Genomic DNA, 50,678 nt, shown 5'->3' with positions numbered 1-50,678 from the left:
CGTGCGGGGGCGCGGTCTGGTCGCGCCCCCCCTCCCCCCCCCCCCCTTCGGGGGCGTTTCCGGTCCCCCCCCCCCCCCCCCCCCCCCCCCCCCCGGAAATAGGGAGGGTGCGCACGCCGGAAATGCGGGAGGACCGCTCGCTGAGGAGACCGGGAATGCCAGAGGGGCGCATGGGGAGGTGACGGCCGCTGTCGGCGAGCTGCTGGAGCGGGCTCGGGCCGAGCTGTCCACCGAAAGCGCTGCGCTGCTTGAGGAGTGGCCGGGAGTGGCCGAGTCGTATCGCGGTGAAGAGCAGGTCGTGAAGGTGCGCGATCGCGAGATCCACACCACCCTGCGCCGGAACTCGCTGTCGGGCAGTTCGATCCCCCGCGTCGCACTCCCCCGCTTCACCGATCACGGCGAGCTGCTGCGGTTCCTGCGCTCGGAGCATCTGCCCGGCCGATTCCCTTTCACCGCAGGCGTATTCGCGTTCAAGCGGGACAACGAGGATCCCGCGAGGATGTTCGCCGGGGAGGGGGACCCCTTCCGCACCAATCGCCGGTTCAAGGTGCTCTCGGAGCACGCGGACGCGAAACGGCTGTCCACCGCGTTCGATTCGGTGACCCTGTACGGTCACGATCCGGCCGAGCGCCCCGACATCTACGGCAAGGTCGGCACCTCGGGCGTCTCCATCGCCACGCTCGACGATATGAAGGCGCTCTACGACGGTTTCGACCTCGCCGCGCCCACCACCTCGGTCTCGATGACGATCAACGGCCCGGCACCGACGATCCTCGCATTCTTCCTCAATGCCGCGATCGACCAAGCGCTGCAACGATTCTGCGAGACCGAAGGGCGCAAGCCGAACGACGCGGAGGCCGCCGAGATCCGCGGAAAGACGCTGTCCACCGTCCGCGGCACCGTGCAGGCCGACATCCTCAAGGAGGACCAGGGCCAGAACACCTGCATCTTCTCCACCGAGTTCAGCCTGCGGATGATGTCGGACATCCAGGAGTGGTTCGTGCGCAACGGCGTTCGCAACTTCTACTCCGTCTCGATCTCCGGCTATCACATCGCCGAGGCCGGAGCGAACCCGATCAGCCAGCTGGCGTTCACGCTCGCCAACGGCTTCACCTACGTGGAGGCATATCTGGCGCGCGGCATGCACATCGACGAATTCGCGCCCAACCTGTCGTTCTTCTTCTCCAACGGCATGGATCCGGAGTACTCGGTGATCGGACGGGTGGCCCGCCGCATCTGGGCGATCACCATGCGCGACAAGTACGGGGCGAGCGAGCGGTCGCAGAAACTGAAGTACCACATCCAGACCTCCGGGCGGTCGCTGCACGCACAGGAGATGAGCTTCAACGACATTCGCACCACGCTGCAGGCGCTGATCGCGCTGTACGACAACTGCAACAGCCTGCACACCAACGCCTACGACGAGGCGGTCACCACGCCCACCGAGGATTCGGTGCGCCGCGCCCTCGCCATCCAGTTGATCATCAACAAGGAATGGGGGCTGGCGATGAACGAGAACCCGCTGCAGGGCAGCTTCATCATCGACGAGCTCACAGACCTGGTGGAGGAGGCGGTGCTGAGCGAGTTCGAGCGGATCAGCGAGCGCGGCGGCGTGCTCGGCGCCATGGAGACCGGCTATCAGCGCGGCCGCATCCAGGACGAGTCGATGCTGTACGAGCAGCGCAAACACGACGGCAGCCTGCCGCTGATCGGCGTCAACACCTTCCGCAATCCGCACGAGGAGCAGCACCGGGTGCTGGAGCTGGCCCGCGGCACCGAACAGGAGAAGCGGTCACAGCTCGAGCGCACCCGCGGCTTCCAGGAGCGCCACCGCGACGCGGCCCACGCCGCCCTCGCACGCCTGGAGGCGGCCGCCCGCGGCGACGACAACGTCTTCGAGGTGCTGATGGACGCCGCCCGCGTCTGCACGCTGCAGCAGATCACCGATGCCTTCTTCACCGTCGGCGGCCAGTACCGCCGCAACGTGTGAAATCCGGATCTCCCGCGATCCGGGTGCGGCCCGTGTGACAATCGCCTGGTCGCACGGTTAGCCGAGGCGAAAGGGACGGTCATGGACCTCGCGGGGATCAGCGTCGTGGATGCGCACGTCCATCAGTGGGATCCGCTGACGACGCCGCGGGATTTCAGCCTGCTCGCCAAGCTGTTCCGTTACCTCCCGGTGCCGATCGACCTGGCGGCACGGCTGGCGCCGCAGCGCGATCGGGAATTCGTCGCCGACCCCGATATCTACGTGCGGCCGTACCTGCCCGCCGATTACCGATCCGACCTCGGCGAGGTTCCGGTCGAGGCGCTGGTGCACGTGGAGGTCGAATGGGCGGGCCGGGCGCCGAAGGCCAAGGCCGACGAGACGCGGTGGGTGGCGAGCCTGCCGTTCGGTGTCGATACGCCCGCGCTGGGGGCGATCGTCGGCAGCGGTGATCCCGCGGCACCCGGGTTCGCCGAACTCGTCGACGCGCACCAATCGGCGTCGCCGCTGTTCCGGGGCATTCGGACCATGGTGGCGCACCACCCGGACCCGAGCGTGCGCTCGTTCTGCCCCACCCCCGACGCACTGACCACCAAGGCGTTCCTGGACGGCTTCGCGGTGCTCGCCGAGCGCGGGCTGTCGTTCGAGGCGTGGGTGTATTCGCAGCAGTTGCCGCAGGTCACCGCGCTGGCGCAGCGGTATCCGGAGGTCACCATCGTGCTGAATCATCTCGGCACGCCCGCCGGGATCTTCGGCCCGGTCGGCAAGCACACCGGCACCCAGCCGGGCCGGCGCCGCGAACTGTTCATCCAGTGGCGCGACGATATCGCCACGCTCGCAACGCATCCCAATGTCGTCGCGAAACTCACCGGGCTGGCCATGCCGATCCTCGGGCATCCGGTTCCGTTGCGCGGCAACCCGACTCCGGTGCCGACGCTGCTCGACCGCACCGGCCCGCTGCTGCGGCACGCCTTCGACGTGTTCGGGGCACAGCGGTTGATCTGGGGCTCGAATTTCCCTGTGGACAAGCCGATTACGAGCATCTCCAACTCCGCGCGGGCGATCGTCGACGTGCTCGGCGACCGCGGCGGCGGTGCCGCGGAACTCCAGCAGGTCTTCCGCGACAATGCCCAGCGGGTATACGGGATCGACGCCGAGTTGCTGGCCTGACTCAGGACCGCCGCAGCCCGAAGAACTCCAGCTCCGCGAAGGCAGTGACGACCGCCGCACCGACGAGCAGGAACGCGACGCCCCACCCGGTCAGCGGGATCACATCGACGAAGGCGAGCACCACCATGGCCACGGCCGACGCCGCATTCGCGATCGCCACCGTCGCCGCGAGCCGCCGCGGGATCTCCGCGTACCCCGCGATCAGCAGCAACGCCGCCGCGCCACCGAGCATCGCCACCCCGAACGGGACGGACCAGGCGGTGGGCAGGCCCAGCGGATCGCGCAGCACCGGCGCCGCGGCGAGCATGACGACACCGAACAGGCCGGTGCTCCAGCCGTCGATGCGCAGCACGGTGCGCAGGTCGATGCGGGCGAGGGATGCGGTAGCTGTGGTCATGGTTCTCTCCTTCGGGCCGGGCGACCTCCTCGGTCACGGTGTCGAGGTTGCCGGGCGCGGTGGTGATCCTCAATAACCTCCGAGGTCATGGCACGGGTGGCCCGGTTATGCTGCGCGAATGACCACGACCGCCGCGCCCGCCCAGGTGGGTGCCCTGCTGCGGCAGTGGCGGCAGCGGCGCCGGTTGAGCCAGCTGGATCTGGCGCTGGCCGCCGATACCTCGGCCCGGCACGTGTCCTACGTCGAGACGGGACGCTCCCGGCCCAGCCGCGAGATGGTGCTGCGCCTGTCCGAAACGCTGGATGTGCCACTGCGCGAACGCAATACGCTGCTCCTCGCCGCCGGTTACGCGCCGGAGTATCGCGAGAGCAGCCTCGGCGACGCGCGGCTGGAGTCGGTGCGCCGGGCCCTGGACACCATGCTCGCCGCGCACGAACCCTATCCGGCGGTGGTCGTGGACCGATACTGGAACCTGGTCACCGGAAATCGCGCCATGGGCGTGCTGATGAACGGCATCCCGGACCACCTGCGGGATCCGGAGGCGAACGTCTACCGCCTGGTATTGCATCCCGAGGGATTGCTGTCCCATCTCGCCAACCCGCAGCAGGTGCGAAACCTGTTCCTGGAGCGCCTGGTTCGCCAGGTCAACGCGAACGGCGACCCGCGGTTACAACATCTCTACGACGAGGTGAGCGCCTACCCGGCCCGCTCCGGCGACACGGAATCCGAAGTCCCCCAGTCGAGCCCGTTCCAGGTCCCCCTCCGCATCCGCACCCCGATGGGCGAACTGTCCATGTTCAGCACCATGGCCACCTTCGGCGCCCCCGCCGACGTCACCCTCTCCGAACTGGCCATCGAATTGTTCTATCCCCTGGACGAATTCACCACCGCGGCACTGCGCGCGATGGCCGACCGCGGGTAGGCGCTTCAGCCCTCGATCACCTCGGCGGGGAGGTACTGGGCGGAGAGGAGGGCGGCGTGGGAGCTGGTGTGGTCGATGATGCGGCCTGCGTCCACGTCGAGGGCGCCCGCGCGCCAGGCCGCGAGCAACTCGACGAAGCCGCCGATGCCCATGAGGGTGCTCATGCGGAACGAGGTTTCGTCCACGCCGGGCCGCAGGTAGGGGCGGGCCGCGGCGATGAGCAGGTCGGTGGCGTCGGTCAGCATCTTGGAGCGGCGCTCCTCCAGCACCGCGCTCCCGGCATGCTCGGCGAGCAGGATGCGCGCGTGCCCGCCCGACTGCAGCTCCACGGCCCGCGAAATCGCCTCGCGCAGGATGTCCAGCGGTGCGCGCTCGAGGTTTTCGGCCACCACGGCCGACAGCTCGCCGAACACCTCCAGGCAGACCTCGTCCCACGCCACCCCCAGCAACTCGTCCCGATCGGCGAAATGCTCATAGAAGTAGCGGTCGTTGAGCGAGGCTCGGCTGCAGACGCCGCGCATGGTGACCGCGGCCCAGCCGTGGTCCACCCAGATCTCGAGCGCCGCCTCGATCAGCCGGGCGCGGCGCTCGGCGCGGCGCTGTTCGGGCGTTCGCCCTCCCCACGTGCGGGTCGCCGCCCGGTCCGACGCGGCAGCCCGATTCGATTCCGATGGTGCGCGCATAGTTGACATTCTGCCCCTTCGGGCGCCTAATTGGTGGCAGGCGCGGCCAATGGTGGCATGCGACACCAATTGCCTTCCGGGGCCGGGCCTGCCGAGACGGCTACGGGAGTTCTCATGAGGCTGAATCCCTTCGGCGGCACTCGCCGCACCCAGCAGGCGGACGCGGTGGTCACCGGCGCCGGCAGCGGCATCGGGCGCGCCTTCGCGGTGGAGCTGAGCCGCCGCGGCGGGCGCGTGGTCTGCGCCGACATCGACGCCGACCGCGCACGCGAGACCGTCGAGATCATCGGCAGCGCAGGCGGAAAGGCGTTCGACGTCGTGTGCGATGTGGGCCGGGCCGACCAGGTCGTCGCCCTCGCCGACGCCGCCGAGCAGTGGTTCGGCAAACCGGCCGATATCGTGATCAACAATGCCGGAATCGGCCGCGGCGGAGCGCTTGTCGGGCAGGTACCGCTGTCGGAATGGCATCAGGTCCTCGACGTCAACCTGTGGGGCGTCATCCACGGCTGCCACACCTTCGCCCCGCGCCTGCGCGCGGCCGGCCACGGCGCCATCGTGAACACCGCCTCGGCCGCCGCCTTCGGCTCCGCGCCTCGCATGGCCGCCTACAACGTGAGCAAGGCCGGGGTGCTGGCGCTGTCGGAGACGCTCGCCGCGGAGCTGGCGGGCAGCGGCGTCACCGTGACCGCCCTGTGCCCGACCGCGGTGAGAACCAATATCCTGCAGGACGTTTCGTTCGAGGACCCGACCGTCGCGCAGCTGGGCGACGCCATGCTGCGCTGGACCGGCCGCTCCCCCGGCTCGATCGCCCGCACCACCCTCGACGCGGTCGACCGCGGCCAGCTGTATGTGGTCCCGCAGGTCGAGGCCAAGCTCATCTGGCAGTCCAAGCGGTTGCTGCCGGTCCCCTACACGCGCGCCGCCGGGCTGCTGGAACGGCTGATGCGCTAGCTCATTTCGAGGAGGTCGAACAATGGCGTTCGCATATCCGGACATGCTGGAGACGATCAAGGACCGGCAGTGGGCACTGGCCGATATCGACTGGGACGCACCGGGAGCCGACCTGATCACCGCGGAGCAGCGGCCGCGGCTGGCCGCTTTCATGGCGGACCTGGTGTGGATCGAGCACGTCGGCGCGCGCGGCTTCGCGGCGCTGACCCGCAAGGCGCCGGACGGGGCGCTGAAGGAGATCTACCGCTACTTCCACGCCGAGGAGCAGAAGCACGCCAATGCGGAACTGGCGCTGATGCGCCGCTGGGGCATGCTCGACGGCGACCGGATGCCGGTGCCCAACCCCAATATTCGCCTCGTCATCGAGTGGCTGGAGCGCTATTCCGACGATCTGTCCCTGCCGGTGCTGGGCACGGTGATCCCCTCGCTGGAGACCGCGCTGGACGGCGCCCTGGTCAAGTTCCTGCTCGACGAGGTCCGAGATCCGCTGTGCCACGAGGTTTTCCGGCATATCAACAGCGACGAGTCCCGGCATCTGGCGGTCGGCTTCCAGGTGCTCGAACAGCTCGGCGCGGGCCCGATGCGGCGGCTGCTGATCGAGACCGCGGGCTTCGCCGCGCGCCCGTCGTTCGTGCTGGGTGCGCTGCTGTACGCGCCGCTGCTGTCGCGGATGGCGGCCAATATCGTGGCGCTCGGGCTGGACGAGCAGAAGCTGTGGAATGCCGTGCGGCGCTATGAGACCGTGGGCGAGCGCAGTCCGAACATCCGGCGGGTGCCGCTCTATCACGTGGTCCGCTATCACGCGATGGCGACGATCAACCGGATCCAGCCGATACAGCTGGCCGTCGATGCCCTCAATGCCGGAATCGACCGCTTCCCCGTGCGGGTGCTGGGGCGGCCGCCGTCCTGGTCGAAGGAGCTCACCTACGAACCGGTGGCGAAATGACCGGTCCGGCACGGGCATTCGATCAGCGGGGCGGCGACGAGTACACCGGGCAGCGAATCCACTGTGCGCGCTGGGATTACCGCGTCGGCCTGCACGGTCGCCGGGTGGCCGTGCTCGGCGACGGCGCGGCGGTGGCGCGGGTGCTCCCGGCGGTGGCCGCCGAGGCCCGGAAGGTGACCGTATTCCAGCGAGATCCGGTGTGGGTGCTGCCGCGGCCGCCGCTCGCGGAGGTGACGCGGCTGCTGCCCGCGCGCGTCGCCCGCTGGGCCGCCCGGGCGAATCTGCGCCTGCAGGTGCGCGATTCGTGGGTGCGCCGCCAGCTGACACCCGACGCACCCGCGCGGGTTCGGCTGCACAATCACTATTACCAGGCCCTGCAGCGACCCAACTGCAAGCTGGTGACCTGGCCGATCGCGCGCCTGGCGCCGCTGGGGATCCGTACCGTGGACGGCATCGAGCATCGGGTCGACTGCATCATCTTCGCGCAGGAGGAGCCATGAGCGATACGCAGCACGAGGTGATCATCGTCGGCGCCGGGTTCTCCGGCATCGGCGCGGCGATCAAGCTGCGGGAGAACGGCTTCGACGATTTCCTGATCGTCGACGATGCCGACGGCGTCGGCGGCACCTGGCACTGGAACACCTATCCCGGTATCGCGGTGGACATTCCGTCGTTCAGCTACCAGTACTCGTTCGAGCAGAGCGCGGACTGGTCGCGGATCTACGCCCCGGGCGGGGAGCTGAAGGCCTACGCCGAACGCTGCGCCGACAAGTACGGGCTGCGGCCGCGAATCCGATTCCGCACCACCATCTCCGATGCGGAGTTCGACGCCGGGCACAGCAGGTGGCGGCTGCGCACCGCCGACGGCGACGAACTCACGGCGCGATACGTCATCGCGGCCACGGGCGTCCTCACCCGCCCGAAACTGCCCGAGATCCCCGGTGTCGAATCGTTCGCCGGTCTCACCATGCACACCTCGCGCTGGGATCACTCCCAGGACCTACGCGGCAAGCGGGTGGCGATCATCGGCACGGGAGCCTCGGCGGTGCAGGTGATTCCGACGATCGCGCCGGACGTCGAACAGCTGGTGGTGTTCCAGCGCACGCCCATCTGGTGCCTGCCGCGACCGGATACGACGCTGCCTGGTCCGGTGCGGTGGGCGATGCGCCACCTGCCCGGCGGACAGGCGCTGTCCCGCCTGGCCAGCCAGGCGTTCGTGGAGCTGACGTTCCCGCTGTCGGCGCACTATTACACGACGCTGCCGCTGGCCAAGTTCGGCGAACGCACCGGGCTGGCGCATCTGCGCAAGCAGGTGCACGATCCTGTGGTCCGCGACAAGCTCACGCCCCGGTATGCGCTGGGCTGCAAGCGTCCCGGGTTCTCCAACGACTATCTCGCGACGTTCAACCGCGACAACGTCGTGCTCGAGACCGACCCCATCGCCGAGATCACTCCCACCGGGGTGCGCACCCGCACCGGCACCGAACACCCGGCGGACGTGCTGATCCTGGCCACCGGGTTCAAGGTGATGGAGTCGGGCAATATGCCGACGTTCGGGCTGCGCGGCGTCGACGGACTGGACCTGGAGAAGTGGTGGGACGAGAACCGCCTGCAGGCCTACGAGGGCGTGAGCGTGCCCGGCTTCCCGAACTTCTTCTCCATCATCGGGCCCTACGGCTACAACGGGGCGTCGTACTTCACGCTGATCGAGATGCAGACCCGGCACATCCTGCGGCTGCTGCGCCACGCCCGCCGCACGAAGTCCGCGCGCGTGGAGGTGACGCGCGCCGCCAACGAGCGGTTCTTCCGGGAGATGCTGAATCGCCGTGGCGGGCAGGTGTTCTGGCAGGACAGCTGCACGCTGGCCAACAGCTACTACTTCGATCAGCACGGTGACGTGCCGCTGAAGCCCATGAGCACCGCCGAAGCCGCCTGGCGCGCCGGGCATTTCGATCTCGGGGACTATTCCTTCGAACGGGCGCCGGTTCCGGCAGCGAAGGACCGCGCCAGCTGATCGGCGAGTTCGCCGCGCGCGGTGACCAGCGACGGTCCGTACCAGGTGAGGCTGCGACCGGACACCAGCGCCACCGGAATGCCCGGAAACGCCTCGGGCCCATCGGTTTCGGTGAACTCGTACGGCTCGTCCGGTAGCACCGCCAGCTCCACACCGTGGCGCAGCTCCTGCTCGGAGACCTTCGGATAGCGACCGACGCGGTCCGAGTGCACCAGCCGCAGCCCGAGTCTGCGCGCGAGATCGCCGGTGAAGGTGTCGCGCCCCACCACCATCCACGGGTCGCGCCACACCGGGATCACGGCATTGCGCACGCGGCCCGGCGGGGGCGCGGCCCAGGCGTCCTCGGCCACGCTCAGCCACTGCGGCCTACCGGTCCCGAGTGCGATCCCGAACAGCCGTGCCATCGATTCGAATGCCTCGTCGACCATGCGGATCCTGGTGACCCACACCGCAATTCCCGCCCCGCGCAACCGGTCCACATCGATACGCCGGTTCTCCTCCTGGTTACACACCACCAGATCGGGCGCCAGCTCGGCGATGCGGCGCACATTCGGATTCTTCGTCCCCCGCACCCGCTCCACGTCCAGATCCCGTGGATGCGTACACCATTCGGTAGCCGCGACCAGCGTCTCGGGGCACGTCGCGGCGATCGCCTCGGTCAGCGACGGCACCAGCGAAACCACCCGGCGGACCGGGTATTTCACCGGCACCTCGGCACCGAGATCGTCTCGCGGCGTCATGCCAGCACCCGCCGACACAGCTCCCGCAGCTCCCGCGGAGGCACCGTCGGACGCATACTCGCCGAACCGAGCACGAGCAGGTACAGGATGCGCGCGGTCGCCCGCGCATCGGCGTCGGCGCGGTTGTCCTCGCGCAGCAGCGTCCGCAGAAATTCGAAGCGCGCCTTGTCGACCCGCTCCTTGGCCGCCGCGGCCAGCGGCTCGTTCAGGGCCCAGGCGCTGATCGCGAGTTCGATATTGGCGGGCTCGTCGCTGTCGAGCACCAGTTCCACCAGGCGCTCCAGCCGGGCGCGGGCATCGAGCCCCTCGGCGTCGGCCACCGCCCGGATGTAGTGCGTGGTGTGCTCCGACTCGAAGTATTCGAGCAGCGCCGCCTTGTAGCCCTGCATGCCGTGGAAGTGGTGATAGAAGGACCCGGTGCTCAGGCCGGTGGCCGCCACCAGCCGGTCGATGGTCAGGGCCGTGGGCCCGGCCGTCCCGAGGATCGCCAGGCCCGATTCCAGCCATGAGGTCTTGCCCGCCACAACCTCCAGCCTATAACATAACTTTTGTTATGTCCTGGAGCATCGGTGCTCCCCGCTCTTTCGGAGGCCGAGATGACCACCGCGACCCCCTCCGCGTCGATCACCATGCCGCGCTGGCCGATCCTCGCTCATACCCTCGGCGCCGCGCTGATCGGCGTCATCGGCCTGGCACACCTGCTGGTCATTCACGTTTTCGGCGGCGAGGACGGCCCGGGCGAGCAACTCGTCAACGAGCTGTCGGTGAACACCGCCACGCCGATGTTCGAGAACGGTCGGCAAGTCACGGTGTTCGACCTCAACACCGGCTACAGCGTCGGGATGGGCATGCTGGGCGCGATGTTCGCGATCCTCGTGCTCCTCGCCGCGCGCGGTGCCCCGCACCTGATCGCGCGCTGGTCGCCGTTCAACTGGGCCTGCACCGCGACGGCCGCGTTCACCTGCTGGATCGCCATCCTCTACTTCCCCGAGCCCGTGATCGCCTTCTCGGCCCTCGGCACCGTATGTTTCGCGGCGGTGCTGATCGGTGGCAGGCCCTCGGCGGACTATCCGTCGAGCGCGCGGTAGAGGGCCCGCAGTTCGCGCAGACCGGCCTCGGCCAACGGCTCGTCCTCGGAGGTCATGCGCAGCGCCCGGCGCAGCGGCAGCGGGTCCAGATCGTCGACGGCGGGCCGGAATTCGGGTTCGGGCAGCGTCGGCAGCGCGATATTCGCGCCGTAGAGGTCATCGGAAACCGTTGTGCCGCTGTCGTTCTGCACACCGCTGATGAGCGCGTCCAGGTCGAGGCCGCGCAGGGTGAGCATGATCGACGGCTCCGAGTCGAGGCGGTCGGCGACGATGTAGCAGACCGCGGCCACATGTTTGCACGGCCAGCCGGAATCCGGGCAGGTGCAGCCGAAGTCGAGTTCCGAGGCGGTGGTGGGCAGCAGCAAGGGGCCGAGGTCCTGGGACAGCGCGCCCGAGGCGAGTTGGGCGAGCATGCCCGGGGTGTCGCGGACCAGATCGATCAGCTCGTCGAGCCGCTCGTCGCGCAGCGTGCGCAGCGTCAGCACCGAGGTGAACGGGCGCGGCTGACTGCCCTGCACCTCGGCCGTCACCGAACCGGATTCGATCGCATAGGTGACGACCTGGCCCGACCGTGCGTAGGAGCGGCCGCGGGCCAGCCGACCGGCATCGGCGACCTGCTCCACCGCCTCGATGAACGACCGGCCCCACCACGTCCGCGCGAACGATCCGCGGCGACTGCGCGGCTCGACGCCGCCGCGGACCGGAATCCGCTTGCCGTACTTGCTGTAATCGTCGGCCGGGCTCATTCGCCCACCGCCTCGGATCCGAGGGCGAACATCCGCTGGATCTCGTCGTCGCTCAGCTCGGTGATCCAGTTCTCGCCGGTGCCTACGGTCAGATTCGCCAATTCCTGTTTGCCGCTGATCATGTCGTCGATGCGCTCCTCGATGGTGTCGACGCACACCAGCTTGCGGACCTGCACGTCGCGGCGCTGGCCGATCCGGAAGGCGCGGTCGGTGGCCTGGTTCTCCACCGCCGGATTCCACCAGCGATCCAGGTGCACAACGTGATTGGCGGCGGTGAGATTCAGGCCGGTGCCACCGGCCTTGAGCGACAACAGCATCAGCGGCGGCCCGTCGTCGGACTGGAACCCGGTGACCATGGCGTCGCGCCGCTTCTTCGGGACACCGCCGTGCAGGAATGGGACGGCGGTGCCGAACCGCTCGGTCAGATACGGCTCGATCAGCTCCCCGAACTCGCGGAACTGGGTGAACAGCAACGCCTTCTCGCCGTCGGCCAGCACCGATTCGAGCACATCCTCGACCAGCGCCAGCTTGCCGGAACGGTGCTGACCGCGCCGCAGCAGCGCGGAGCCGTCGCTCAGATAGTGCGCGGGATGGTTGCACACCTGCTTCAGCCGGGTCAGCGCCCCGAGCACGACACCCTTGCGCTGAATATCCTTGGACTGCTTCAGGTTCGCCACCATATCGTCGACCACGGCCTGATACAGCGCCGCCTGTTCCACGGTCAGGTTGGAGCGGACCGTCATCTCGATCTTCTCGGGCAGATCCGAGATCACCGCCGGATCGGTCTTGACCCGGCGCAGCACGAACGGCGCGGTGACGGCGCGCAGCCGGGTGATCGCGTTCTCGTCGTGCTCGCGCTCGATCGGCACCGCGAAGCGGGAGTGGAACTCCGAGGCCTTGCCCAGCAGGTTCGGTGCCGCGAAATCCAGGATCGAGCGCAGCTCCTCGAGCCGGTTCTCCACCGGGGTTCCGGTGAGCGCCAGGCGCTGTCGCGCCGCGACGTGTCGTGCCGCGCGGGCCTGCCGGGTATTGGCGTTCTTGATGTGCTGCGCCTCGTCGAGCACGATCCGCTCCCACGGCTGGCGCTTCAGCTCCTCGACATCGCGCGCCAGCAGGGCGTAGGTGGTGATCACGAGATCCGAATCCGCCACGGCCGCATCGAATTCCGCACCGGAGCGGCGACCGGCCCCGTGGTGCACCAGCACACGCAGCTCGGGTGCGAAGCGCTCGGCCTCGCGCTGCCAGTTGCCGACCACCGACATCGGGCAGACCAGCACCGTCGGCTTCGGTGCGGAATCTCTTGCCGCGGTTTCTCTTTCGTGCAGGAGCAGCGCCAGGATCTGAATGGTCTTGCCCAGGCCCATATCGTCGGCCAGGATGCCGCCACAATTGTGCCGGTTCATGGTCGCCAGCCAGGACAGGCCGCGCAGCTGGTAGGGGCGCAGCTCCGCCTTCAGTCCCGTCGGCGGTTCGACCGGTACCGGCTGCCGGGTGGACTCGAGAAGTTCTGCCGCCCAACCGGATACGCTCACCTCCTCGATCGGCACCTGCTTCACCTCGGAGAGGGCGACCTGGCCCAGCACCTCGGTCAGCGAGCCGACCGCGGTCTCCGTGCGGCCCTCGAGGTAGGCCGCGGCGGCCGCCAGCGTCTTGTGGTCGGCCTGCACCCACTGCCCGCGCAGCCGCACCAGATCCGATTCGGCCTGCACCAGTCGCGCCATCTCGGCGGGGGTCAGCACCGTATCGCCGAGCGCCAGCTCCCAGCGGTAGGACACCAGGCCGCTCAGGCCGACCGCGGTCTCGGTGGCGGCCGGACTCTGCACGCGCAGGCGCATACTCGGCGCGACCACCCGCCACGCCCGGGGCAGCAGCACCCGCACGCCCGCCGCACGCAGCGCGTGCACCCCGTGCGCGACCAGATCCTGCACCACCGGCGTGGGCAGCAGGAAGTCGATGCCGCCCGGATCGCGCGGCAGCTCCCGCAACATCGGGTAGGCCTGCACCGCCGCGTTCACCTTCTCGGCGGCCAGCTTCACCTGCGCCGGATCGCCGTGGATCGGAACCGGTTGCGGCGCTTCGCCTTCCGCGCGCAGGCAGACCTCCAGCCGCCAGAGCGCGTCGAATCCGTCGGCGCCCGATTCCGGGTCCTCCCCGGGTTCCAGCAGCCGCAGCACCAGTTCCGGCTCCCCGGCGGTGAGGCTGGTCCGCCACTCCTCCAGCGCCGCCGACACCCGATGCGATCCGGACTCCAGGGGCGTGCCCGCGACCAGGGCCGCCAGCAGCGGATGAGCTTGTCCGTCCGGGTCGAGACGACCGCGCGCGATCGGGTCGGTCAGCTCGGCGAGCATGTCCTCGAGCACCGCCGCGGGCCGCCCCGCGATACGCAACGCGGGCGGTACGGCGGCGGTGAGCTCGGCCAGCCACGCCCGCTGGCGCTGCCCGCCCACCAGCCGCCATCGCACCCACCACTCGCCGTCGTCGCGACGCACCTGCGGCACCAGCCGCCCCGCCCGCACCCACCGATCGATCCCGCGCGCGACGTGCGCGAGGAAGCGCAGATCGGCCGCCACGGCGGCCTCGGGCAATACCTGCAACAGCACCCGCGCGGCGGTCTGCGGCACCAGCGCATGCGCCTCGACCTCCGTCGTCACCGGCCCCTGCGCCCCCGCCACCAGCACCTGAGCCCGATGCCGGAAGCGGGCGCGGGCGACGATCGCCCCCAGCGGGTCGGGCAGCGCCGCGGCGTCGCTCGCACCGGCCTCCGGATGGCGCCACAGCACCAGCCCGGATCCCGGCGTCCACAACCCGTGCAGCATCCGCCTATCCAATCAGCTGCCACCGACACGACGCACGCGCCGGGTTCACACCGGCGGCGGCCGGGGATACCCAACCGACACATTTTGGAACATACTGAAATATCCGCTGGTCACGGCCGACGAACGGAATCGGCCGTGTTTTTTGCAGCAACACAACCAATCGCAGCCGCGTCAAGACCACGGTCCGGTGCACTCGTACCCGCAGGAGCATCGGGCCGGCGCCGTAGCAGAGGCGCATGAGGAGGGCAGTGAAGATGACGATTCTGCTCCAGGCACTCGAGCAGAGTTTCACGCCGACGACGCCGTGGGAGCGGCGCAAATTCACCTTCGTCGACACCGCCAAGATCGTCGGCATGCGCCTGGACGGGCAGTCCGGGGTGTGGCTGGATCTGTCGCGGCCCGGGGAGTCGCAGCGCCTCGCGCGCACGATGGACCCGCGCGATGCGATCACGTTCCTGCTCACGACGTTCGCGAAGATCGCCGAGTGCGAGGAACGCGGCGGCTCGTGGCTGATCGGCCACGACGGGGCGCGAGTGGAATCGATCGCGGCGACCCGGTTCCCGCCGCAGGCCGCCGAGCTGCCCGCCGACGATCTCCTGGCCCGCGCCTGGCTGTAAGCCCCACAATCCGGCGCGACACGAGGCCGTTCGGGAAGACACACCGGACCGTCGTCGGCGTTCGGGGCGATTGTCGGTGCCCGGGTATACACCTGAGACATGCAGCGGGGTGGGCGTGGATGGTGGGGGCTGGTGCTGGCCGTCGCAGTGGTTCTCGCGGGCTGCTCGATCGTGACCGACGGACCGCCCGCACCGGGCAGCCCCACGCGCGCGCAGGTGGAGGCGCTGCTCGCCGCGGTCCGGATTATCGACAAGCGGCCGCACCCGGGCGGATACCAGCGCGGCTGCCGCACCGGCGAGGGCTGCGTCTTCGGCCCGGCGTGGTCCGATGATTACGACGGCCGCGGCGGGCACGACGGCTGCGACACCCGCAACAACGTGCTCACCGGACAGTTGAGTGCCGTGCGCCACCGTCCCGGCACGCACGGGTGCGTCGTGGTCGCGGGCATTCTGCAAGACCCCTACACGGGCCAGCGCATCGAATTCGACAAATCCCGCGCGCGCGAGGTGCAGATCGACCACATCTATCCGCTGGCCGCCGCCTGGGATATGGGTGCCGCGAATTGGCCACTGCCCCAGCGCATTCGCTTCGCCAACGATATCGACTTCAACCTGCTCGCCGTCGACGGCGCGACCAACGAGGACAAGGGCGACAGCACCCCCGGCGACTGGTTACCTCCCGCCCGCGCCTACCGCTGCTTCTACGCAGGCAAATACCTCACGGCCGCAACCCGATACAACCTCCCCCTCACCATCGCCGACCGCGACGCCCTACACCGAGTAGCCCGCACCTGCCCTTGACCACGCGGGGAGGGTCAGCCGGTGGCGGCGGGGCGCTTGGGGTCGTTGGACCATTGGGACCATGAGCCCGGGTAGAGGGTGGCGTCGATTCCGGCGACGGCCAGGGCCGCGATCTGGTGGGCGGCCGTGATGCCCGAGCCGCAGTACACCGCGACCGGGCCGGGGCCGTGGGCGGCGAACCGCGTCCGCAGCTCATCGGGGGATTTGAAAGTGCCGTCGGCCGTGAGGTTCTCGGCGGTCGGCGCGCTCACGGCGCCCGGGATGTGCCCGGCCCGGGGATCGACCGGCTCCGATTCGCCGCGGTAGCGTTCCCCGGCCCGCGCGTCGAGCAGCGGGCCCGGCCAGTTCGCCGCGCCGTCGGCGTCGGTCACCGGCATGTGGTCCGGGCCGAACACGACGTCGCCCGGCGCCGGATCGGGTTCGCTGCCGGTGCTGAGCTCACCACCGGCGCGTTCCCACGCCGGGAGCCCGCCGTCGAGAATGCGCACGTCCGCCACACCGGCCCACCGCAGCAGCCACCACGCCCGCGCCGCGGCCATCCCGCCCGTCGCGTCGTAGACGACGACCGGCTCCCCGGCGCGAAGCCCCCAGCTCCGGGCGCATTTCTGCAGGTGGGCGAGGTCCGGCAGCGGATGCCGCCCGCGCGCCGGGGACGGCGGAGCCGCCAGTTCGGTCTCCAGATCGACGAAGACGGCTCCCGGGATATGGCCGTCCAGATAGTGCTGCGGCCCGTCCGGATCGCCGAGTGCCCACCGCACATCCAGCAGATGCACGCGAGAGCCGCTGTCGGACAGCTCTTTCCGAAGATCCTCGGCCGAAATCAACACCGCGGTCAAGCCAGCTCCTCTGTCAGATCTGCACCCGGTACGCGAACACCCCCACCCTACGACAGGTCTCGCCCCGCCGATCCACCCGGCGATCCTGCGCGCTGTGGCCGCAGCACCCAGCGCACCAGCAGGCCCGCGACCAGGGCCCAGAACGCGGCGCCGATGCCGAGCAGGGCGATGCCCGAGGCCGATACGCCGAACGTGACGGCGGCGGCGAGCCGATGCTCCGCCGGTCCCAGCGCCGCGGTCAGCGCGGCCGCCAGCGTGGCGATCAAGGCCAGTGCCGCAACGGTTTCCAGGACGCCCGGCGGCGCCGCGGCCACCAGGGCCACCAGCGCGCCCGAGGCGAGCGCCAGCACCAGATACGTCCACCCCGCGCTGAACCCGGCGATCCAGCGCCGCCGCGGATCCGGGTGCGCCTCCGGCGCCGCCGCCAGCGCCGCGCTGACCGCCGCGAGATTGATCGCGTGCCCGCCCGCGAACGCCCCCGCGATCGTGCCCAGCCCGGTCGTGCTCATGGCCGCGCGCCACGGCACCCGGTAGCCGAACGAGCTCATCACCGCCGTCCCCGGAATGTTCTGCGCGGCCATCGTGACGATGTACAGCGGCACGGCCACACCGATCAAAGCCTGCCAACTCCAGTGCGGCACAGTCCATTCCACCCGCGGCAGCATGGTCGCGAGATCCAGGCGGCGATGGGTGACGGCGATGTCGACACCGGCGCCGACCGCGGCCGTCGCGAAGGCCGCCAGAATCGCCCAGCGCGGCGCGAAGCGCTGCAGCACCAGCCACACCACCAGCACGGGGAGCACCACGGCGGGGCTGGTGGTCAGCGCGTGCATGGGGGCCAGGCACAGCGGCAGCAGCACCCCGGCCAGCATCGCCTGCGCGATCTCGGCCGGAATGGCCGCGATCAGCCGACCGAGCCGCTGCCAGAAGCCGGTGAGGACGACCAGCACTCCGGTCACCACGAACGCCCCGACCGCCGCGGGCCAGCCACCGGCGATCGCCCCGGTGCTCGCCAGCAGCGCGGCACCCGGGGTCGACCAGGCCAGTGTGATCGGCATCCGGTACCGGCGGCTCAGCAGCACGATCCCCACCGCCTGCGTCACGCACACGGCCAGCAGGCCCGACGCCGCCTGCGCGGGCGTCGCCCCCACACCCCGCAATCCCGCCAGCACCACCGCGAACGAGCTGGTGAACCCCACCAGCGCCGTGACCACCCCGGCACCCACGGCATGCAGCGGGCCCACATCGGATTCGGCGGCAACATTCGATTCGGTCTCAGCGGTGGCAGTCACCGAGCCATGGTCGCCAACGCCGACCAGTCCAGTCAGGAGCCAATCCCTCGAAACTGGCCTGAGTTTGCCCTGCCGTATCGGTTCGACATCCGGGCGGCCGACAGCGGCCTGTCGCGCATCGGCCCGATACCCCCGGAACGACGGCTCAGCGGGGGCGGGGTGCGAGTCCGAGCGCGCGGTTGGCGCGGGCCGAATCCTGGCGCGGCGCAACGCCGTTCGGGACCGCCAGCCGCCGCAGCAGCGGGCCCGTGCGCGGGCCGACGAGCTGGCGCATCACCAGGGCCATATTGGTGCGGTCCACGCCCGGAATCTTCAGGATCTGCCCGGCGATGCGGTAGAGGTCGTCGGCGTCGCGGGCCACCACCCGCACGGTGAGGTCGGTGGGCCCGGTCATGCCGCACACCTCGGTCACCTCCGGCACCTCGGCCAGCTCGTCCACCACCGAATCCAGCGTGTGCTGGTCGACCACGACCGCCACGAAGGCGGCCAGCGGATAGCCGAGGGCCCGGGGATCGACGCGGCGCTCGAAGCTGGCCAGCACGCCACCCGCCTCCCAGCGGGACAGCCGCGCCTGCACCGTATTGCGCGACAGCCCCAGCCGGGTGGCCAGCTCCACCCCGGTGGCGCGGGGATTGGCGATCAGTTCCAGCAGCAGTCGCGCGTCGGTGGCATCGACGACGGCTCCGGCGGGCTCTCCACTAGACATGCAAGGCAGTATGGCAGCCGTCACACCGTGAACGCGAGCATACTGCCCAATTCACCACGCGAATCCTGCGCAGGTCGCCCAGCGGCCATGATCGAGCCACGGAAAACCGGGGGCGATCGGCGCCTCCGGGCAACGGATGTCGCAGCGGCACCGACGAACCTGATCACTCGAGGCAGTATGCCCGCACCGAAGGCACCGAACCCGCGCATTCTGCCCACTTGGCGTGTCCATACTTGCGCAGGTCGCCCAATCGTGGATGCTGTGTGATATAGCACACTCTCTTACGTCGCGAGGACGGAGACCCCGGCGCAGCGACGGACAGGAGGCGAGGGTTATGGCCGACCCGATCACCTACCCGGTGCAGTTGGTCCAGCCGGACGGCCGCCGCGTACTCGACCGCGAGCACGCGGCGCTGGTATCCGATGTCGGACCCGACCGATTGCGGCAGTTGTACGAGGACATGGTGGTCGCCCGCCGCATCGATGCGGAGGCGACCGCGCTGCAACGCCAGGGCCAGCTGGGCCTGTGGCCGCCCCTGCTGGGCCAGGAGGCCGCCCAGGTCGGCTCCGCGCACGCCCTGCACGCCGACGACTACGTGTTCTGCAGCTACCGCGAGGCGGGCGTGGCCTATTGCCGCGGCGTCGACCCGGGCCGGATCACCCGGCTGTGGCGCGGCGCCGCCCACTACTGCTGGGACCCGGCCGATATCAACATGACCAATCCCGCCATCGTGGTGGGCGCGCAGGGCCTGCACGCGACCGGTTACGCCTACGCCGCCCACCTGGACGGCGCCGAGATCGCGGTGCTCACCTACTTCGGCGACGGCGCCACCAGCCAGGGCGATATGGCCGAGGCGCTCGGTTTCGCCGCGTCGTGGAGCGCGCCGGTGGTGTTCTTCTGCATGAACAACCAGTGGGCCATCAGCGAGCCGGTGCGCGTGCAGAGCCCGACGCCGATCGTGCGCCGCGCCTACGGCTACGGCATCCCGGGTGTGCAGGTGGACGGCAACGACGTGCTGGCCGTGCTGGCGATGACCCGGCAGGCGGTCGCGCGCGCCCGCACCGGCGGCGGCCCCTCGTTCGTCGAGGCCATCACCTATCGCATGGGCCCGCACACCACCGCCGACGACCCCACCCGCTACCGCTCGGCCGCCGAGAACGAGGTCTGGCAGCGCCGCGACCCGATCGATCGGATGAAACGGCTACTGGAGCGAGAAGACCTGTGGGACAGCGATTTCGAGCTACGAGTGCGGGACCGCTCCGACGCGGTCGGCGGCCTGCTGCGCGCCGCGACCATCGATATGCCCGACCCGGATCCGGCACAGCTGTTCGAACACGTCTACACCACCCGGCATCCACTGATCGAGGAGGAGCGGCGGCAATACGCCGACTATCTCGCCGACGCGGAAGGAGTGCGGTCATGATCACCACCTTCGCGGGCGCCCTGAACACCGGACTGCGCCGAGCCCTCGAGGACGATCCGAAGGTCGTGCTGATGGGCGAGGACATCGGAAGGCTCGGCGGGGTCTTCCGGGTGACCGACACGCTGCAGAAGGACTTCGGCAACAACCGCGTCATCGACACCCCGCTCGCCGAATCCGGCATCATCGGAACGGCGTTCGGCATGGCACTGCGCGGCTACCGGCCGGTCTGCGAGATCCAGTTCGACGGCTTCGTCTACCCGGCCTTCGACCAGATCGTCTCCCAGGTCGCCAAGATCCACTACCGCACCCAGGGAAAGGTGTTCGCGCCCTTGACGATCCGCATTCCGTGCGGCGGCGGCATCGGCTCGGTGGAACACCATTCCGAGTCGCCGGAGGCGTACTTCGCGCACACCGCCGGGCTGCGGGTGGTGGCGCCGAGCGATCCGGCCGACGCGTATCTGATGATCCGCCAGGCGATCTCGCTCGACGATCCGGTGATCTTCTTCGAGCCCAAGCGCCGCTACTGGGACAAGGCCGATGTCGATTTCACGGCCCTCGACGACGACCCGTTCCCGCTGGATCGCGCCCGGATCCGCCGCGACGGCGACGATGCCACGGTGGTCGCCTACGGCGGCATGGTGCGCACGGCGCTGACGGCGGCGGAAATCGCCGCGGGCGAGGGGCATTCGCTGGAGGTGATCGATCTGCGCAGCCTGTCGCCGATCGATTTCGACACGGTCGAGGAGTCGGTGCGCCGCACCGGCCGCCTGATCGTCGCGCACGAGGCACCGATCTTCGCCGGACTGGGCGCCGAGATCGCCGCCCGCATCACCGAACGGTGCTTCTACTACCTGGAGGCACCGGTTCTGCGGGTCGGTGGCTTCGACATCCCCTACCCCCCGGCTAAGCTCGAACGGCACCACCTGCCCGACCCCGACCGCATCTTGGCCGCGGTCGACCGCACGCTTGCCGCCTGACCAGCCCGTTCAGACAGAAGGTGCCCGTTGGAAGACCCGGTTGCAGACGATGACCAGAACCATGTGCTGGAGTTCCGGCTCCCCGATCTCGGCGAGGGACTGACCGAGGCCGAACTGGTCTCGTGGGCGGTGGCCGTCGGCGATCAGGTGGAGCTGAATCAGGCCATCGCCGAGGTGGAGACCGCCAAGGCGCAGGTGGAGCTGCCCTGCCCGTTCTCCGGCAAGGTGCTGGAGCTACTGGCCCAGCCCGGTGACACCGTGCCGGTGGGCGCGCCCCTCATTCGCGTCGCCACCGAGTTCGCGGTCGCCCCGCCGCAGCGGCCGGACGCGCCGACCGATGCACGGCAGTCGGTCCTGGTTGGTTACGGCCCGGAGGGCGAGGCGACCTCGCGCCGCACCCGCCCGGCCGCGAAGCTCGTTGCGGCGCAGCCGGATTCCGCGGCCGACCCGGCGGAATCCACGGCGACCTACCCGGAGCTGCCCAGCCGCCCGCCCGCGACCCCGGCCGCCCGCAAGCTGGCCCGCGAACTCGGGATCAATATCGCCTTCGTCGCCGGGTCGGGCCCGGGCGGCGCCGTCACCGTCGACGACGTCCGGCACGCGGTCCCGGTATCGCAGCCGCCGAACCGCGCGACCCCGGACGAGGACGACGACGCGCCACGCCCGAGCGCGCCGCCGGTGCCGACGATGCGCCCCGACGGCGGCATCATCCGCGCCGTCCCGTCCGCGCGCGAGACCCGCACGCCGGTCTCCGGGGTGCGCAAACGCACCGCCGCCGCCATGGTGACCAGCGCCCGCACCATCCCGCAGGCCAGCGCGTTCGTCACCATGGACTTCACGGCCTCGATGGAGCTGCTCGACCATCTGCGCAGCACCGAGTCCTTCGCCGGGCTCACGCTGACGCCGCTGGCGCTGGTCGCCAAGGCGACGCTGGCCGCGATGGCGGAGTTCCCGGACATCAATTCGGCCTGGGACGAGGAGCGCAAGGAGATCGTCACCCGGCACTACGTCAATCTGGGCATCGCCGTGGCCACCGACCGCGGGCTGCTGGTCCCCACCGTCAAGGAGGCGCAGACGCTGAGCCTGCGCGAACTGTGCCGGGAGATCGGCTGGCTCGCCGATGTCGCCCGCTCCGGCCGCGCGGCGCCGACGGACCTGCGCGGCGGGACGTTCACCATCACCAATGTCGGCGTCTTCGGCGTCGACACCGGCGTGCCGCTGGTCAATCCGGGCGAGGGCGCGATCCTGTGCCTGGGCTCGATTCGCAAGCAGCCGTGGGTATATCGCGACGAGCTGGCCGTCCGCTGGGTCACGACCCTGGGGCTGAGCTTCGATCACCGCATGATCGACGGCGAACTGGGCGCCCGTTTCCTGGCCACGGTCGCGTCGCTGCTGGAGGACCCGCTGACCCTGCTGGGCCGGATCTGACCCCTCAGTCGGTCACCAGAGCCGCTGCGGCGCTGCGGATCACGTCCGGGATCTCGACCGGTTTGCGGGTCTCGTCGTCGACGTAGACGTGCACGAACGTGCCCGTGGCCGCCAGCTCGAGGGCATCGCCGTCCTCGCGGAAGATGGCGAGGTCGTAGGTGATGCTGGTGCGGCCGAGCCGGGCGATGCGCAGGCCGACGCGCAGCCGGTCCGGGAAGCTGAGCGAGCCGAGGAACTGGCAGGAGGTCTGCGCGACCACCCCGATGGCGGGCAATTCCCGGATGTCGGTCCCGGTCGCCTCCATCAGCCAGCCGTTGACCGCGGTGTCGAAGTACGAGTAGTAGGTCACGTTGTTGACGTGTCCGTAGTGGTCGTTGTCCGCCCACCGGGTCGGCATCGGCCAGAGCACCGGGTAGTCCTGCTGCGTCGTCACCCGGCCGACAATAGTCACGCGCCGCGGACCGCGGCACAACGAGGCGACCACCTGCGGGTCCGGTCAGGAACCGGCCTGCGATGCCACAGCCAGACCCCGGTCCGCCGCCGTCGAGGACATGCGGTGTTCGCGGGGGCTGACACCGAAGTGCCGTTTGAACGCGGTGCTCAACGCGAAGGCGCTGCCGTATCCGACGCGGCGGGCGATGGCCTCGACCGTCGCGTCTGAGTCGTGTAGCAGATCGGCGGCCAGGGCCAGGCGCCAATCGGTGAGGAACGCCATCGGGGGCTCGCCGACCAGATCGGTGAACCGGCGGGCCAGCGCCGCCCGTGACACGCCGACCTCGGTGGCCAGCGACGCCACCGTCCACTGGTGCGCCGGATTGTGCTGCAGCAGGCGCAGGGCCCTGCCCACCAGCGGATCCGCGTAGGCGTGGTACCAGGCCGGGGCGTCGTTGCGGGAGAACCAGGCGCGCAGCGTGGCGATCAGCAGCAGGTCGAGCAGGCGGTCGAGCATGGCACCCTGCGCGGGCCGGTCCTTCGCGCTCTCCGCGACCAGCAGATCGAGGATCGGGCTGTCGAGTTCGCTGCCGGGCAGCACGATCCGCGGCGGCAGCGCCCGCAGCAGCCGCCGGCTCGCCGCGCTCTCCTGTTCGTAGGTGCCGGTGACGAGCATGGTGGCGGCGTCGGGATCGGTGCCCCAGCCACGCACGCCGAGACTCCATGTCTCGCACAGCACCTCGCCCTCCGGCGTCGTGGTGATCTGCCCGGGATCGATGTACACCTGCGGCTCGGTCGCCGGATCGTCGGCGAAGGTGTAGTGCTCCGGGCCGCGAATGATCGCCACATCGCCCTCCCGCACGTGCCGGGCCGCGACACCGCCGTCGGGGACGATCCAGCCGCTGCCGCGCACCACCGCCACCACGGTCAGCGGCGATTCGTCGCGAATCCGCAGTGACCAGGGCGGATCGAGCAGCGAGCGCATGACGAACGCACCGCGCGCCCGCGGCCCCTCGAGCAGGCTTTCCAGCGGGTCCACCCCCAAACTCTCGCAGATGGCCACCGCCTTCTCAAGCCCGTTTCCGGGCGCCGGAACTTGTCGGTGCCCCGGAATAGAATCGAGTCGAAACCGGTTGAAACCGGACAAGATTCGGTACCTGGCACCACGGCAACGGCGCCGCGGTCGGGGAGCTACCGGTGCCCGGCACCGGTACCGTCGGATCAATGGCTGCTTCGACGCTCGCTCCCCCGGTCCGGAGGGCACGCGCCGCGGTGTTCGCGGTGTTCGGGCTCAACGGTTTCGTGGCCTCCATGTGGGTGGTGCACATCCCGGCGATCACGGGTCGCACCGGGGTGTCCCATGCCACGCTGGGCATATTCATCCTGCTCATGGCGGTCAGTGCCATCGCCGGGATGCAGGCGGCCGGGCCGCTGGCCGACAGGTTCGGCAGCCGCACACTGGTCGCGGCGGCGGCCTGTTGGCTGTCGCTGTCGATACTCGGACCCGGATTGGCGACCGGCCCGCTGCAACTCGTCGTCGCGCTGATCGTCTTCGGATTCGGCAACGGCGCCATGGACGTGTCGATGAACGCCCAGGCGGTGCTGGTCGAGCGGGAGTATCCACGGCCGATCATGTCGGCGTTCCACGCGCTGTTCTCCTGCGGCGGCCTGGCCGGATCGCTGGCCGGTGCGGCGGCCATGCACATCGGGTGGAGTCTCCTGACGACGCTCTCGGTCGCCGCGGCATGCGGCCTCGCCGTCGCGGCCGCCAGTGTGCCCCGCCTGCTGCCTCGGGTCGAAGATTCGACCGCCGCGGCCGTTGCGGCCGACGCCGAGACGGCCGCCGACGGGTCGCCCACGGAGAAAGCCGAGCGACCGCGCTCATCCTCGCGCAAGGTCTTCGCCCTGGCCGCGATCGCGTTCGCCCTGCTGATGACCGAGGGCGTCGCCAACGACTGGAGCGCGCTGCAACTGCGCGAGCATCTCGGCGCGAACGAGGCCACCGCGGCACTGGCCTTCGGCGCCTTCTCCACCACGATGACCGTGGGGCGTTTCGGCGCCGACCGGGTCAGCGGCCGCTTCGGCCCGGTCGCGGTGGTCCGCTGGGGTTCGCTGCTCGCCGCGCTCGGTCTGGTGCTCATCATCACCTCGATGTGGATCCCGCTGACCCTGTTCGGCTGGGCGCTGCTCGGCATCGGTCTCGCGGGCGGCGTGCCCCAGATCTTCAGCGCCGCGGGCAATCTCGGTACCGCCACGGCCGCCACCGACATGTCGCGGGTGTTCGGCCTCGGCTATCTCGGCTTCCTGGCCGGTCCGTCGGTCATCGGCTGGCTGTCCAAGCCCACGTCGCTGACCACGGCGCTGATCTTCCCGCTGGTGCTGGTCGTGCTGTGCGCCTGGTTCGCTCGGATCACGGCCACGGAGTAGCGGAAATCCCAATTCTTGACCTTGAGGACAAAAACACGTAGCGTCTGCGGCATGGCCAGGCCGCGCAACTTCGAACCGGAGAGGGTGATCGAGCTGGCCATGGACGCCTTCTGGACCCACGGCTACGCCAACACCTCGCCGGCGCAGCTGGCCGAGTGCACCGGCATCGGAAAAGGCAGCCTGTACAACACCTTCGGCAGCAAGCGAGAGCTGTTCGATCGGGTCCTGAACCGCTACGACCGGATGGGGACGGAACTGGTCGCCGATTTCATGTCCCGGCCCGGGACCGCCCGCGACTGCGTGCGCGCCTTCCTTCACCACCTCGTGGACACCGATACGACCGAGCCGGTCCGGCGCGGCTGCCTGGCGGTCAACACCGCGACGGAGTTCGCGGCGCAGGATCCGGAGATCACCCGCGCCCTGCGGGCCATGCAGGATCACACCGTCGCCGCGATGGCGGCCCGAATCGACCAGGGCCGCCGCGACGGCGATGTGGATCGGGGCACCGATCCGCAGGCGGCGGCGGAGTTTCTGATGAATACCATTGCGGGCCTGCGCGTCATGGCCAAGACCTACGACGCCCGCGCCCTGCACAAGATCATCGACACGGCGTTGTCCACCCTCTGACCGCACTACCTCCCGCGGCGCCTTTTGCTGCCCTAGTTTTTGACCTGTAGTTCAAGAAAGGAAGTCTCATGGATCTCGCACTGACCGGCAAGACCGCCCTCGTCACCGGCGCCAGCCGGGGCATCGGACTGGCCGTCGCGCAGGAGCTGACCGCCGAAGGCGTGCGCGTGGTGGGTGCCGCCCGCACGCCCACTCCGGAGCTCGAAAAGGCCAGCGTCGCAGCCGTTTCCGCCGACCTGGGCACGGCCGCGGGCGCCACCGCCGCGGTGGAGGCCGCGCTGGCCGAGCTGGGCGGCATCGACATCCTCGTGAACAATGTCGGCGGCGGGGACGCGGATCGCCTGGGGCTCGGCGGATTCCTGGACATCACCGACGACCAGTGGCGAAATCTGTTCGATCTCAACCTGTTCAGCGCCGTCCGGGTCACGCGAGCGGCACTGCCGAGCCTGCTGGAGCGTCGCGGGGCGGTCGTGAACGTCTCCTCCATCAACTCGCGGATCCCGGCGGTCGGGCCGGTGGGCTACAGCGAGGCCAAGGCCGCGCTCACCTCGCTCGGCAAGCGGCTCAGCGAGGAGTTCGGGCCGCGGGGTGTGCGCGTCAACACCGTGTCGCCGGGCGTGGTCGGCACGCCACTGTGGCGCGATCCGCAGGGATTCGGGGCGAAACTCGCCGAGGCCCAGGGCATTTCGCACGAGGCACTGTTGGCGAACGCCGCCGAGCAGTTCGGCGCGGCCTCCGGCCGGATCTCCGAGCCGGAGGAGATCGCGGCGCTGGTCGCCTTCCTGGCCTCGCCGAAGGCCGCCAATATCCTCGGCGCCGACTACGTCATCGACGGCGGAACCCTGAAGTCCGCATGACCCGGCGCGGGGCGCGAAATCGCCGCGCCCCGCGGCGTCGCTGAAGCAGGCCAAGGATGCGGTGGAGGCCCGGGAGCGCGGGTACCGCTGAGCCGCCGTCAGGCGGTTTCGGTTTTGTGGAACGACAGTTCGGGCCACGGCGGGCGGCGCAGGATCGCGAGGGTGAGAAAGGCAGCCGACAGCAGGCCCGTCGTCACCGCGACCAGGGCTATCCGGCCCTCGTCGAGGGCGGGCTTCCACGTCACCTCCCCCTCGCGGATCACGAATATCCCGACCGGCTGCGGGCCGGGTCGCAGCAGGCCGCCGGATCCGGTGACGGTGATGACCGTCGATCCGTCCGGCGTCTCGTGTGGCACGCCGTAGACCAGCGCACCATCCACGGCCGTGGGCGAGGCGAACTTCTCGCGCAATGTCATTCCGGCCCCTCTCGGTCACCGCGGCGAGCCAACCCCCGACGCGGGGAATTCCATATTCGCCCAGCGTAATACGCGGCGTGGGCACTCACCGGGACAACGCCGACTCGACCGGCGGCACGGTGTCACGAACCGAGCGCACGAACCGGATCGCGCGACCGGGGTTCGGGTCGGCATGATGGTGATCATGACCGACTTTCCCAACGGGCTACTTTCGCCGGGCGAATATCAGGAGCGGCTGCAGCAGGCGGCCGACTCGATGGTCGCGGCGACGCAGACGGGGCCATTGGACGCGGTCGTTCCCGCCTGCCCGGGCTGGACGCTCCGCGATCTCGTGGTGCACCTCGGCGAGGTGCACCAGTGGGCGCGCGCCGTCGTCACCGACCCGGAGCACGGACGGCGGTACGTCGCCACGCCGCCCGCACCGGACGAGGATCTTGCCGCCTGGTACCGCCGCTGCTTCGACGATCTGCTGAAGGTGCTGGAGTCGACCGATCCGGCGACGCCGGTGTGGACGATGCAGCCGTCCGATCGCACCGCCGGGTTCTGGTCGCGGCGGCAGTGCCACGAGCTCACCATGCACGTCGTCGACGCCCGGCAGGCGCAGGACGCGATCACCAGCTACGACGCCGACCTCGCCGTCGACGGCCTGTCGGAGATCTTCGACGTGTGGGTCTATCGCAGGCACGCCTGGCAGGTGCCGCCCGTCGATCTCGCTGCGCCGGTCGCGGTCTCGTGCACCGACCGGGACGCCCGATGGATCCTGGTGCCCACCGGCTCGGCCGAGCCACCGCAGTACGAGGCGGTGGGCCCCGCACCGACCGGTCCCCAGCCCGAGGCCGCCGCCGCCATCCACGGCACGGCGGAGGAGCTGCTGCTGATGTTCTGGGGCCGCGCCGACCCGTCGTCGGTCACCATCGACGGCGACGCCGACCTGGTGCGCCGCCTTCTGGTTTCGCGAATCACGCCGTGACGGCCCGCACCCCTGTGTCCGGGAGTGCGGGCCGTCGCGGCTACCTCGAGCGAATCCCTACAGCGCCTTGAGTTCCTCGGTCACCGCGCCGACCGACTTCTTCGCGTCGCCGAACAGCATCGAGGTGTGATCGGCGTAGAACAGCGGATTGTCGATGCCCGCGAAGCCGGAGTTCATCGAACGCTTCAGCACGATCACCGATTTCGCCTGGTCGACGTTCAGCACCGGCATGCCGTAGATGGGACTGGAGGAGTCCTCGCGGGCGGCCGGATTGGTGACGTCGTTCGCGCCGATCACCAGAGCCACGTCGGTGCGGCCGAATTCGCCGTTGATGTCGTCCATTTCCTTGAGCGCGTCGTAGGACACCTCGGCCTCGGCGAGCAGCACGTTCATGTGACCGGGCATGCGACCGGCGACCGGATGGATGGCGTACTTGACCTCGACGCCCTTGGCCTCCAACAGGTTTGCCATCTCCTTGACCGCGTGCTGGGCCTGGGCGACGGCCATGCCGTACCCGGGGACGACGATGACCTGGTTGGCGTAGGCCATCTGGATCGCGGCGTCGGCCGCGCTGGTGGCTTTGGCCTGCTTCTGCTCGCCGCCACCGGCGCCGGGAGCCGTTCCGCCGCCACCGAATCCGCCCGCGACGATCGCCGGAATGGACCGGTTCATCGCCTTGGCCATCAGGTTGGTCAGGATCGAGCCCGAGGCGCCGACGATCATGCCCGCGACGATCATCGCGGTGTTGTTCAGCGCCAGACCGGCTGCCGCGGCGGACAATCCGGTCAGCGCGTTGAGCAGCGAGATGACCACCGGCATATCGGCGCCACCGATCGGCAGCACCACCATCAGCCCGAGCACCGCGGCCAGGACCAGCAGCAGCACCATCCACCAGCCCGGCACCCCGTCACCGGCGGCGCCGATACCGATGACCACCGCGACGGCGATGGATCCGGCCAGCAGCAGCAGATTCAGCGGCTGCTGCAGCCTGCCGACGCCGATCGGGCGGCCGGGCAGGATCTCCTGCAGCTTGCCGAACGCGATCAGCGAGCCCCAGAACGACACCGATCCGATGATCGCCGCGAACAGCGAGCCGATCACGATGTGGACCGTCGGCTCCTCGTGGATGCGCGAAAACCCTTGCGTATTCAGGAATTCCGACCACGCGATGAGGGCGACCGTGCCGCCGCCGACACCGTTGAACGCGGCCACCAGCTGCGGCATCGCGGTCATCTTGGTGAACTTCGCGGGCGGAACGCCCAGTGCCACACCGACAACCAGACCGGCGATGATCAGGATCCAGTTGGTGGTGTCGCGCACGGCGATGAAGGTCGCGACCACCGCGATACCCATGCCGACCGCGGCGATCCAGTTGCCGCGCACCGCCGTCTTCGGGCCCGTCAGGCCCATCAGGCCGTAGATGAACAGCGCGAAGGAGACGATGTAGAGGATATTGACGAGATTGTCCATGGGTTACTTCCCCGCCTTCTCGACCGCGCCGGGCTTCTTGCCCTTGAACATGCCCAGCATCCGGTCGGTCACCACGAAACCGCCGATGACATTGAGGGTTCCGAAGACGACGGCGACGAACAGGATGATCTGCGTCGCGATCGACGGATCCTCGATGCGGCCCAGCGTCACCAGCGCGCCCAGCACCACGATGCCGTGAATGGCGTTGGTACCCGACATCAGCGGGGTGTGCAGGGTGTTGGGCACCTTCGAGATGACGGCGAAGCCGACGAACCCGGACAGCACCAGAATCGCGATATTGGCCAGCAGTTCGGTGTACATCAGCTCGGCTCCTTCTCCGCCTCGCGGGTGACGCACGAATCCGCCAGTACCTGATCATCGAAATCGGGGGCGAACTTGCCGTCGGTCACCATCAGATCCAGCAGGGCGGCAATGTTTTTCGAGTACAGCTCCGACGCGTGCTCGGGCATGGTCGCGGGCAGGTTCAGCGGCGACGCGATGGTCACCTGGTGCTTCACCACCGTCTCGCCCGGCTCGGTCAGCTCGCAGTTGCCGCCGGTCTCCCCGGCCAGGTCCACGATCACGCTGCCGGGCTTCATGCCCTCCACGGCGGCGGCGGTCACCAGCCGCGGCGCGGGCCGTCCGGGCACCAGCGCCGTGGTGATCACGACGTCGAAGCCCTTGATGGCATCCTCCAAAGCCTGCTGCTGCCGGGCCTTTTCGTCCTCGGTGAGCTCGCGCGCGTACCCGCCCTCACCGGCGGCATCGATGCCCAGGTCCAGCCACTGCGCACCGACCGAGCGCACCTGGTCGGCCACCTCGGGTCGCACGTCGTAGCCGGTGGTGCGCGCGCCCAGCCGCTTGGCCGTGGCCAGCGCCTGCAGACCGGCGACACCGACACCGAGCACCAGCACCGTCGCCGGCTTCACCGTGCCCGCGGCCGTGGTCAGCATCGGGAAGAACCGCGTGGACTCCGACGCCGCCAGCAGCACCGCCTTGTATCCGGACACATTGGCCTGCGAGGACAGCGCATCCATCACCTGTGCCCGCGAGATCCGCGGAATCGCCTCCACCGCAAAGGCTTGTACCCCGGCGTCCTTCAGGGCGCCGATCTTGTTGTCGGCGTTGCGGGGCGCGAGGAACCCGATCAGCGTCCGGCCCTTCGACAGCTTGGCGATCTCGGCATCGTTGGGCGGCGCGACCTTCACGACCACATCCGCCGACCACGGATCGCCCAGGGTGGCGCCCGCCTCGACATAGGCCTCGTCGGGGATCAGCGCGCCCAGCCCGGCCCCGGACTCGACGATCACCTGCACCCCCTGCTTCGACAGGGTGGGAATGATCTTCGGCACCAACGCGACGCGTCGTTCGCCCGCGTTGGTCTCGCGCACGACTCCGACAGACGTCCCGCGCGGCGCGTCCGCGTCTGCGCTTTGCGTTGTCTCCACTGGTCAACTTCCTTACTCATGGTGGCAGCGGCCCCCGTATCCATGGTGGGCCGCTGTAACCGGTCCGGCGATCCCTAACTTACTTCGCAGTAGGTTCGTGAGAATCTTGGCAACTGTACCTGGCTCGCGGTGAGCGTAGCCGAGATCAACGTCACACGGCCGGGTGAGATTCCCGCCCGGGCGGCAGGGGTATCACCGATCCCTCGTACGCCGTAATGTCTGGTTCGTGAGTGGCTGCATATTCTGCGGGATCGTCGCGGGTACCGCGCCCGCGACCAAGGTCTTCGAGGACGAGACCCTGTGCGCGTTCCTGGACATCCGGCCCATCACCCGCGGGCACACCCTGGTGATCCCCAAGCAACACGCCACCGACCTCGACGATCTCGACCACGAGCTCGGCGCGCGGACCTTCGGGCTGGGCCATCGCCTCGCCAAGGCGCTGCGGCGCAGCGATCTCGGCGCCGACGGCGCGAATCTGGTGCTCAACGACGGGAAGTCGGCCTTCCAGACCGTGCAGCACGTGCACCTGCACGTGGTGCCGCGACAGCGCGGCGATCTGTTCACCTTCGCCCGCGGTTTCGTCCTGCGCCGCCCGCACGAACCCGCGGCGACCGCGGCGGCCATCCGCGCCGGGCTGGACCGGCTCGACAACGAGGAGAGGGAATCACACGCATGAGTACACCGTCGTTCGACCGCGCCACACTCACCAAGGCGCTGTCCGACCAGTGGGACGAGCTGGCGCGGCTGACCGGCGAGCTGGACGAGACCGGGTGGCGCACACCGACGCGGCTGCCCGGGTGGACGGTGTTCGACGTGATCGCGCACGTCATCGGCACCGAATCGATGCTGCTGGGCGAGCCGACACCCCAGGTCGATGCCGATGTGCGGGCCTTCGCGCACGTGCGCAACGAGATCGGCGCGCTCAACGAGATGGAGATCGAGGCGCGGCGCGGGCTGTCCGGTGCCGAGCTGCTGGCGCAGTTCCGGGAGGTCACCGATCGGCGCCGCAAGGCGCTGGCGGCCATGTCCGACGACGAGTGGCTGGCGCCGACCGAATCGCCGGTCGGTCTCGTGCCCTACGCCCGCTTCATGCAGGTGCGCCTGTTCGACTGCTGGATGCACGAACTCGATATCGCCGACGGGCTCGGCGTCACCGTCGACGAGGGCGGGCCGCGGGCCGAGATCGCCTTCGCCGAGATCACACCCACCATCGGGCGCGCGGTGGTCAAACAGGCGCAGGCGCCGGACGGCTCGCGCCTCACGATCGCGCTGACCGGTCCCGTGGCGCGGCACCTGCACATCGTGGTGGACGGGCGCGCCGCACTGGTCGATGCCCTGGACGGCCCCGCGACCGTGACGCTCGAGCTGCCGTCCGGCCTGTTCGCCCGGCTGCGCGGCGGCCGGACCACCGCCGACGCGCACACCGGCGAGTTCACGGTCACCGGCGATACGGAGCTGGGCGACCGGCTGGTCCGCAACCTCGCCTTCACCATCTGAGCCCGATGCGACTGTTCCTGTCCAGCTATCGTTTCGGCGCGCACTACGACCGGCTCGCCGGTCTGATCGGCACGCCGGGCCGCGTCGCCGTGATCCCGAACGCCTGCGATGCCTGGCCCGCGATGTGGAGCGGCGCGGTGACGAGCGATCTGACGCCCTTGCGCCGCTTGGGCTTTCGGCCCGAGGTGCTCGATCTGCGCGAATACATCGGCCGCACCGCCGAATTGGAACAAGCCCTGCGGAGGTTCCCCCTGCTGTGGGTGCGCGGCGGCAACACCTTCGTGCTGCGCGCCCAATTCGCCCGCAGCGCAGCGGATCTCGTGATCGGCAGGCTACTGGCCGAGGATGCGCTGGTCTACGCGGGCTACAGCGCCGGCGCCTGCCTGCTCACGCCGGACCTGCACGGCATCGAGAAGGTCGACGACCCGGCCGAGGTCCACCCCGCCTGCGGCATCGAGCCCCGGTGGGACGGACTGGCTTTGGTCGACCACCGCATCGTCCCGCACGTGCACTCCCCGGACACCGACCCCACCGGAGACTGCACCCGCCTCGCCGAACGCTATCGCGCCGAAGGCGTACCGCACTGGGCCCTCACCGACGACGACGCGGTCGTCGTCGACGGCGATCGGGTCGAGGTGCTGTGCGAACGGGCCTAGAGGTACAGGCCCGTGCCGTGTTCGGGGCGCTCGCTGGCGACGGCGTGCAGGTCGCGTTCGCGCAGGACCAGGTAGGCCTGGCCCCGGACCTCCACCTCGAACTGGTCCTCGGCACTGAACAGGACGCGATCGCCCACGCCCACGCTGCGCACGTGCGAGCCCACGCCGCATACCTCGCCCCAGGTGAGGCGCTTGGCCACCTGCGCGGTCGCCGGAATCAGAATGCCGCCACTGCTGCGCCGCTCCCCGGGCTCCTCGGACACGCGCACCATGACCCGGTCGTGCAGCATCTGGATCTCTAGCTTGGCATCGGACACCGGGCGAGCGTACTAGTTTCGGGAGTGTGGATGTGAATGCGCTAGCCACCCTGCTGCCCGCGGGCACGGTGGTCACCGATCCCGATATTCTCGCCGGATATCGGCAGGACCGGGCCCTGGATCCCGACGCCGGAACGCCGCTGGCGCTGGTGCGGCCCACCACCACCGAGCAGGTCGCGACGGTCCTGGCGTGGGCCGACGAGCACCGGGTCGCGGTCGTTCCGCGCGGTGCGGGCACGGGCCTGTCCGGCGGCGCCACCGCGCAGGACGGGGCGCTGCTGCTGAGCACCGAGCGCATGCGCGAGATCACCGTCGACCCCGTGACCCGCACCGTGGTCGTGCAGCCGGGCCTGTTGAACGCCGAAGTGAAGCGGGCCGTGGCCGAGCACGGGCTGTGGTATCCCCCGGATCCGTCGTCGTTCGAGATCTGCTCGATCGGGGGCAACGCCGCCACCAACGCCGGCGGGCTGTGCTGCGTGAAGTACGGCGTCACCACCGACTACGTGCTCGGCATGCAGGTCGTGCTGGCCGACGGCACCGCCGTGCGCCTCGGCGGGCCGCGGCTGAAGGATTCGGCCGGGCTCGCGCTGACCAAGCTGTTCGTCGGCAGCGAGGGCACCCTCGGCGTCATCACCGAACTCACGCTGCGGCTGCTGCCCGCGCAGCCGCCGCAGGCCACCGTCGTCGCCACCTTCACCACGCTCACCGCCGCCACCGAGGCCATCCTGGCCGTCACCGCGCGGCTGCGGCCCTCGATGCTGGAGTTCATGGATTCGGTCGCGATCAACGCGGTCGAGGACGAGATGCGGATGGGCCTGGACCGATCGGCCGCGGGCATGCTCGTGGCGCGCTCGGACGCGCCCGGGAAGTACGCCGCCGAGGAGGCCGCCGCCATCGTCGCCGCGTGCGAAAGCGCCGGTGCCGCCGAGGTTTTCAGCACCGAGGATCCCGAGGAGGGCGAGGCGTTCGCCGCGGCCCGGCGTTTCGCGATCCCCGCGGTGGAGCGCAAGGGGACGCTGCTGCTCGAGGACGTCGGGGTACCGCTGCCGAGGCTGGGCGAACTGGTCACCGGCATCGCCGAGATCGCCGCCCGCCGCGACGTCCTGGTGTCGGTGATCGCGCACGCCGGCGACGGCAACACCCACCCGCTGATCGTGCACGACCCCACCGACGCCGACGAGTCCGCCCGGGCCCAGCGGGCATTCGGTGAGATCATGGACCTGGCCATCGCACTGGGCGGCACCATCACCGGCGAGCACGGCGTGGGCCGGCTCAAGAAGGCGTGGCTGCCCGATCAGCTGGGCCCCGACGTGATGGCCCTGACCCGGCGCGTCAAGGACGCGCTCGACCCGCACGGCATCCTCAATCCCGGCGCGGTGCTGTAGGACACTGCAGGAACAACGGACGCCACCGAGGAGTTTCACCGCACATGACGACCAGGCTCGAGCACAATGTCGCCGACACTCGCTACGAGATCTATCTAGACGACACCCTCGCCGGATACGCCGACTACGCCGATCGCGTCGACGGCGACCGGCAGATCCGGGATATCCAGCACACGCTGACCTTCCCGGAGTTCCGCGGCCGCGGCGTCGCCGCGCAGGTGGTCGAATTCGCCCTGCAGGACGCCCGCGCGGCCGGGTTCGCCGTCATTCCCACCTGCTGGTATGTCGAGAAGTTCATCGGCGAGCATCGCGAGTACGCCGACCTGGTGGCCTAGTTGCGAAGGGCCCGGCGCCCCTGCGCCGGGCTCCCGCGCCGCCACACCAGAAACTGCCGATCGGTGACGCTGCTCATCGCCTCGATCACCTTGGCGTTGTCGAAACCGGGCAGTCGCTGCAATCGCACGAGAAATGCGGTGTCGGCCGCCGAATGGGGTACGACACAGCCGTTTCCCTTCGCGCCGATCAGCACGAAGAACACATCGTCGGCGAACGGACCATCCGCGGTGGTGATGATCCGTACCTCCGAAAGATCGTGCCACGCAACCTCTTCGATCCGTCCGTTGTCCAACGTGCGCCGGACGAATCTGTCGTTGATCTCGACTCCGGCCATGCATCAATAGTGCTCCGCGCACGGCCGGTTAGATAGCCCCAATTCGCCCGATTGCGACTGAAAGCACAACTGCAAGAACGGACCTGATCGGTCGAATTAATTCACCGAAGAATTGCGCGGGACATGACCAGCTTCTGGATCTGGTTGGTGCCCTCGTAGATCTGGGTGATCTCTCAGGCGGGTTTGCCCATGCTGGGAGAACTTCGCGAGAAATGCCTGTGAGCTGGGTAAATACCTCTCGGCCGTTCTCATCGGTTCCGGGGGTTTCCGGCCCTCTGACGGCCTGGAGACGGCCTGGCGCTGACAGATCGCGGATGGCGGTCGGGGGCTTGCGTTTCCGAGGATAGGTTGTCTATCCGACCCCCCTGACTTCTCTCCCCCAACCTTCCTCATACTGGCCATCCCTCGGCGGAAGACGGGCGTGTCAAGGATGCCATCGGCACCGCGTAGCGGACACCGAAGGTGGTCCTTGACTCGTTCGGCTGGAGCGAGACCATCAGGCCATGAGGAAGGTTGGGGATTCTTCGTGTCCGATGACAGTTCGGGACCACAGCCGGTTGACCAGGGCGGAAGTCGTCGGCACGAATCCGACTGCGGGAGGTAAGTCGGGTACGGCTCTGTCGTGCCCAGCACTGCCTCGTTGTTGCAAGAAGTGGTCAGATAGGAATACCTGGGCGTTCTGCCACGTCGCCAAGTGCGCGCTGCGACGGGCCGACGTGCCGCGAGTGCAGCTTGCGGAGTGAGCGTTGCGCGTCGCCCGCGCGGCGCGGCGCGCGGCGGCGCGCCAGCGCCGCCCTTGATCCTATATAGCCAAATTCGGCAGCAACTGCGAAAGGCGCGTGTCGGGCATCAGGTGAGGCTTGACACGCTCTGACCGCACGCTGCTCGGTAACGAGCGGACGGAAGTTGCTGCCCTGCAACGGTTCCTGTCGTTGCGGTGGCGTAGGGTGAGCGTTACCTCCGGCCGAGGGGCGGGTGGACTTGGTCCACGCACTCGCGCCCAGGAAGGAGGTGGTGGGAATGGCGAAGCATCGCCGGGAGAAGAGCAAGGCCCCGGTCGATTACGGCATCTGCTTGACGGTTGCTGCCGTGATCGCCGGGGCGCTCATCTTGGTCCGCTGGTTGTTGCGGGCTAGGTAACCCACCAAGGTGGGGCGTCGGTCGCCTCCGGCGTCCCACCGCCAGCATCACTCGCGTGACACGCCAAGGGTACCTGGTCTGCTGCTGTCATGTCGACGGATGGCGGGCTCGGGGATCGCGGTCAGGCTGGTTGGTTCGGTGCGACGTACACGGCGGCGGGCTCGGCCTGGTCATCGCTGTGAGTGTGGGTGACGGTGCCGATGCGCTGGCATCCCATCTTCTCGTACAGACGGATTGCGTCGCGATCTTTCAGCATCACGTCGAATGCCACTGTGAGGCCGTTGGTGGTGGCGTACCTGTAGGCAGAAGCCATGAGTAGGGTTCCAGCGCCAACGCGCCGATACTCGGGGTCGACAAACAGGCGCACCATGAGCGCTAGCTCGGTGATGCTGCGTCCTGTGGTCCGGTGCCACAGCTGGGCGGCATCGTCATCTTCGGTCGCGCGAGTCAGCGCGATATGTCCGATAGGCTGATCCTCGAGGAGAGCAGTCCAGGCGGCGAGTTCGTGGGGCGGGGTGAGCCAAGCCTCCGGATCGGAGACTCCTTCGACTGGGTATCCGTCTTGAGCGTGGACGCGAACGAGGCTCTGTGCAAGTCGGGGCAGGTCGTTGCCCTCGCGCGGACGGATGACCGGGTTCATCAGTCGTCAACCCGCATCGTGTAGTCGAGACCCATGTAATCAGCTCTCATGGTGAACTCCGTGACTTCGAACGGGTGAAGGTTCTGGTCCAAGCCAGTATGCAGGACAACTAGGACCGGCACACCTTCAGGCAGCATCAAACCTTGAGCTTCCTTCGGTGTGGGCATTCTGGCGGTGACCTCTTCGCGGGTGTAGGTGATGAGATGCCCCTTGTCCTCGAATCGCGCGTAGAGGTCGCCAGGTCCCAAGTCGTCGCTGATGCCCAGTACTGAGTCCTTGGCGATCTCCCACGGTATGAAGGTCACGCCGATCTGCATCGGTTCCGAGTCGGCGAAATACCAGTTCTCTCGTCGTACCACGCTCTCGGTATCAGGGTCCACGTGGAGACGCTCGGCAATGGGCGGGGGTGGTACCACCCGACCGATTTCGGTGAGAAATGCATTAGGGGTACGTTTTTGGGCTTGAACTTCGGCATGGAACGGCGAGACGCCAGTTTCGTCTCGAAGCTTTTTCGAATAGCGGCTTTGCCCGAAGCGCATGAGCCTTGGCCTACTCCGAACGAAAACGCCACGGCCGTGTTGTGCAGTTACTAGACCGGATTCTGCGAGTTGGCGGATAGCTTCCCGCGCCGTATTGCGTGCGACATTGTGCGATGCTGCAAGCTCTCGTTCGGATGGAAGTTTGGCTCCGGGAGATATTTCGCCGGACTCGATGGCGACGCGGAGTTCTGCCGCAATTTGCCGACTGGCTGTGTTGCTTCCTTGCGGTGTCCTGGGTGAGTGTGTCATGCCCCCACTTTACTACTGGTCCAAGCCAGTCTTGAAACTGGCTCAAGCCAGCGCTAGACTGAAGTGGCTTAAGCCACATGATGCGACTACGGCAGGAGTGACATGGCAAGATTCGACTGGTGGAGGGAGGCTGAGCCAGACGAGACATCGGCCCAAGCGATCGTAGACCGCGTACAGGCCGAATGGCGTGCTGAGCGGGATCGTCGGCGTACTGCCGACGTGAGGTACTGGCCAGATGGGTGGCCCCATGAGGCCCCCGAGCATCCGCTAGGGATTGATGAAGCTCACAAGATCATGCAACGCCATCGCGGATGCCGTACCGACGAATGCCCGCGTAAGGATTCGGCTTGGCGAACTTTGATCGAGGCGGGACGTGTGACGCCAGATCCTAGACGTAACTACTGAATAGCTAATCCGGTCAGTCAAAGAGAGGATTATTGATAAATTGGAACCACCAGAAAACAAAGAACGGTATTCTCAATGGGCCATTGTGACGTTGGGTAACAGCTGCGGTGAACACAGCGGCCCATGCCCTAATGGCGTATGGGGGCCGTACGGAAGTATGCTGGAGGCGCATTCGGCATCGCGGTTTGTATCGGCAGGACATAAACCGCATGTTGTCCCTTACTGGGCGCGTGGAGTAAGACCTGCCAGCTAAATAATAACCTCTGGAACGAATGGGTCTCCGCAATGGCGCGGGGACCCTTTTTCGTTGCAGTACACAACCCCCTTCTTCCTGCATGGTCCACGAGACTTCGGCGTTCGGCCGACCGGTTGCCGCAAACTGGCTCAAGCCAGTCTTGCCAACTGGCTCAAGCCAGTGCTATGGTGGCTTAAGCCAGTTGGAACAGGGAGGTCATCATGCAGGTGCTTCAGATTCCGGGCACGGAGGTTCTTCGTCCGGCTCGGCTCAACTACGCGGGGTGGTGCATCTACTGCGGTGAGCGGAACTGCATCAACCCGTGGTGCGTCAAGACGCATGAGAGGTCTGTGTGGGGTCCGTGCAGCGTGTGTGGCGGGTCGCAGCAGCTCGGCATGGAGTCGGGTGAGCTGTGCGGCATCTGCATCGGGGGTCTGACCGAGTACGACTCGCAGGCGGAAGCGGATCGGCGGGCTCGCGAGATGGCGGCGGTCGAACAGGCGGCTCGGCATCTGTCGACTGTCCTCGATGCCGACAACGAGACCACTGAGTACGTGGTGGCCGATCGGCCCGACGTTCGCGTGATCAGGGGTGGTACTGAGCTGCTGGGTTGGCATGATCCGGCTCCGGAGTCGGTGACCGTGGCTCCGCCATCGGTGCGGTCGGCGTCGGGTCACGTGTACTACGCGGGATTCTGATCATGAAGTCCTCGACTGTGCTGAAAGTGTTTCTCGGGCAACGGCATTGGGACTCCTACAAGGCGTTCCGGCTGGAGTGGGACAAGGCAGCGGCGACGGTTGATCCGGCGCTGAAGGTCCCGGGTGAGCGGACATTGCGGCGCTGGAAGTCGGGCGGGGTGCAGGTGCCGAGTGCGGATCGGTGCCGGGTGCTGGAGTCGATGTTTCCTGGCTATTCGGCGGATCAGCTGTTCGCGCCGCTGGTTTCGCGGCGGATGGCTCGGGTGTCGCGTCGGCGGGAGTGCCGGGGTCAGCTGGCGCTGTTCGAGGTGGTGGCATGACCGAAACGGCGACGGTGGTCGACCTGGACGAGACCCGGGCGAAGCGGGAGACGGCTGCTGATCGGCGGTCGATGCCGAACCTCGCTGGCGTCGCGCAAGCTCTCGCGGATGAGCATGGGGTGTGTCGTCGTCCGCTGGTGATGCAGGCTTACGACCCGGCTACCGGTGATTCGAAATACGTTGGCGCACCGTGTAAATCAACCCTTGAGTGTCAGTGTCCGGGGTGCGCCGCTCGGGCTCGTGCACTGCGTATTCAGCAGTGTCGGGAGGGCTGGCACCTGGAAGAGGAACCCGTGAATCCGAAACCCGAAGTCACCGAGCGGCAGATTGAGCTGATCGCCGCGCGTGCGCAGATGCAGACCGATTACGACCAGGCCAAGCGGGACGGCGATACCGAGGCCATGGACGGTATCCGGGAAGTCGTGCAAGGGCTCGATGAGGAATTGCGGTCGACCGGTGTCCGGGGCCGCCTGCCTGCTCTCGACCCTGCTCCGAGGACGGTGCGGAAGCGGTCGACCAAGCGCCGTCAGGATGCGCCGGACCTGCCTGTCCGCAAGGTCGCCAAGACGACGGTGGGTAAGCAGTTCGCGGGCAAGTTCCGGCCCTCGATGTTCCTGACGCTCACCCTGCCGTCCTACGGCAAGGTCAATCCGGACGGCTCTCCGGTGAACCCGGACACCTACGACTACCGGCAGGCTGCCCGCGACATCATCCATGGCCCGGCGGTGTTCGACCGGTTCATGCAGAACTACCGGCGCGCGGTCGGCTATGACGTGCAATATTTCGCGACGGTGGAACCGCAGAAGCGTGGTGCGCCGCATTGGCACCTGGCGGCCCGAGGCGCGGGAGAACGGGCGCTGATTCGGCAAGTTGTGGATGCGACCTATCACCAGGTGTGGTGGCCCCACTTCGACCACGAGCAGTACACCGAGGGGCACATGCCTGTCTGGGATTACCAAGACGGCACCTTCGTAGACCCGGACACCGGTAAGCCCCTGCCCACCTGGGACGAGGTCATGGAGCTGATGGACTCGGTCGATGAGCTGGAACCCGCCCATGTGGTGCGTCTCGGCAACCAGGTGGACATCAAGGGCGTCCTCGGTGGCACGGAGGAGGCGGGGCGGCATATCGGCTACTTGACCAAGTACCTCACCAAGTCGATCAGCGAGGTTATCGAGGCGGAGACGGATCGGGTGGCGAAGCACTACGAGCGCCTGCACCGGGAGCTGTGCAAGACGCCGTGCTCGCCGAAGTGCGGGGTGTGGCTGCGGTACGGCATCGTCCCGAAGGGCGCGACGGAGAAGACGGTCCCGGGTCGCTGCAAGGGCAAAGCGCACCGCCGGGACACCCTCGGCCTGCGCGGTCGGCGGGTCCTGGTGTCGCGCAGATGGACCGGAAAGACCCTCGCTGACCATCAGGCGGATCGGGTGGATTTCGTGCGGCAGATGCTCGCTGAGGCAGGCATATCGCGGCCCGACAACTCGGCCCGGTGGGTGGTGAAACCGTCCGCTCCGGGTGATCCGAATCGGCCCCCGCGTGAGCACTTGATCATGACCAACGTCAGTACCCGGTTGCAGTGGCGCAACGAGTACCAGGCGGCGCGACTGTTCGAACCGCCAGGCACACACCATGATTCGGCAAACCAGGATGCAGCATAGGGAGGGGAGATCACCGTGGAGCTACCGGACAACCGACTATGGACGGCGGAGGAAGCGGCTTATTTCCTCGGGGTGCCGGTGAAGACGTTGTATCAGTGGAGATGGGCGGGTGAGGGGCCTCCCGCCCGCAAGGTGGGGCGTCATCTGCGCTACAACCCTGAGCGTTTGCGTCTGTGGGCCGATATGGATGAGGCGGCCTGATGGGACACGTCGAAGATCGCTGGTATCGGCCGAAGCGCGATGATGCGGGTGACATCGTGCTCACCGGTCGCGGTAAGCCGGTGCTGGAGCCAACCGAGCTGCACGGCAAGGGCCTTCGCTATCGGGTGCGCTATATCGATCCGGACGGCGCGGAACGGTCCAAGTCGTTCCCGGACAGGCAGAAGAAGCGGGCCGATGACTTCCTGATCGCGGTCGAATCCGACAAGCGCGAGGGCAAATACATCGACCCTGGGGGCTCACGCAAGACGTTCCGGCAGCAGGCAGAGAATTGGTTCAAGGCGCAATCACCGGACCCTGCGACTCGCGAGGTCCTGCGTAGTCGGCTGGAGCGGCAGATTTATCCGACGTTCGGGAAGCTGGCGGTCGGGCGCGTCACGCCAGCAACGATCCGTGACTGGCTGGGCGAGCTGGAGGAGCGCAAGCTCTCGGAGAACTACAAGGTAGCGCTGTTCACCATTGTTTCGGCAGTGCTGGACTCCGCTGTAGACGACAAGCTCCGGCGTGACAATCCGTGCCACGCCAAAACGGTGCGCCGTCCGCAGGCGGTATCGCCGAAAGTTGTTGTGTGGCATGAGAATCGGCTTCGAGCGGTGCGAGACGGGCTCGAGGAACGGTTTTCGGTTATCGTGCCGCTCGGCTCCGGGCTCGGACTGCGGCAAGGTGAGATTCTGGCGGTGTCGCCCGACGATATCAATCGTGACGGCCTGGTGCTGACGGTGTGCCGCCAGATCAAGACTGTCGACGGCGTGATGATGTTCGCGCTCCCGAAGGGCGGCAAGACCCGAACCGTTCCACTGTCGACGGGTGTCCTCGCAGAAATCGACGCACACCTGAAGAAGTACCCTGCGGTCACTGTGACCTTGCCCTGGGCACGGGTCGACGGCGAACCGGTGACAGCCCAGCTGATCGTCACGGGGGCCGATGGTCGCCTGTACACCGGTGACCTGTTCACAAAGGTGGTGTGGCAAGCAGCGTTTCGGCAAGCGAAGATCGACTACCGCAAACGCGCTGACGGGATGCACGCGCTCCGGCACTTCTACGCCTCCACGCTGCTGTCTCGCGGGGTGTCCATCAAGGAACTGGCCGAATACCTCGGACACGCCGACCCCGGCTTCACCTTGCGCACCTACACACACCTGGTGTCCTCCAGCCACGAGCGGGCACGCCAAGCCGTCGATGAGGTATTCGAACCGCCTAAGTCCGGTGACGGATCATCCGGTGACGGCCTGGAGGCGGCCTGAGATGCGATCCGTGCCCGTCGCCAGCTTCGTCAAGATCAGCGAATCACGCCTTGAGCAGCGCGCGGGACATGACCAGCTTCTGGATCTGGTTGGTGCCCTCGTAGATCTGGGTGATCTTGGCGTCGCGCATCATTCGCTCGACCGGGAAGTCGGTGGTGTACCCGGCGCCACCGAACAGCTGCACCGCGTTCGTGGTGACCTCCATCGCCACATCCGAGGCGAAACACTTCGACGCGGCGGAGATGAACCCGAGGTTCTTCTCGCCCCGCTCGGCGCGCGCGGCGGAGGTGTAGACCATCAGGCGCGCGGCCTCCACCTTCATCGCCATATCGGCGAGCATGAACTGCGTGTTCTGGAAGTCGGCGATGGCCTTGCCGAACTGCTTGCGGTCCTTGGTGTAGGCGATCGCGGCGTCCAGCGCGCCCTGCGCGATGCCGACGGCCTGCGCGCCGATGGTCGGGCGGGTGTGGTCGAGGGTCTGCAGCGCGGTCTTGAAGCCGGTGCCCGGCGCGCCGACGATGCGGTCACCCGGCACCCGGCAGTTCTCGAAATACAGCTCGGCGGTCGGCGAGCCCTTGATGCCGAGCTTGTGCTCGAGCGGGCCGACCACGAAGCCCTCGTCGTCCTTGTGCACCAGGAACGCCGAGATGCCGTTGGCGCCCTTGTCCGCATCGGTCACGGCCATGACCGTGTACCAGGACGACTTGCCGCCGTTGGTGATCCAGCACTTGGAACCGTTGAGGATCCAGTCGTCGCCGTCCTGCTTGGCGCGGGTGCGCATGCTCGCGGCGTCGGATCCGGCCTCGCGCTCCGACAGCGCGTAGGAGGCCATCTCACCGTTGACGATATCCGGCAGCACCTTCTGCTTGAGCTCCTCGGAACCGTTGAGGATCAGCCCCATCGTGCCGAGCTTGTTCACCGCCGGAATCAGCGACGACGACCCGCACACCCGGGCGACCTCCTCGATCACGATGCAGGTCGCGACCGAATCCGCGCCCTGCCCGCCGTACGCCTCGGGCACGTGCACGGCATTGAAGCCCGCGGCGTTGAGCGCGTCCAGGGCCTCCTGCGGGAACCGGGAGTGCTCGTCGACGTCCTTGGCGTGCGGGGCGATCTCCTTCTCGGCCAGGGCGCGGATGGCCGCGCGCAACTCGTTGTGGATGTCGTCGAGTTTGAACAGGTCGAAGTCGGGGTTTCCCGCCATGGGTGCGCTCCTGGTCGTCGGGGGTCGGCACTGAGTGCCATTCGAGATCGAGTATAGGGCCCAACATCGCGGCCACATGCCCAGATGTTCCCAATTTCACGTGGCACCGAGTGTCACGATGGCCACGTTCGACTACGGTCTCAGATTACCGAGCCGACGCGCGACCAGGTCACCGACCTGTCGCGGCGGCATGTCCCGGGGGAATACCGCGACCACCAACTCCTGCGCGTCCGACTCCCGGCCGCCGCGGGGGATCGTCGCCAGGGCCGCCCGCAGATCCGCGGCACTGGCGTCGGGCCGGGCGTGTCCGGCCGCCGCGCCCGCGGCCGGGGTCGCGCGCACCATCCGCCGCAGCAGATAGTTGTGCGTCGCGGTGACGGCGGCGGTGAACTGGATCAGTGCCAGATCCGCGACCTCGGGCAGCCGGGACCGCAGATAGTCGGTGAACAGCCGCTCGTAGCGGAACACGGTGACGATCTCGCGGTCGCGCAGCGCGGTCACCTGCCGCACCACCCGGTACCGCCGCGCCGCCAGCTCCCGGGTCTGCGTGAAGCGCTCGAACACGCCCACCACGGCCTCACACACCGCGTCCCACGGATCTTCCTGTGCCGCATCGAGATACGCCTGCGCCCGCGCCAGCTGCTCCTCGTGATCGGCGAAGACCACGTCCTCCTTGGACCGGAACTGCCGGAAGAAGGTGCGGCGCGAGATGCCCGCGGCCTCCGCGATCTCCTCGACCGTCGTTGCCTCGTAACCCTTTTCGGCGAACAGCCGCAGCGCGTGATCCACCACCGCGAGCCGGAACCCGGAATCCCCGGAGCCACTCATCGCACCGGCCGCCGCTCAGCCCAGCAGCCGGGTGCGTAGCGCGTCGTCCTTCTCCAGCACCATCCGCTCCAGACCGGCCTGGAATTGCTCCATGCGAGAACGCAATTCGGGATCGGCGGCGGCGAGGATGCGCACGGCGAGCAGACCGGCGTTGCGCGCGCCGCCGATGGATACGGTGGCCACCGGGACCCCGGCGGGCATCTGCACGATCGACAGCAGCGAATCCATCCCGTCCAGGTACTTCAGCGGCACCGGCACCCCGATGACGGGCAGCGCGGTCGCCGAGGCCACCATGCCGGGCAGGTGGGCGGCGCCCCCGGCACCCGCGATGATCACCCGGATGCCCCGCTCCGCGGCACCGCGGGCGTAGTCGAGCATGCGCTGCGGGGTGCGATGCGCCGAGACCACCCCGACCTCGAACCGAATCCCGAACTCCGCCAACGCCTCCGCGGCCGCCTCCATAGTCGGCCAGTCGGAGTCGCTGCCCATGATCAGGCCGACGCGAGCTTCGTCGCCCGTGTCCCGGCCTACGCGAGCTTCGTCGCCCTTGTCCCGGCCTACGCGAGCCTCCTCGCCCGTATCCCGGCCTACGCGAGCTTCCTCATTCCCCATGCGGATCCCATCCGTCGGTCCATTCCGCGTGCGACATCCACCGTGCCGCGCGCTCCGCCTTCTCGCGCACCACCGCCACCTCGTCGCCGAGGATGTTGACGTGGCCGATCTTGCGATTCGGGCGCTCGCCCTTGCCGTACAGGTGTACCCGCGCCTCGGGCATCCGCGCGAACAGGTGGTGCAGCCGCTCGTCCATCGACATGGCCGGGGCCTCGGGCGCGCCCAGGATATTGGCCATCACCGTCACCGGCGCCAGCGCCGCCGTGGAGCCGAGCGGATAGTCCAGCACCGCGCGCAGATGCTGCTCGAACTGGCCGGTCACCGCGCCGTCCATGCCCCAGTGCCCGGAGTTGTGCGGGCGCATCGCCAGCTCGTTCACCAGCAGTTCGCCGGTGTGGGTCTCGAACAGCTCGACCGCCATCGCGCCCGTAGCACCGAGTTCGGCGGCCAGCCGCAGCGCCAGCGCCGAGGCATCGGCCGCCGACCGCTCCGATAGCTCGGGCGCGGGCGCGATCACCACCGCGCACTGGCCGTCGCGCTGCACGGTCTCGACCACCGGCCAGGCCGCCGCCTGGCCGAACGGCGAGCGCGCCACCATCGCCGACAGCTCCCGCTTCAGGTCCACCCGCTGCTCGGCCAGCAGCTCGACACCGTGTGCCAGTTGGTCTTTCACGATCCGCTCGGCCTCGGCCGCCGAACCGGGCATCCACACCCCGCGGCCGTCGTAGCCGCCCCGCACGGCCTTGAGCACACAGGGCCACCCGTGCTCGTCGCCGAAAGCGACGGCGTCCGCTACGGATTCGACGGCGGTGAAGTCGGGCACCGCGACGCCCAGCTCCCGCAGCCGCACGCGCATGGCGAGCTTGTCCTGCGCGTAGATCAGCGCCTCCGGCGGCGGCTGCACGCTAACCCCCTCGGCGACCAGGGCCCGCAGGTGCTCGGTCGGCACGTGCTCGTGGTCGAAGGTCAGGGCATGGGAGCCGACGGCGGCCTTGCGCAGGGCGGCCAGATCGGTATGCGATCCCAGCACAACCTCGGGGGTGACCTGCGCGGCGGGATCGTCGGGCCGCTCGGCGAGCACCCGGAGCCGCTGCCCCAGTGCGATGGCCGCCTGATGAGTCATTCGCGCCAATTGCCCACCGCCGATCATGGCAACGGTCGGCATGACGGCCGCATCGAAGGAACGGGAGCCCGGGCCGGCGGGTCGCTCGCTGGTGTTGTTCACGGCCCTCCATGGTGTCATGGCACCGGTCGGGCAACTGCGTGCGGGTTGGTTGCCCGGAAATCGAGGCACGTAGACTCGATCCGTGTCATTCGTCGACAGCGTGGTCAGCGCCCTACCCCGAACGCTGCGGGACCTCGCGTACCGCCATCACGAGCTGATCAAGTTCGCGATTGTGGGGGCCACCACGTTCGTCATCGACAGCGGCATCTTCTACGTCCTGAAATTGACCGTGCTCTCCCCGAAACCGGTGACCGCGAAGATCATTTCCGGCGTGATCGCGGTCATCGCCTCCTACATTCTCAACCGGGAGTGGTCGTTCAAGGGGCGCGGCGGCCGCGAGAAGCATCACGAGGCCCTGCTGTTCTTCGCGGTCAGCGGCATCGGCGTGGTGCTCAGCTTCCTGCCACTGTGGGTGTCGCGGTACGTGTTCCATCTGCAGGTGCCCCATATCAGCCTGACGGTCGAGAACATCACCGACTTCATCAGTGCGTTTATCATCGGCAACCTGCTGCAGATGATGTTCCGATTCTGGGCGATGCGCCGCTGGGTTTTCCCGAACGAAATCGACACGCTGGTAGAGGAATTCGAGGAGCTGTACGAAGAGGAAGAACAGCTCGGCCACAGCTGATTCGGCCTACCGGGGCTCGGCGACCACGCCATTGTTCTCGCCCCGCGCGCCCGTCGGTTTGCCCACGAATACCGCGAACAGCGCCGGGCGGCGCCGCTGCAGTTCCAGGCGGCCGCCGTCGGCCTCGATCAGGGCGCGGGCCAGCGCCAGACCCACGCCGGTCGAACCGGCCCCGGAGAACCCGCGGTCGAAGATGTGCGGGGCCAGTTCGTCGCTGACCCCCTCGCCCTCGTCGGCCACCTCCACCGCCACCAGCGGTTCGCGGTCCGGGCCGCCGTAGACGGTGCGGACCGAGACCGTGCAGTCGCCGCCGCCGTGCATCAGGGCGTTGTCCACCAGCACCGCCACCGCCTCGCGCAGCCGCGAACCGGTCACCGGCGCGGTCAGCGTCGGATCGCCCGACAGGATCAGCCGGCGACCGGCCTCGCCGAACGGATGCCGCCACTCCGCCACCACCCCGCGCAGCTCCGCCACCACCGGCACCGGCTCGCGATCGTCGGCGCCCTCGTCGCGGGAGGCGCGCACGAGGTCGTCGATGGCCGCGGTGAGCCGGTCGACCTGCGCCATCGCCTCCTCCGCCTCGTGCACCACATCCGGGTCGTCGTGCACCGACAGCTCGTCCAGGCGCAACCGCACCGCCGTCAGGCGGCTGCGCAGCTGATGCGAGACGTCGGCGACCAGCGCGTGCTCACGCTGCAGTCGACCGGCGATCTCGACGGCGGCCGAATCCAGCACGTCCGACACGCGATCCAATTCGGTGATGCCGTGGCGCCGCGGTTCCCACCGGAAATCGCCGGTCGCCAGCCGGGCGGCGCGCGCGGCCACATCGCGCAGCGGATCGGCCACCCGGCGCGCGGTCACCACCGCCACCGCCGCGCCCGCCGCCAGCGAGGCCAGGGCCACCAGCGCGACCGCGCCCACCGCCTGCCGCTGCATCGAATGCATCGGCGCCGCGGGCACCTCCAGTCGCAGCGAACCCGACGTGCCCATCGACAACGATTCCACCACCGGATCGTCGACGTGCGCCACGCCCACGTCCACGCGCATCGCCGCATCCTCCGGCGTGGGATAGACGATGGTCAGCCGCCCGCCCGGCGGAATCAGCGGCCGCACCGAGCGCAGGTCGAGGGTGCCGTGCACCTGGCCGTCGTCGCGTTCCTGGGCGACGATCTCCACGGCCATCCGGTCCAGCCGCGCGCGCAGATCACCGCGGGTGATGTCGGCCACCCACTGCCAGGCGGTGAAGCCCAGCGGAATACCCAGCACCACCGTCGTCAGCGTCAACGCGGCCAGCATCGACAACAGAATTCGGCGCCGCATGTGCTCCTCAGTCGGTATTGAACCGGAAGCCGACGCCCCGGACGGTCACGATCCGGCGCTCGGCCACCGGACCCTCGTCACTGATCTTGCGGCGCAGCCAGGACATGTGCATATCGAGCGTCTTGGAGCCGCGCAGATCCGCGTCGCCCCACACCTCGCGCAGGATCGTCTCGCGCGGCACCACCTGGCCCGCCCGATCGATGAGCACCTTGAGCAGCTCGTACTCCTTGTTGGCCAGGTTCACCTCGTGGCCGTGCACCAGCACCCGGCGCGCCTGCGGCTCCAGCCGGATGCCGCCCACCTCGACCGCGTCGTCGCCGATGCCGCTGCGCCGCAACAGCGCCCGCACCCGGGCCAGCAGCTCGGCCAGCCGGAACGGCTTGCCCACGTAATCGTCGGCGCCCGCGTCCAGGCCGACCACGAAATCGACCTCGTCGGTGCGGGCCGTGAGCATCAGCACCGCCAGCTCGGCACCGCGCGCCCGCACCTGACGGCACACCTCCAGGCCGTCCATACCGGGCAGCCCGAGATCCAGTATCAGCAGGTCGTATCCGCCGTCGAGCGCTCGCTGCAGCACCGCCGGGCCGAAACTCTCGACCGTCACCGAATAGCCCTCGCGCCCCAGTGCCCGCGACAGAGGGGCCGCGATGGCCTCGTCGTCTTCGGCCAGCAGTACGGCGGTCACGCTCCAAGATTACGCACTTGGGAGGAATGTCTGTATCAATGTGGCGCGACCGACCGGAACGCCGTCACCGGTGGCCGGGCGTGTCGTAGTGACCCTGGGCACGGCGCGGGTCGTAGGGCGCGCCGTGCGGATTGTCGAAGACCTCGTGGTAGAGCAGTGCGTGGACCTGCTGGACCTGGGGGATGTCGTCGTACTCGAGGGGGTCACCGGAGGCCGCGTCGATGATCAGGGTGCCGGTGCCCAGCATCCGGTCGGTCAGGCCGTGACGGAACTGGATATTGGCGACGCGGTTGAGCGGGATGTCGATGCCGGTGTGGGTGAGCACGCCCTCGCGGACCAGCACGCGGCGGTCGGTCACGATGAAATGCGTTGACTGCCAACGCAGTACGGGAGCCGCGGTGCGCCACAGCAGCAGGACCACCCAGACCGCGACGATGGCGATGAGCACCGCGCTGCGCGTGGTCCCCTCGGTGTTCCGCCAGGCGAACCCCCCGGCGAATCCGGCGAGCGCGGTCGACAGGATGAAGGTGATCGCCGGCCAGAAAAGCATCTTCCAGTGCGGATGGCGGTGCAGCAGCAACCGCTCGTCCGGCGCGAGCAGCTCCTCCGGATAACCCATACGCGAACCCTACCGCGTGAAGATGCCAGAATGCCTGACAGCGAACGCCGTTGTGCTGCACAATCTCGACTGCTCTTCTCGCATCACGATGCTCATCCCGCAGCACCGAAGTCCGACCGAGATCTTCCACGTTGATTTGCGATAGCGGAGGCGTGTGTGACCAAGGAACTGACTCAGCTGGAAATCCTGACCGAGCTCGAGCCGGTGGCCGAGCAGAACCTCAACCGGCACCTGTCGATGGCCAAGGACTGGCATCCACACGACTACGTGCCCTGGGACCAGGGTCGCAACTTCGCCGCCCTGGGCGGCGTGGACTGGGATCCGTCGCAGTCCAGGCTCAGCGAGGTCGCCAAGATCGCGATGATCACCAACCTGCTGACCGAGGACAACCTGCCCTCCTACCACCGCGAGATCGCCGAGAACTTCTCCCAGGACGGTGCCTGGGGCACCTGGGTCGGACGCTGGACCGCCGAGGAGAACCGCCACGGCATCGTCATG

Annotated in this window: 55 protein-coding genes and 1 pseudogene; 29 read left to right on the top strand and 27 right to left on the bottom strand. The window is 68.6% G+C overall.

Annotated features, from left to right (window positions below; genetic code table 11):
* Window positions 1-178: 178 nt before the first annotated feature.
* Together QH290_RS31550 and QH290_RS31545 are read left to right on the top strand one after the other, a co-directional pair.
* Window positions 179-1,990: a methylmalonyl-CoA mutase family protein gene (locus QH290_RS31550; protein WP_280386859.1), complete on the top strand. Its 1,812-nt coding sequence runs from the start codon at window positions 179-181 to the stop codon at window positions 1,988-1,990.
* Between the two features lie 81 nt (window positions 1,991-2,071).
* Entirely contained in the window at window positions 2,072-3,157 is a 1,086-nt protein-coding gene (locus QH290_RS31545) for an amidohydrolase family protein (RefSeq protein ID WP_280265863.1), read from the top strand.
* Between the two features lies 1 nt (window position 3,158).
* On the opposite strand, the gene QH290_RS31540 is transcribed toward QH290_RS31545, so the two are convergent.
* Window positions 3,159-3,554: a hypothetical protein gene (locus tag QH290_RS31540; protein ID WP_280265862.1), complete on the bottom strand. Its 396-nt coding sequence runs from the start codon at window positions 3,552-3,554 to the stop codon at window positions 3,159-3,161.
* 118 nt (window positions 3,555-3,672) lie between these two features.
* Between QH290_RS31540 and QH290_RS31535 the strand changes: the two genes are divergently transcribed.
* Window positions 3,673-4,476: an MmyB family transcriptional regulator gene (locus QH290_RS31535; RefSeq protein WP_280386857.1), complete on the top strand. Its 804-nt coding sequence runs from the start codon at window positions 3,673-3,675 to the stop codon at window positions 4,474-4,476.
* Window positions 4,477-4,481: 5 nt separating this feature from the next.
* Here the strand turns inward: QH290_RS31535 and QH290_RS31530 are convergent, their stop codons facing one another.
* Complete coding sequence (locus tag QH290_RS31530) at window positions 4,482-5,159, bottom strand: TetR/AcrR family transcriptional regulator (RefSeq protein WP_280265860.1); 678 nt, start codon at window positions 5,157-5,159, stop codon at window positions 4,482-4,484.
* Between the two features lie 114 nt (window positions 5,160-5,273).
* Here QH290_RS31530 and QH290_RS31525 point away from each other — a divergent pair, with 114 nt between their 5' ends.
* Genes QH290_RS31525 through QH290_RS31510 form a run of 4 tightly spaced genes read left to right on the top strand, consistent with a single transcriptional unit; the run spans window position 5,274 to window position 9,070 of the window.
* Complete coding sequence (locus tag QH290_RS31525; protein WP_280386856.1) at window positions 5,274-6,110, top strand: SDR family NAD(P)-dependent oxidoreductase; 837 nt, start codon at window positions 5,274-5,276, stop codon at window positions 6,108-6,110.
* A 22-nt stretch (window positions 6,111-6,132) separates the two neighbouring features.
* Window positions 6,133-7,056 carry a ferritin-like domain-containing protein gene (locus tag QH290_RS31520; protein WP_280386855.1) on the top strand — a complete coding sequence of 308 codons (924 nt, stop codon included), beginning with the start codon at window positions 6,133-6,135 and terminating at the stop codon, window positions 7,054-7,056.
* Window positions 7,053-7,556 carry an NAD(P)/FAD-dependent oxidoreductase gene (locus QH290_RS31515; RefSeq protein ID WP_280265857.1) on the top strand — a complete coding sequence of 168 codons (504 nt, stop codon included), beginning with the start codon at window positions 7,053-7,055 and terminating at the stop codon, window positions 7,554-7,556. Before QH290_RS31520 ends, QH290_RS31515 begins: the two co-directional genes overlap by 4 nt.
* Window positions 7,553-9,070 (top strand): flavin-containing monooxygenase, encoded by a 1,518-nt coding sequence (locus QH290_RS31510; RefSeq protein WP_280386854.1) that lies wholly within the window; start codon window positions 7,553-7,555, stop codon window positions 9,068-9,070. The genes QH290_RS31515 and QH290_RS31510 overlap by 4 nt, the downstream gene beginning before the upstream one ends.
* Here the strand turns inward: QH290_RS31510 and QH290_RS31505 are convergent.
* Window positions 9,019-9,810 carry a helical backbone metal receptor gene (locus QH290_RS31505; RefSeq protein ID WP_280386853.1) on the bottom strand — a complete coding sequence of 264 codons (792 nt, stop codon included), beginning with the start codon at window positions 9,808-9,810 and terminating at the stop codon, window positions 9,019-9,021. The two genes, QH290_RS31510 and QH290_RS31505, sit on opposite strands and share 52 nt — an antisense overlap.
* A complete protein-coding gene (locus QH290_RS31500; RefSeq protein WP_280386852.1) occupies window positions 9,807-10,334 on the bottom strand; it encodes a TetR/AcrR family transcriptional regulator in 528 nt (175 codons plus the stop codon). Before QH290_RS31500 ends, QH290_RS31505 begins: the two co-directional genes overlap by 4 nt.
* 72 nt (window positions 10,335-10,406) lie before the next feature.
* Between QH290_RS31500 and QH290_RS31495 the strand changes: the two genes are divergently transcribed.
* On the top strand, window positions 10,407-10,898 hold the full coding sequence (locus QH290_RS31495) for an LIC_13387 family protein (RefSeq protein ID WP_280386851.1): 492 nt from the start codon (window positions 10,407-10,409) through the stop codon (window positions 10,896-10,898).
* Here QH290_RS31495 and QH290_RS31490 read toward each other — a convergent pair.
* Both QH290_RS31490 and QH290_RS31485 read right to left on the bottom strand, forming a co-directional pair.
* The gene (locus QH290_RS31490; protein WP_280265852.1) at window positions 10,877-11,644 is read right to left on the bottom strand and encodes an SWIM zinc finger family protein; all 768 of its coding nucleotides are present in this window, start codon (window positions 11,642-11,644) and stop codon (window positions 10,877-10,879) included. The genes QH290_RS31495 and QH290_RS31490 overlap by 22 nt on opposite strands.
* Complete coding sequence (locus tag QH290_RS31485; protein WP_280386849.1) at window positions 11,641-14,460, bottom strand: SNF2-related protein; 2,820 nt, start codon at window positions 14,458-14,460, stop codon at window positions 11,641-11,643. The genes QH290_RS31490 and QH290_RS31485 overlap by 4 nt, the downstream gene beginning before the upstream one ends.
* 254 nt (window positions 14,461-14,714) lie before the next feature.
* Between QH290_RS31485 and QH290_RS31480 the strand changes: the two genes are divergently transcribed.
* Together QH290_RS31480 and QH290_RS31475 are read left to right on the top strand one after the other, a co-directional pair.
* The gene (locus QH290_RS31480) at window positions 14,715-15,077 is read left to right on the top strand and encodes a hypothetical protein (protein WP_280265850.1); all 363 of its coding nucleotides are present in this window, start codon (window positions 14,715-14,717) and stop codon (window positions 15,075-15,077) included.
* Window positions 15,078-15,176: 99 nt separating this feature from the next.
* Entirely contained in the window at window positions 15,177-15,878 is a 702-nt protein-coding gene (locus QH290_RS31475; protein WP_280265849.1) for an HNH endonuclease family protein, read from the top strand.
* Between the two features lie 14 nt (window positions 15,879-15,892).
* Here the strand turns inward: QH290_RS31475 and QH290_RS31470 are convergent, their stop codons facing one another.
* The 3 genes from QH290_RS31470 to QH290_RS31460 all read right to left on the bottom strand — a co-directional run bounded on the left by QH290_RS31470 (window position 15,893) and on the right by QH290_RS31460 (window position 18,712).
* Window positions 15,893-16,705 (bottom strand): sulfurtransferase, encoded by an 813-nt coding sequence (locus QH290_RS31470; RefSeq protein ID WP_425301696.1) that lies wholly within the window; start codon window positions 16,703-16,705, stop codon window positions 15,893-15,895.
* Between the two features lie 56 nt (window positions 16,706-16,761).
* Entirely contained in the window at window positions 16,762-17,958 is a 1,197-nt protein-coding gene (locus QH290_RS31465; RefSeq protein ID WP_280386871.1) for a benzoate/H(+) symporter BenE family transporter, read from the bottom strand.
* A gap of 193 nt (window positions 17,959-18,151) precedes the next feature.
* Window positions 18,152-18,712: an Lrp/AsnC family transcriptional regulator gene (locus QH290_RS31460; protein WP_280386846.1), complete on the bottom strand. Its 561-nt coding sequence runs from the start codon at window positions 18,710-18,712 to the stop codon at window positions 18,152-18,154.
* Between the two features lie 334 nt (window positions 18,713-19,046).
* On the opposite strand from QH290_RS31460, the gene pdhA reads away from it, so the two are divergent.
* The 3 genes from pdhA to QH290_RS31445 are packed head-to-tail and all read left to right on the top strand — an operon-like array spanning window position 19,047 to window position 22,540.
* Window positions 19,047-20,135 (top strand): pyruvate dehydrogenase (acetyl-transferring) E1 component subunit alpha, encoded by a 1,089-nt coding sequence (gene pdhA, locus QH290_RS31455; RefSeq protein WP_280386845.1) that lies wholly within the window; start codon window positions 19,047-19,049, stop codon window positions 20,133-20,135.
* Window positions 20,132-21,112: an alpha-ketoacid dehydrogenase subunit beta gene (locus QH290_RS31450; RefSeq protein WP_280265845.1), complete on the top strand. Its 981-nt coding sequence runs from the start codon at window positions 20,132-20,134 to the stop codon at window positions 21,110-21,112. Before pdhA ends, QH290_RS31450 begins: the two co-directional genes overlap by 4 nt.
* A gap of 27 nt (window positions 21,113-21,139) precedes the next feature.
* Window positions 21,140-22,540, top strand: a complete 1,401-nt coding sequence (locus tag QH290_RS31445; RefSeq protein WP_280386843.1) for a dihydrolipoamide acetyltransferase family protein — start codon at window positions 21,140-21,142, stop codon at window positions 22,538-22,540.
* Window positions 22,541-22,544: 4 nt separating this feature from the next.
* Here the strand turns inward: QH290_RS31445 and QH290_RS31440 are convergent, their stop codons facing one another.
* Together QH290_RS31440 and QH290_RS31435 are read right to left on the bottom strand one after the other, a co-directional pair.
* Window positions 22,545-22,937 (bottom strand): acyl-CoA thioesterase, encoded by a 393-nt coding sequence (locus QH290_RS31440; RefSeq protein ID WP_280386869.1) that lies wholly within the window; start codon window positions 22,935-22,937, stop codon window positions 22,545-22,547.
* 99 nt (window positions 22,938-23,036) lie between these two features.
* Window positions 23,037-24,011, bottom strand: coding sequence for an AraC family transcriptional regulator (locus QH290_RS31435; RefSeq protein WP_280265843.1), 975 nt, complete (start codon window positions 24,009-24,011; stop codon window positions 23,037-23,039).
* 185 nt (window positions 24,012-24,196) lie between these two features.
* On the opposite strand from QH290_RS31435, the gene QH290_RS31430 reads away from it, so the two are divergent.
* The 3 genes from QH290_RS31430 to QH290_RS31420 all read left to right on the top strand — a co-directional run bounded on the left by QH290_RS31430 (window position 24,197) and on the right by QH290_RS31420 (window position 26,883).
* A complete protein-coding gene (locus QH290_RS31430; protein WP_280265842.1) occupies window positions 24,197-25,399 on the top strand; it encodes an MFS transporter in 1,203 nt (400 codons plus the stop codon).
* 51 nt (window positions 25,400-25,450) lie between these two features.
* Complete coding sequence (locus tag QH290_RS31425; protein WP_280265841.1) at window positions 25,451-26,026, top strand: TetR/AcrR family transcriptional regulator; 576 nt, start codon at window positions 25,451-25,453, stop codon at window positions 26,024-26,026.
* 68 nt (window positions 26,027-26,094) lie between these two features.
* Complete coding sequence (locus tag QH290_RS31420; RefSeq protein WP_280265840.1) at window positions 26,095-26,883, top strand: oxidoreductase; 789 nt, start codon at window positions 26,095-26,097, stop codon at window positions 26,881-26,883.
* Between the two features lie 98 nt (window positions 26,884-26,981).
* On the opposite strand, the gene QH290_RS31415 is transcribed toward QH290_RS31420, so the two are convergent.
* Window positions 26,982-27,299, bottom strand: coding sequence for a hypothetical protein (locus QH290_RS31415; RefSeq protein WP_280268296.1), 318 nt, complete (start codon window positions 27,297-27,299; stop codon window positions 26,982-26,984).
* A gap of 184 nt (window positions 27,300-27,483) precedes the next feature.
* Here QH290_RS31415 and QH290_RS31410 point away from each other — a divergent pair, with 184 nt between their 5' ends.
* Window positions 27,484-28,269 (top strand): maleylpyruvate isomerase family mycothiol-dependent enzyme, encoded by a 786-nt coding sequence (locus tag QH290_RS31410; protein WP_280268295.1) that lies wholly within the window; start codon window positions 27,484-27,486, stop codon window positions 28,267-28,269.
* A gap of 57 nt (window positions 28,270-28,326) precedes the next feature.
* On the opposite strand, the gene QH290_RS31405 is transcribed toward QH290_RS31410, so the two are convergent.
* Genes QH290_RS31405 through QH290_RS31395 form a run of 3 tightly spaced genes read right to left on the bottom strand, consistent with a single transcriptional unit; the run spans window position 28,327 to window position 31,187 of the window.
* Window positions 28,327-29,739 (bottom strand): NAD(P)(+) transhydrogenase (Re/Si-specific) subunit beta, encoded by a 1,413-nt coding sequence (locus QH290_RS31405; protein ID WP_280268294.1) that lies wholly within the window; start codon window positions 29,737-29,739, stop codon window positions 28,327-28,329.
* Between the two features lie 3 nt (window positions 29,740-29,742).
* Entirely contained in the window at window positions 29,743-30,060 is a 318-nt protein-coding gene (locus QH290_RS31400) for an NAD(P) transhydrogenase subunit alpha part 2 (RefSeq protein ID WP_280268293.1), read from the bottom strand.
* Window positions 30,060-31,187 carry a Re/Si-specific NAD(P)(+) transhydrogenase subunit alpha gene (locus QH290_RS31395; protein WP_280386841.1) on the bottom strand — a complete coding sequence of 376 codons (1,128 nt, stop codon included), beginning with the start codon at window positions 31,185-31,187 and terminating at the stop codon, window positions 30,060-30,062. Before QH290_RS31395 ends, QH290_RS31400 begins: the two co-directional genes overlap by 1 nt.
* Before the next feature lie 226 nt (window positions 31,188-31,413).
* Between QH290_RS31395 and QH290_RS31390 the strand changes: the two genes are divergently transcribed.
* Genes QH290_RS31390 through QH290_RS31380 form a run of 3 tightly spaced genes read left to right on the top strand, consistent with a single transcriptional unit; the run spans window position 31,414 to window position 33,340 of the window.
* A complete protein-coding gene (locus tag QH290_RS31390; RefSeq protein WP_280386840.1) occupies window positions 31,414-31,863 on the top strand; it encodes an HIT family protein in 450 nt (149 codons plus the stop codon).
* On the top strand, window positions 31,860-32,684 hold the full coding sequence (locus QH290_RS31385) for a maleylpyruvate isomerase family mycothiol-dependent enzyme (RefSeq protein ID WP_280268290.1): 825 nt from the start codon (window positions 31,860-31,862) through the stop codon (window positions 32,682-32,684). The genes QH290_RS31390 and QH290_RS31385 overlap by 4 nt, the downstream gene beginning before the upstream one ends.
* A gap of 5 nt (window positions 32,685-32,689) precedes the next feature.
* Window positions 32,690-33,340: a Type 1 glutamine amidotransferase-like domain-containing protein gene (locus QH290_RS31380; RefSeq protein WP_280386839.1), complete on the top strand. Its 651-nt coding sequence runs from the start codon at window positions 32,690-32,692 to the stop codon at window positions 33,338-33,340.
* On the opposite strand, the gene QH290_RS31375 is transcribed toward QH290_RS31380, so the two are convergent.
* A complete protein-coding gene (locus tag QH290_RS31375) occupies window positions 33,337-33,657 on the bottom strand; it encodes a GroES family chaperonin (protein ID WP_280268288.1) in 321 nt (106 codons plus the stop codon). The two genes, QH290_RS31380 and QH290_RS31375, sit on opposite strands and share 4 nt — an antisense overlap.
* Before the next feature lie 26 nt (window positions 33,658-33,683).
* Here QH290_RS31375 and QH290_RS31370 point away from each other — a divergent pair, with 26 nt between their 5' ends.
* Window positions 33,684-35,042 (top strand): FAD-binding oxidoreductase, encoded by a 1,359-nt coding sequence (locus QH290_RS31370; protein ID WP_280386837.1) that lies wholly within the window; start codon window positions 33,684-33,686, stop codon window positions 35,040-35,042.
* A gap of 44 nt (window positions 35,043-35,086) precedes the next feature.
* A complete protein-coding gene (locus QH290_RS31365) occupies window positions 35,087-35,377 on the top strand; it encodes a GNAT family N-acetyltransferase (RefSeq protein WP_280268286.1) in 291 nt (96 codons plus the stop codon).
* On the opposite strand, the gene QH290_RS31360 is transcribed toward QH290_RS31365, so the two are convergent.
* From QH290_RS31360 to QH290_RS38255, 4 genes and pseudogenes are all read right to left on the bottom strand, one after another.
* A complete protein-coding gene (locus tag QH290_RS31360) occupies window positions 35,374-35,712 on the bottom strand; it encodes a hypothetical protein (RefSeq protein ID WP_280268285.1) in 339 nt (112 codons plus the stop codon). The genes QH290_RS31365 and QH290_RS31360 overlap by 4 nt on opposite strands.
* A 1,261-nt stretch (window positions 35,713-36,973) precedes the next feature.
* Window positions 36,974-37,492 carry a GNAT family N-acetyltransferase gene (locus QH290_RS31355; protein WP_280268284.1) on the bottom strand — a complete coding sequence of 173 codons (519 nt, stop codon included), beginning with the start codon at window positions 37,490-37,492 and terminating at the stop codon, window positions 36,974-36,976.
* Complete coding sequence (locus QH290_RS31350; protein WP_280268283.1) at window positions 37,492-38,031, bottom strand: GntR family transcriptional regulator; 540 nt, start codon at window positions 38,029-38,031, stop codon at window positions 37,492-37,494. Before QH290_RS31350 ends, QH290_RS31355 begins: the two co-directional genes overlap by 1 nt.
* A 30-nt stretch (window positions 38,032-38,061) precedes the next feature.
* Window positions 38,062-38,280 (bottom strand): annotated as a pseudogene (locus QH290_RS38255) (winged helix-turn-helix domain-containing protein); the annotation flags it as partial.
* A gap of 861 nt (window positions 38,281-39,141) precedes the next feature.
* On the opposite strand from QH290_RS38255, the gene QH290_RS31345 reads away from it, so the two are divergent.
* Genes QH290_RS31345 through QH290_RS31325 form a run of 5 tightly spaced genes read left to right on the top strand, consistent with a single transcriptional unit; the run spans window position 39,142 to window position 43,059 of the window.
* Window positions 39,142-39,618, top strand: a complete 477-nt coding sequence (locus QH290_RS31345) for a hypothetical protein (RefSeq protein WP_280386835.1) — start codon at window positions 39,142-39,144, stop codon at window positions 39,616-39,618.
* A 2-nt stretch (window positions 39,619-39,620) separates the two neighbouring features.
* On the top strand, window positions 39,621-39,938 hold the full coding sequence (locus QH290_RS31340) for a hypothetical protein (RefSeq protein ID WP_280386833.1): 318 nt from the start codon (window positions 39,621-39,623) through the stop codon (window positions 39,936-39,938).
* Entirely contained in the window at window positions 39,935-41,596 is a 1,662-nt protein-coding gene (locus tag QH290_RS31335) for a replication initiator (RefSeq protein WP_280386831.1), read from the top strand. Before QH290_RS31340 ends, QH290_RS31335 begins: the two co-directional genes overlap by 4 nt.
* Window positions 41,597-41,611: 15 nt before the next feature.
* Window positions 41,612-41,797: a helix-turn-helix domain-containing protein gene (locus QH290_RS31330; protein ID WP_280386830.1), complete on the top strand. Its 186-nt coding sequence runs from the start codon at window positions 41,612-41,614 to the stop codon at window positions 41,795-41,797.
* The gene (locus QH290_RS31325) at window positions 41,797-43,059 is read left to right on the top strand and encodes a tyrosine-type recombinase/integrase (RefSeq protein WP_280386829.1); all 1,263 of its coding nucleotides are present in this window, start codon (window positions 41,797-41,799) and stop codon (window positions 43,057-43,059) included. The genes QH290_RS31330 and QH290_RS31325 overlap by 1 nt, the downstream gene beginning before the upstream one ends.
* A 43-nt stretch (window positions 43,060-43,102) precedes the next feature.
* Here the strand turns inward: QH290_RS31325 and QH290_RS31320 are convergent, their stop codons facing one another.
* The 4 genes from QH290_RS31320 to QH290_RS31305 form a co-directional block, all read right to left on the bottom strand.
* Window positions 43,103-44,263 (bottom strand): acyl-CoA dehydrogenase, encoded by a 1,161-nt coding sequence (locus QH290_RS31320; protein WP_280386827.1) that lies wholly within the window; start codon window positions 44,261-44,263, stop codon window positions 43,103-43,105.
* 132 nt (window positions 44,264-44,395) lie between these two features.
* The gene (locus tag QH290_RS31315) at window positions 44,396-45,091 is read right to left on the bottom strand and encodes a TetR family transcriptional regulator (RefSeq protein WP_280386826.1); all 696 of its coding nucleotides are present in this window, start codon (window positions 45,089-45,091) and stop codon (window positions 44,396-44,398) included.
* 15 nt (window positions 45,092-45,106) lie between these two features.
* A complete protein-coding gene (purE, locus tag QH290_RS31310; protein ID WP_342213781.1) occupies window positions 45,107-45,703 on the bottom strand; it encodes a 5-(carboxyamino)imidazole ribonucleotide mutase in 597 nt (198 codons plus the stop codon).
* Entirely contained in the window at window positions 45,693-46,868 is a 1,176-nt protein-coding gene (locus QH290_RS31305; RefSeq protein ID WP_280386861.1) for a 5-(carboxyamino)imidazole ribonucleotide synthase, read from the bottom strand. Before QH290_RS31305 ends, purE begins: the two co-directional genes overlap by 11 nt.
* Before the next feature lie 142 nt (window positions 46,869-47,010).
* On the opposite strand from QH290_RS31305, the gene QH290_RS31300 reads away from it, so the two are divergent.
* Complete coding sequence (locus tag QH290_RS31300; protein WP_280268273.1) at window positions 47,011-47,556, top strand: GtrA family protein; 546 nt, start codon at window positions 47,011-47,013, stop codon at window positions 47,554-47,556.
* Window positions 47,557-47,562: 6 nt separating this feature from the next.
* Here QH290_RS31300 and QH290_RS31295 read toward each other — a convergent pair whose 3' ends face one another.
* The 3 genes from QH290_RS31295 to QH290_RS31285 all read right to left on the bottom strand — a co-directional run bounded on the left by QH290_RS31295 (window position 47,563) and on the right by QH290_RS31285 (window position 50,180).
* Window positions 47,563-48,876, bottom strand: coding sequence for a sensor histidine kinase (locus QH290_RS31295; RefSeq protein ID WP_280268272.1), 1,314 nt, complete (start codon window positions 48,874-48,876; stop codon window positions 47,563-47,565).
* A 7-nt stretch (window positions 48,877-48,883) separates the two neighbouring features.
* Entirely contained in the window at window positions 48,884-49,561 is a 678-nt protein-coding gene (locus QH290_RS31290) for a response regulator transcription factor (protein WP_280268271.1), read from the bottom strand.
* A 64-nt stretch (window positions 49,562-49,625) separates the two neighbouring features.
* Window positions 49,626-50,180, bottom strand: coding sequence for a PH domain-containing protein (locus tag QH290_RS31285; protein ID WP_280268270.1), 555 nt, complete (start codon window positions 50,178-50,180; stop codon window positions 49,626-49,628).
* 156 nt (window positions 50,181-50,336) lie between these two features.
* On the opposite strand from QH290_RS31285, the gene QH290_RS31280 reads away from it, so the two are divergent.
* Window positions 50,337-50,678 (top strand): acyl-ACP desaturase (locus QH290_RS31280; protein WP_280268269.1); only part of this gene is annotated, 342 nt, incomplete at its 3' end.

Source organism: Nocardia wallacei (assembly GCF_029869545.1).
In the GTDB taxonomy this organism is placed as follows: Bacteria; Actinomycetota; Actinomycetes; order Mycobacteriales; family Mycobacteriaceae; genus Nocardia; species Nocardia wallacei_A.
Note: the sequence above shows the minus strand (reverse complement) of the source record. Positions and strands in the feature narration are given on the sequence as shown.

Excerpts from the sequence above, each read along its gene's own strand:
- QH290_RS31545 (WP_280265863.1), top strand. The coding sequence starts at position 2,072 with ATGGACCTCGCGGGGATCAGCGTCGTGGATGCGCACGTCCATCAGTGG.
- QH290_RS31540 (WP_280265862.1), bottom strand. The coding sequence starts at position 3,554 with ATGACCACAGCTACCGCATCCCTCGCCCGCATCGACCTGCGCACCGTG.
- QH290_RS31535 (WP_280386857.1), top strand. The coding sequence starts at position 3,673 with ATGACCACGACCGCCGCGCCCGCCCAGGTGGGTGCCCTGCTGCGGCAG.
- QH290_RS31530 (WP_280265860.1), bottom strand. The coding sequence starts at position 5,159 with ATGCGCGCACCATCGGAATCGAATCGGGCTGCCGCGTCGGACCGGGCG.
- QH290_RS31525 (WP_280386856.1), top strand. The coding sequence starts at position 5,274 with ATGAGGCTGAATCCCTTCGGCGGCACTCGCCGCACCCAGCAGGCGGAC.
- QH290_RS31520 (WP_280386855.1), top strand. The coding sequence starts at position 6,133 with ATGGCGTTCGCATATCCGGACATGCTGGAGACGATCAAGGACCGGCAG.
- QH290_RS31515 (WP_280265857.1), top strand. The coding sequence starts at position 7,053 with ATGACCGGTCCGGCACGGGCATTCGATCAGCGGGGCGGCGACGAGTAC.
- QH290_RS31510 (WP_280386854.1), top strand. The coding sequence starts at position 7,553 with ATGAGCGATACGCAGCACGAGGTGATCATCGTCGGCGCCGGGTTCTCC.
- QH290_RS31505 (WP_280386853.1), bottom strand. The coding sequence starts at position 9,810 with ATGACGCCGCGAGACGATCTCGGTGCCGAGGTGCCGGTGAAATACCCG.
- QH290_RS31495 (WP_280386851.1), top strand. The coding sequence starts at position 10,407 with ATGACCACCGCGACCCCCTCCGCGTCGATCACCATGCCGCGCTGGCCG.
- QH290_RS31490 (WP_280265852.1), bottom strand. The coding sequence starts at position 11,644 with ATGAGCCCGGCCGACGATTACAGCAAGTACGGCAAGCGGATTCCGGTC.
- QH290_RS31485 (WP_280386849.1), bottom strand. The coding sequence starts at position 14,460 with ATGCTGCACGGGTTGTGGACGCCGGGATCCGGGCTGGTGCTGTGGCGC.
- QH290_RS31480 (WP_280265850.1), top strand. The coding sequence starts at position 14,715 with ATGACGATTCTGCTCCAGGCACTCGAGCAGAGTTTCACGCCGACGACG.
- QH290_RS31475 (WP_280265849.1), top strand. The coding sequence starts at position 15,177 with ATGCAGCGGGGTGGGCGTGGATGGTGGGGGCTGGTGCTGGCCGTCGCA.
- QH290_RS31460 (WP_280386846.1), bottom strand. The coding sequence starts at position 18,712 with ATGTCTAGTGGAGAGCCCGCCGGAGCCGTCGTCGATGCCACCGACGCG.
- pdhA (WP_280386845.1), top strand. The coding sequence starts at position 19,047 with ATGGCCGACCCGATCACCTACCCGGTGCAGTTGGTCCAGCCGGACGGC.
- QH290_RS31450 (WP_280265845.1), top strand. The coding sequence starts at position 20,132 with ATGATCACCACCTTCGCGGGCGCCCTGAACACCGGACTGCGCCGAGCC.
- QH290_RS31440 (WP_280386869.1), bottom strand. The coding sequence starts at position 22,937 with ATGCCGACCCGGTGGGCGGACAACGACCACTACGGACACGTCAACAAC.
- QH290_RS31430 (WP_280265842.1), top strand. The coding sequence starts at position 24,197 with ATGGCTGCTTCGACGCTCGCTCCCCCGGTCCGGAGGGCACGCGCCGCG.
- QH290_RS31425 (WP_280265841.1), top strand. The coding sequence starts at position 25,451 with ATGGCCAGGCCGCGCAACTTCGAACCGGAGAGGGTGATCGAGCTGGCC.
- QH290_RS31420 (WP_280265840.1), top strand. The coding sequence starts at position 26,095 with ATGGATCTCGCACTGACCGGCAAGACCGCCCTCGTCACCGGCGCCAGC.
- QH290_RS31415 (WP_280268296.1), bottom strand. The coding sequence starts at position 27,299 with ATGACATTGCGCGAGAAGTTCGCCTCGCCCACGGCCGTGGATGGTGCG.
- QH290_RS31410 (WP_280268295.1), top strand. The coding sequence starts at position 27,484 with ATGACCGACTTTCCCAACGGGCTACTTTCGCCGGGCGAATATCAGGAG.
- QH290_RS31405 (WP_280268294.1), bottom strand. The coding sequence starts at position 29,739 with ATGGACAATCTCGTCAATATCCTCTACATCGTCTCCTTCGCGCTGTTC.
- QH290_RS31400 (WP_280268293.1), bottom strand. The coding sequence starts at position 30,060 with ATGTACACCGAACTGCTGGCCAATATCGCGATTCTGGTGCTGTCCGGG.
- QH290_RS31385 (WP_280268290.1), top strand. The coding sequence starts at position 31,860 with ATGAGTACACCGTCGTTCGACCGCGCCACACTCACCAAGGCGCTGTCC.
- QH290_RS31380 (WP_280386839.1), top strand. The coding sequence starts at position 32,690 with ATGCGACTGTTCCTGTCCAGCTATCGTTTCGGCGCGCACTACGACCGG.
- QH290_RS31365 (WP_280268286.1), top strand. The coding sequence starts at position 35,087 with ATGACGACCAGGCTCGAGCACAATGTCGCCGACACTCGCTACGAGATC.
- QH290_RS31360 (WP_280268285.1), bottom strand. The coding sequence starts at position 35,712 with ATGGCCGGAGTCGAGATCAACGACAGATTCGTCCGGCGCACGTTGGAC.
- QH290_RS31355 (WP_280268284.1), bottom strand. The coding sequence starts at position 37,492 with ATGAACCCGGTCATCCGTCCGCGCGAGGGCAACGACCTGCCCCGACTT.
- QH290_RS31350 (WP_280268283.1), bottom strand. The coding sequence starts at position 38,031 with ATGCGCTTCGGGCAAAGCCGCTATTCGAAAAAGCTTCGAGACGAAACT.
- QH290_RS31345 (WP_280386835.1), top strand. The coding sequence starts at position 39,142 with ATGCAGGTGCTTCAGATTCCGGGCACGGAGGTTCTTCGTCCGGCTCGG.
- QH290_RS31340 (WP_280386833.1), top strand. The coding sequence starts at position 39,621 with ATGAAGTCCTCGACTGTGCTGAAAGTGTTTCTCGGGCAACGGCATTGG.
- QH290_RS31335 (WP_280386831.1), top strand. The coding sequence starts at position 39,935 with ATGACCGAAACGGCGACGGTGGTCGACCTGGACGAGACCCGGGCGAAG.
- QH290_RS31325 (WP_280386829.1), top strand. The coding sequence starts at position 41,797 with ATGGGACACGTCGAAGATCGCTGGTATCGGCCGAAGCGCGATGATGCG.
- QH290_RS31320 (WP_280386827.1), bottom strand. The coding sequence starts at position 44,263 with ATGGCGGGAAACCCCGACTTCGACCTGTTCAAACTCGACGACATCCAC.
- QH290_RS31315 (WP_280386826.1), bottom strand. The coding sequence starts at position 45,091 with ATGAGTGGCTCCGGGGATTCCGGGTTCCGGCTCGCGGTGGTGGATCAC.
- purE (WP_342213781.1), bottom strand. The coding sequence starts at position 45,703 with ATGGGGAATGAGGAAGCTCGCGTAGGCCGGGATACGGGCGAGGAGGCT.
- QH290_RS31305 (WP_280386861.1), bottom strand. The coding sequence starts at position 46,868 with ATGCCGACCGTTGCCATGATCGGCGGTGGGCAATTGGCGCGAATGACT.
- QH290_RS31295 (WP_280268272.1), bottom strand. The coding sequence starts at position 48,876 with ATGCGGCGCCGAATTCTGTTGTCGATGCTGGCCGCGTTGACGCTGACG.
- QH290_RS31285 (WP_280268270.1), bottom strand. The coding sequence starts at position 50,180 with ATGGGTTATCCGGAGGAGCTGCTCGCGCCGGACGAGCGGTTGCTGCTG.